Source organism: Alteriqipengyuania lutimaris (genome assembly GCF_003363135.1).
In the GTDB taxonomy this organism is placed as follows: Bacteria; Pseudomonadota; Alphaproteobacteria; order Sphingomonadales; family Sphingomonadaceae; genus Alteriqipengyuania; species Alteriqipengyuania lutimaris.
Map to the genome: position 1 here is coordinate 56511 of NZ_QRBB01000002.1, position 56334 is coordinate 112844.

53 protein-coding genes and 1 tRNA gene (1 of these 54 cut by a window edge) are annotated in these 56334 nt (G+C 66.5%); 18 read left to right on the forward strand and 36 right to left on the reverse strand.

Annotated elements, in window-relative coordinates; genetic code table 11:
* Positions 1-1367 precede the first annotated feature (1367 nt).
* Both DL238_RS13480 and DL238_RS13485 read right to left on the reverse strand, forming a co-directional pair.
* Positions 1368-2774 (reverse strand): tyrosine-type recombinase/integrase, encoded by a 1407-nt coding sequence (locus DL238_RS13480; protein ID WP_234031114.1) that lies wholly within the window; start codon positions 2772-2774, stop codon positions 1368-1370.
* 159 nt (positions 2775-2933) lie between these two features.
* Positions 2934-3023: transfer RNA gene (locus DL238_RS13485), tRNA-Ser, on the reverse strand.
* Between the two features lie 168 nt (positions 3024-3191).
* Here DL238_RS13485 and hspQ point away from each other — a divergent pair.
* A complete protein-coding gene (hspQ, locus tag DL238_RS13490) occupies positions 3192-3572 on the forward strand; it encodes a heat shock protein HspQ (RefSeq protein WP_115492978.1) in 381 nt (126 codons plus the stop codon).
* A 34-nt stretch (positions 3573-3606) separates the two neighbouring features.
* Here hspQ and DL238_RS13495 read toward each other — a convergent pair whose 3' ends face one another.
* Positions 3607-4545: an ABC transporter permease gene (locus DL238_RS13495; RefSeq protein WP_115492979.1), complete on the reverse strand. Its 939-nt coding sequence runs from the start codon at positions 4543-4545 to the stop codon at positions 3607-3609.
* A gap of 102 nt (positions 4546-4647) precedes the next feature.
* Between DL238_RS13495 and DL238_RS13500 the strand changes: the two genes are divergently transcribed.
* The gene (locus DL238_RS13500) at positions 4648-5346 is read left to right on the forward strand and encodes a GcrA family cell cycle regulator (RefSeq protein WP_115492980.1); all 699 of its coding nucleotides are present in this window, start codon (positions 4648-4650) and stop codon (positions 5344-5346) included.
* Positions 5347-5451: 105 nt separating this feature from the next.
* Complete coding sequence (locus tag DL238_RS13505; RefSeq protein WP_115492981.1) at positions 5452-5985, forward strand: DUF1993 domain-containing protein; 534 nt, start codon at positions 5452-5454, stop codon at positions 5983-5985.
* Between the two features lie 66 nt (positions 5986-6051).
* On the opposite strand, the gene DL238_RS13510 is transcribed toward DL238_RS13505, so the two are convergent.
* Positions 6052-6732 carry a spermine/spermidine synthase domain-containing protein gene (locus DL238_RS13510; RefSeq protein WP_115492982.1) on the reverse strand — a complete coding sequence of 227 codons (681 nt, stop codon included), beginning with the start codon at positions 6730-6732 and terminating at the stop codon, positions 6052-6054.
* A gap of 96 nt (positions 6733-6828) precedes the next feature.
* Between DL238_RS13510 and DL238_RS13515 the strand changes: the two genes are divergently transcribed.
* Positions 6829-7932 carry an NAD(P)-dependent alcohol dehydrogenase gene (locus DL238_RS13515; RefSeq protein ID WP_115492983.1) on the forward strand — a complete coding sequence of 368 codons (1104 nt, stop codon included), beginning with the start codon at positions 6829-6831 and terminating at the stop codon, positions 7930-7932.
* Between the two features lie 75 nt (positions 7933-8007).
* Here the strand turns inward: DL238_RS13515 and DL238_RS13520 are convergent, their stop codons facing one another.
* From DL238_RS13520 to truB, 4 genes are all read right to left on the reverse strand, one after another.
* Entirely contained in the window at positions 8008-8481 is a 474-nt protein-coding gene (locus tag DL238_RS13520) for a GlcG/HbpS family heme-binding protein (RefSeq protein ID WP_115492984.1), read from the reverse strand.
* A 143-nt stretch (positions 8482-8624) separates the two neighbouring features.
* On the reverse strand, positions 8625-10910 hold the full coding sequence (gene pnp, locus DL238_RS13525) for a polyribonucleotide nucleotidyltransferase (RefSeq protein WP_115492985.1): 2286 nt from the start codon (positions 10908-10910) through the stop codon (positions 8625-8627).
* A gap of 175 nt (positions 10911-11085) precedes the next feature.
* Positions 11086-11355, reverse strand: a complete 270-nt coding sequence (gene rpsO / locus DL238_RS13530) for a 30S ribosomal protein S15 (protein ID WP_115492986.1) — start codon at positions 11353-11355, stop codon at positions 11086-11088.
* A gap of 5 nt (positions 11356-11360) precedes the next feature.
* The gene (gene truB / locus DL238_RS13535) at positions 11361-12416 is read right to left on the reverse strand and encodes a tRNA pseudouridine(55) synthase TruB (RefSeq protein WP_234031154.1); all 1056 of its coding nucleotides are present in this window, start codon (positions 12414-12416) and stop codon (positions 11361-11363) included.
* Between the two features lie 113 nt (positions 12417-12529).
* Between truB and glpD the strand changes: the two genes are divergently transcribed.
* Positions 12530-13993 (forward strand): glycerol-3-phosphate dehydrogenase, encoded by a 1464-nt coding sequence (gene glpD / locus DL238_RS13540; RefSeq protein WP_115492988.1) that lies wholly within the window; start codon positions 12530-12532, stop codon positions 13991-13993.
* On the opposite strand, the gene DL238_RS13545 is transcribed toward glpD, so the two are convergent.
* Together DL238_RS13545 and DL238_RS13550 are read right to left on the reverse strand one after the other, a co-directional pair.
* Complete coding sequence (locus tag DL238_RS13545) at positions 13990-14706, reverse strand: site-2 protease family protein (protein WP_115492989.1); 717 nt, start codon at positions 14704-14706, stop codon at positions 13990-13992. The two genes, glpD and DL238_RS13545, sit on opposite strands and share 4 nt — an antisense overlap.
* 8 nt (positions 14707-14714) lie before the next feature.
* Positions 14715-15326, reverse strand: a complete 612-nt coding sequence (locus tag DL238_RS13550; RefSeq protein WP_115492990.1) for a thymidine kinase — start codon at positions 15324-15326, stop codon at positions 14715-14717.
* Positions 15327-15468: 142 nt separating this feature from the next.
* Between DL238_RS13550 and DL238_RS13555 the strand changes: the two genes are divergently transcribed.
* Positions 15469-17163, forward strand: coding sequence for an AbgT family transporter (locus DL238_RS13555; RefSeq protein WP_115492991.1), 1695 nt, complete (start codon positions 15469-15471; stop codon positions 17161-17163).
* Positions 17164-17166: 3 nt separating this feature from the next.
* On the opposite strand, the gene rbfA is transcribed toward DL238_RS13555, so the two are convergent.
* The 9 genes from rbfA to DL238_RS13600 form a co-directional block, all read right to left on the reverse strand.
* On the reverse strand, positions 17167-17571 hold the full coding sequence (gene rbfA / locus DL238_RS13560) for a 30S ribosome-binding factor RbfA (protein WP_115492992.1): 405 nt from the start codon (positions 17569-17571) through the stop codon (positions 17167-17169).
* Positions 17572-17640: 69 nt separating this feature from the next.
* Entirely contained in the window at positions 17641-18051 is a 411-nt protein-coding gene (locus DL238_RS13565; protein ID WP_115492993.1) for a PaaI family thioesterase, read from the reverse strand.
* A 172-nt stretch (positions 18052-18223) separates the two neighbouring features.
* Positions 18224-20794, reverse strand: a complete 2571-nt coding sequence (gene infB / locus DL238_RS13570; RefSeq protein WP_115492994.1) for a translation initiation factor IF-2 — start codon at positions 20792-20794, stop codon at positions 18224-18226.
* Between the two features lie 51 nt (positions 20795-20845).
* Positions 20846-21568 (reverse strand): DUF448 domain-containing protein, encoded by a 723-nt coding sequence (locus DL238_RS13575; RefSeq protein ID WP_115492995.1) that lies wholly within the window; start codon positions 21566-21568, stop codon positions 20846-20848.
* Positions 21549-23240 carry a transcription termination factor NusA gene (gene nusA / locus DL238_RS13580; protein ID WP_115492996.1) on the reverse strand — a complete coding sequence of 564 codons (1692 nt, stop codon included), beginning with the start codon at positions 23238-23240 and terminating at the stop codon, positions 21549-21551. The genes DL238_RS13575 and nusA overlap by 20 nt, the downstream gene beginning before the upstream one ends.
* A complete protein-coding gene (gene rimP / locus DL238_RS13585; RefSeq protein ID WP_115492997.1) occupies positions 23240-23806 on the reverse strand; it encodes a ribosome maturation protein RimP in 567 nt (188 codons plus the stop codon). The genes nusA and rimP overlap by 1 nt, the downstream gene beginning before the upstream one ends.
* A 152-nt stretch (positions 23807-23958) precedes the next feature.
* Positions 23959-24570, reverse strand: coding sequence for an SOS response-associated peptidase (locus DL238_RS13590; RefSeq protein ID WP_115492998.1), 612 nt, complete (start codon positions 24568-24570; stop codon positions 23959-23961).
* A 12-nt stretch (positions 24571-24582) separates the two neighbouring features.
* A complete protein-coding gene (locus tag DL238_RS13595) occupies positions 24583-26079 on the reverse strand; it encodes a M28 family peptidase (RefSeq protein WP_234031115.1) in 1497 nt (498 codons plus the stop codon).
* The gene (locus tag DL238_RS13600; RefSeq protein ID WP_115493000.1) at positions 26057-26815 is read right to left on the reverse strand and encodes a 3-hydroxybutyrate dehydrogenase; all 759 of its coding nucleotides are present in this window, start codon (positions 26813-26815) and stop codon (positions 26057-26059) included. Before DL238_RS13600 ends, DL238_RS13595 begins: the two co-directional genes overlap by 23 nt.
* A 138-nt stretch (positions 26816-26953) precedes the next feature.
* Here DL238_RS13600 and ypfJ point away from each other — a divergent pair, with 138 nt between their 5' ends.
* The 3 genes from ypfJ (at position 26954) to DL238_RS13615 (ending at position 30648) form a co-directional block, all read left to right on the forward strand.
* Positions 26954-27838 carry a KPN_02809 family neutral zinc metallopeptidase gene (ypfJ, locus tag DL238_RS13605; protein ID WP_115493001.1) on the forward strand — a complete coding sequence of 295 codons (885 nt, stop codon included), beginning with the start codon at positions 26954-26956 and terminating at the stop codon, positions 27836-27838.
* Positions 27839-27889: 51 nt separating this feature from the next.
* Complete coding sequence (locus DL238_RS13610) at positions 27890-29581, forward strand: ATP-dependent Clp protease proteolytic subunit (protein ID WP_115493002.1); 1692 nt, start codon at positions 27890-27892, stop codon at positions 29579-29581.
* A gap of 68 nt (positions 29582-29649) precedes the next feature.
* Positions 29650-30648 carry an LLM class flavin-dependent oxidoreductase gene (locus tag DL238_RS13615; protein ID WP_115493003.1) on the forward strand — a complete coding sequence of 333 codons (999 nt, stop codon included), beginning with the start codon at positions 29650-29652 and terminating at the stop codon, positions 30646-30648.
* Between the two features lie 94 nt (positions 30649-30742).
* On the opposite strand, the gene DL238_RS13620 is transcribed toward DL238_RS13615, so the two are convergent.
* The 9 genes from DL238_RS13620 to sdhC all read right to left on the reverse strand — a co-directional run bounded on the left by DL238_RS13620 (position 30743) and on the right by sdhC (position 38609).
* Positions 30743-32488, reverse strand: a complete 1746-nt coding sequence (locus DL238_RS13620; protein WP_115493004.1) for a M56 family metallopeptidase — start codon at positions 32486-32488, stop codon at positions 30743-30745.
* Positions 32485-32874: a BlaI/MecI/CopY family transcriptional regulator gene (locus tag DL238_RS13625; protein ID WP_115493005.1), complete on the reverse strand. Its 390-nt coding sequence runs from the start codon at positions 32872-32874 to the stop codon at positions 32485-32487. The genes DL238_RS13620 and DL238_RS13625 overlap by 4 nt, the downstream gene beginning before the upstream one ends.
* Before the next feature lie 129 nt (positions 32875-33003).
* Entirely contained in the window at positions 33004-33858 is an 855-nt protein-coding gene (locus tag DL238_RS13630) for a glycoside hydrolase (protein ID WP_115493006.1), read from the reverse strand.
* A 44-nt stretch (positions 33859-33902) separates the two neighbouring features.
* Positions 33903-34400: a thiol-disulfide oxidoreductase DCC family protein gene (locus tag DL238_RS13635; RefSeq protein ID WP_115493007.1), complete on the reverse strand. Its 498-nt coding sequence runs from the start codon at positions 34398-34400 to the stop codon at positions 33903-33905.
* Positions 34397-35494 (reverse strand): saccharopine dehydrogenase family protein, encoded by a 1098-nt coding sequence (locus DL238_RS13640; RefSeq protein ID WP_115493008.1) that lies wholly within the window; start codon positions 35492-35494, stop codon positions 34397-34399. Before DL238_RS13640 ends, DL238_RS13635 begins: the two co-directional genes overlap by 4 nt.
* Positions 35491-35958, reverse strand: a complete 468-nt coding sequence (locus DL238_RS13645) for a DUF2269 family protein (RefSeq protein WP_115493009.1) — start codon at positions 35956-35958, stop codon at positions 35491-35493. The genes DL238_RS13640 and DL238_RS13645 overlap by 4 nt, the downstream gene beginning before the upstream one ends.
* A gap of 16 nt (positions 35959-35974) precedes the next feature.
* Positions 35975-37831 carry a succinate dehydrogenase flavoprotein subunit gene (gene sdhA, locus DL238_RS13650; RefSeq protein ID WP_181883959.1) on the reverse strand — a complete coding sequence of 619 codons (1857 nt, stop codon included), beginning with the start codon at positions 37829-37831 and terminating at the stop codon, positions 35975-35977.
* The gene (gene sdhD / locus DL238_RS13655; protein ID WP_115493010.1) at positions 37831-38217 is read right to left on the reverse strand and encodes a succinate dehydrogenase, hydrophobic membrane anchor protein; all 387 of its coding nucleotides are present in this window, start codon (positions 38215-38217) and stop codon (positions 37831-37833) included. Before sdhD ends, sdhA begins: the two co-directional genes overlap by 1 nt.
* A gap of 11 nt (positions 38218-38228) precedes the next feature.
* Positions 38229-38609, reverse strand: a complete 381-nt coding sequence (sdhC, locus tag DL238_RS13660) for a succinate dehydrogenase, cytochrome b556 subunit (RefSeq protein WP_115493011.1) — start codon at positions 38607-38609, stop codon at positions 38229-38231.
* Positions 38610-38785: 176 nt separating this feature from the next.
* Between sdhC and DL238_RS13665 the strand changes: the two genes are divergently transcribed.
* From DL238_RS13665 to DL238_RS13690, 6 genes are all read left to right on the forward strand, one after another.
* Complete coding sequence (locus DL238_RS13665; protein ID WP_115493012.1) at positions 38786-39508, forward strand: SDR family NAD(P)-dependent oxidoreductase; 723 nt, start codon at positions 38786-38788, stop codon at positions 39506-39508.
* Positions 39498-40454, forward strand: coding sequence for a subclass B3 metallo-beta-lactamase (bla, locus tag DL238_RS13670; protein ID WP_115493013.1), 957 nt, complete (start codon positions 39498-39500; stop codon positions 40452-40454). Before DL238_RS13665 ends, bla begins: the two co-directional genes overlap by 11 nt.
* A 6-nt stretch (positions 40455-40460) precedes the next feature.
* Positions 40461-41057 (forward strand): DUF6151 family protein, encoded by a 597-nt coding sequence (locus tag DL238_RS13675; protein WP_115493014.1) that lies wholly within the window; start codon positions 40461-40463, stop codon positions 41055-41057.
* A complete protein-coding gene (locus DL238_RS13680) occupies positions 41047-41988 on the forward strand; it encodes a 50S ribosomal protein L11 methyltransferase (protein ID WP_115493015.1) in 942 nt (313 codons plus the stop codon). The genes DL238_RS13675 and DL238_RS13680 overlap by 11 nt, the downstream gene beginning before the upstream one ends.
* A complete protein-coding gene (locus tag DL238_RS13685; RefSeq protein WP_115493016.1) occupies positions 41964-42686 on the forward strand; it encodes a DUF2459 domain-containing protein in 723 nt (240 codons plus the stop codon). Before DL238_RS13680 ends, DL238_RS13685 begins: the two co-directional genes overlap by 25 nt.
* Positions 42687-42751: 65 nt before the next feature.
* Entirely contained in the window at positions 42752-43579 is an 828-nt protein-coding gene (locus DL238_RS13690) for a sterol desaturase family protein (RefSeq protein WP_115493017.1), read from the forward strand.
* Here DL238_RS13690 and DL238_RS13695 read toward each other — a convergent pair.
* The 4 genes from DL238_RS13695 to ligA all read right to left on the reverse strand — a co-directional run bounded on the left by DL238_RS13695 (position 43576) and on the right by ligA (position 48738).
* On the reverse strand, positions 43576-44781 hold the full coding sequence (locus tag DL238_RS13695) for an RNA polymerase sigma factor (RefSeq protein ID WP_115493018.1): 1206 nt from the start codon (positions 44779-44781) through the stop codon (positions 43576-43578). The genes DL238_RS13690 and DL238_RS13695 overlap by 4 nt on opposite strands.
* On the reverse strand, positions 44769-45122 hold the full coding sequence (locus DL238_RS13700) for a YciI family protein (protein WP_115493019.1): 354 nt from the start codon (positions 45120-45122) through the stop codon (positions 44769-44771). Before DL238_RS13700 ends, DL238_RS13695 begins: the two co-directional genes overlap by 13 nt.
* A gap of 93 nt (positions 45123-45215) precedes the next feature.
* On the reverse strand, positions 45216-46373 hold the full coding sequence (locus DL238_RS13705) for a serine hydrolase (RefSeq protein ID WP_115493020.1): 1158 nt from the start codon (positions 46371-46373) through the stop codon (positions 45216-45218).
* A 151-nt stretch (positions 46374-46524) separates the two neighbouring features.
* A complete protein-coding gene (ligA, locus tag DL238_RS13710; RefSeq protein ID WP_115493021.1) occupies positions 46525-48738 on the reverse strand; it encodes an NAD-dependent DNA ligase LigA in 2214 nt (737 codons plus the stop codon).
* A 101-nt stretch (positions 48739-48839) separates the two neighbouring features.
* Here ligA and DL238_RS13715 point away from each other — a divergent pair, with 101 nt between their 5' ends.
* Entirely contained in the window at positions 48840-49844 is a 1005-nt protein-coding gene (locus DL238_RS13715) for an acyl-CoA thioester hydrolase/BAAT C-terminal domain-containing protein (protein WP_115493022.1), read from the forward strand.
* Between the two features lie 18 nt (positions 49845-49862).
* Here DL238_RS13715 and DL238_RS13720 read toward each other — a convergent pair whose 3' ends face one another.
* The 4 genes from DL238_RS13720 to proB form a co-directional block, all read right to left on the reverse strand.
* Entirely contained in the window at positions 49863-50528 is a 666-nt protein-coding gene (locus DL238_RS13720; protein ID WP_115493023.1) for a hypothetical protein, read from the reverse strand.
* Entirely contained in the window at positions 50528-52192 is a 1665-nt protein-coding gene (recN, locus tag DL238_RS13725; RefSeq protein WP_115493024.1) for a DNA repair protein RecN, read from the reverse strand. Before recN ends, DL238_RS13720 begins: the two co-directional genes overlap by 1 nt.
* A gap of 125 nt (positions 52193-52317) precedes the next feature.
* Positions 52318-53121, reverse strand: coding sequence for an outer membrane protein assembly factor BamD (locus tag DL238_RS13730; protein ID WP_115493025.1), 804 nt, complete (start codon positions 53119-53121; stop codon positions 52318-52320).
* A 105-nt stretch (positions 53122-53226) separates the two neighbouring features.
* A complete protein-coding gene (proB, locus tag DL238_RS13735) occupies positions 53227-54399 on the reverse strand; it encodes a glutamate 5-kinase (protein ID WP_115493026.1) in 1173 nt (390 codons plus the stop codon).
* Positions 54400-54614: 215 nt separating this feature from the next.
* On the opposite strand from proB, the gene DL238_RS13740 reads away from it, so the two are divergent.
* On the forward strand, positions 54615-55391 hold the full coding sequence (locus DL238_RS13740; RefSeq protein ID WP_267897148.1) for a pyrroline-5-carboxylate reductase family protein: 777 nt from the start codon (positions 54615-54617) through the stop codon (positions 55389-55391).
* Positions 55392-55472: 81 nt separating this feature from the next.
* Positions 55473-56334: the 5' portion of a glutamate-5-semialdehyde dehydrogenase gene (locus tag DL238_RS13745; protein WP_115493028.1), read on the forward strand. The gene runs 404 nt beyond the window's last position; 862 of the gene's 1266 nt are visible here — the first part of the coding sequence; it begins with the start codon at positions 55473-55475; the stop codon falls past the right edge of the window.

Consider the following 56334-nt stretch of genomic DNA (forward strand, 5'->3'; position numbering starts at 1 on the left):
GACCAAGTCGGAGCGGATCCCCTCGCGAGCGATGCCTGGCTGGCCTTCGCCATTCTGGCCGATGGAGGATACTGGTACGCGCCCGGCAGCATTCTCCGGTTCGAACCCTCTGCGTCCGGACAAGAAATACGCTTCGAAGACATTCTAAGGGAAAAATCCTCTTCGATCGAACTGCGCCATGGTCGCCCCGTCTGGACGGACGCATCTGGCGAATGGATCACACGGGTTTCCGGCACGACAATCGAAGTTACGAAGGGCGACCAATCCGACAGGCTTCACTTCACCCTTGTGGACGAAGGTTCGCAGTTGTTGCTGGAACGGACCTCTCTGTTTCAGGGCCGGCCCCTTCAGTACGAACCGATCACCTATCGGCGCCTGTCGCCACAGGAGGTCGCCGAAGCAGGCCAAGAGCTTAAGCGCGTCCAAAACCCAGTTGTTGGCGCTCAGGTCTGGGGTGCCCTCGCCGATCGCACGGGGCGGGCATTTTCGGCCAAGGCTAGCTCGGACGGCAGCCAAAGGCGAGTTAACTATTACTACTGGAATGTTCCGGGCGTTTCGCTTTTCGTCGATTCTGCCGATGTGACAAAAGGCAGGATTTCTCAGCAACCGTTTACCTGGATTATGTATTCTTATGATCCGATGACCAAAACCGTAGCGGGCGCCAACGCGGATAGTGTCTTAGTTACCGCGTCCGGCCTGGATGTGAATTATCCTGAAGCGCGTGTTGAGTCCCGGTCCCGCCCTTCCGGCGGTTACACGGAAAGCACGTTCAGGTTGAAGAACGGAAAGTGGAAGAAGACCATCACTTTCGATTACGTTCCGGCCGGACCCGACATCCAATCGACAATCGCCAGATTGACCGCACCCAAACAACGCGGGAGCGGCGGCCTGTTCGGCACGCTGCTGGGTGCGGCGGTCGGCGGGGTGGCCGCTATGGCGGGTGGCGCGGATGGGGCGACTGCGGCAGGGCTGATGTTGAAGGGCGCGGCGGCCACCAGCGGCAACGACCAGATGGCCACCGCCATGGCGAAGGGCAGCGCCGAGGTCGCGGCCAGCAACGCGCAGATGGAAGCGCAGCTTCAGGATTCGATCGACCGCGGCCTGGCGCAGGGCAACGCGCAATATCGCGCGGCGCAGGGGTCGGGCGCTAGTGAACAGGGCGCATCATCCTCGGGCATCGAGGTGAAGACGGTGGAGGCCGCGCCCGCACTCGCCACGGTAGCGGCACCGTCACCGGCACCGGCACCGGCCCCCAAGATGCGGTACTGGCGGTGCATGGCAGCGAAGGGTGGAACCCCCACCATCTATTCCAGCACCTTCGGCGTTCCCTCTGGCTCCCGATGGAATGTTATGACGCTGCGCTCGGCCTACGACGAGTTCCTGCGCGGCCGGGGCAGCGGCTTCCTGCGAGACGTCGGCTGCAGCAGCGCCAGCACCCTCGCCGAAGCCGAAACCCTGAGCAGCTTCAACACCACCGGCCAGACGGTCGAAACCGTCGCCTGGGCCCCGGAATAAGGCGCGGGGTGTCGAAAGAAGCGTTGAGCTAGTTCGCGTCTACACGGCATGTAAGCGGCGCGGTTGTAGCGAAGCTCGCTGGCGCTCATCCCCTTCGGCGTATGGGCTAGCATTAGGTCGACAATCATTCGATCGGCCAAGAGACGCAGGTCCGTCCCAAGCTCGCGCTCGGCCTGTTCGTTCATGATGGTCGAAAAGCTGGAGCGCCAGCCATGCGGCACATGGCGCCCCTTGTATCCTTCGCGATTGTACAGATAGCCGATTGCATTCTCGCTGATCGGCTTCAGACCTGACCGAGTGCCGGGAAAGACGAACGACGAGCGTCCTGTCAGCCAGCGGACGGCGCGTAATGATTCCACCGCTTGCGACGAAAGTGGGACGGGATGCTCGAACGCTTCATCGCTTCGAAGGTGAAGCTCCTGCTTGATCTTGTCCGCTGGCACTTTCCAGAGTGCATCACTGCACTCCGCATCGGCGTTAGCCCAATCGATGCCGATAATATCGTTCCACTCCATGAACCGCACCATACCGGGCCTCTGCGCGGTCAGGGCCAGCAATCGGGCAGCGAGACGATTGACCGGCGAGGCACCCGCTCGGTCGATGTCGCCGATCATGCTGCGTATGGAGCCCACATCAACCAAGGCGGGATAGCGCTTCGAAGGCGGCAAAGGCTTCAATGCATCGTTGATGTCCGCCGCAGGGTTTTCGAGCATTGCCCCTTCGGCATTGGCGTAGCGATAGATGGCAGCCACGCGCTGCTTGACTCGCCGGGCGGTCTCTATCGCGCCGCGGCCCTCGATCTTGCGCAGGATCGATAGCAGCAGGGGCTTGTCGATCTCGGCCATCGGCATCGATCCGAGATGCGGAAAGATATCACGTTCTAGGCTCGTGATGACATCGCTGGCATGGACAGGCTTCCAGCGTTCGATCTGCAGAGCGTGCCACTCGCGCGCCACGTCCTCGAATGACTTTACCGAGCCACTTGCGCCCACCAATCGTCCGCGCCTTGCTGCGTGGCGGGGGTCACGACCCTCACGCAGGATCTTCTTAGCCTCGTCCCGTTTTTCGCGAGCATCGGCCAACGAAACCTCGGGGTATGCGCCGAGCGTCAGCAGGCGTTCCTTCTTCTCGAAGCGATACTTATAACGCCAGCTTTTGTATCCGCTTGCGGACACGTGGAGGTGCAGACCTCGGCTGTCAGTGAGCTTGTAAGCTTTGTCCTGTGCGGTAGCCGCGCGCGCAGCCTTGTCCGTCAGCATCCGATACCCCCAAGCAGCTTGAATCGTTACCCCCGATCTACCCCCACCTGCGTTCGGCTAGGGGTGGATGGCGTCGGACAACATTGGAGTCGCAAATGGCGGGATTGTAAAGCTTTCCGCAGGATTTCGGTGAAGATCGGACCGGTCTGCAAAGGCCGGTGGCGGAGAGGGTGGGATTCGAACCCACGATACGGTTGCCCGCATACCGCATTTCGAGTGCGGCGCATTCGACCTCTCTGCCACCTCTCCGCAAAAAAAGGGGCGTATGTCACGGCGCCATGATGATGCGCCGGAGGGCCGGGAGCGGCGCAGCTAGCCTAATGCGGGGGCGCTGCCAAGCCCTTCCGGCACCCGATTTGCACATTAGGCACGCGCTAACCATTGTGCGCGGGGGCCCGGCGATCTATCTTGTAGGGAATGCAGCTTTCGCAGTTCTTTTCGCATCAGGCGGGCCGTCACATCGACGTACCGTTTACCCGGCAGGCCCGGTTCGGCGTGGGCGACGTCGTTCGTCACAAGATGTTCGACTTTCGCGGCGTCGTGTTCGACATCGATCCCACCTTCGCCAACAGCGAGGAGTGGTACGAATCGATCCCCGCACATATCCGGCCCGAACGCGACCAGCCCTATTATCACCTCTTCGCCGAAAGCGACGATGCCTATTACGTCGCCTATGTCAGCCAGCAGAACCTGGTGGCCGACGGGACCGGCGGGCCGGTCGACCATCCGAGCATTTCCGACATGTTCGACGATTTCGCCGATGGCCGCTACGTGATGCAGCCGGGCATGACGCACTAGGCTTGCGTCAAAGGCGCGGCCATTGCGCCCCGCTCTAGGACCGGATCTTCCACCCCGACTTGAGCAGCGCGAAGACGCCCAGCGCCAGCAGAGTGTTGAAGGCGAGCAGCCCTGCACCCGCCCAGATCACGGGCTCCGCGCCCGCTTCCATGTGCCCGGCAATATCGCTCTGCCCGATAAACCCGTATCGGAAGCCCGAGATCACGTAGAAGAACGGGTTGAAGTGGCTGATCGTGTAGAACGGCTCTTCCAGCCGGTCGATCGTGTAGAACGTGCCAGACAGCAGGCTGAGCGGTGCGACGATGAAATTGGTCACGGCGGCGTTGTGGTCGAACTTTTCCGCCCAGATCGAGGTCGCAAGGCCGAAGAAGCCGAGCATCAGCGCCCCCATCAACCCGAACCACGCAATCGCCCATGGATGCGCGATGGTCAGGTCCGCGCCGGGGTAGAGCCAGATCGCCAGCGCCACCGCGCAGCCGACCAGCACCGCGCGCGTCACCGCCGCACCTACGATCCCTGCCAGCAGCTCGCCATGCGACAACGGCGGCATCAGCAGGTCGATGATCGTCCCCTGGATCTTGCCCGACAGGAAGCTGAAGCTGGAATTGGCAAAGCTGTTCTGCATCATCGCCATGACGATCAGACCGGGCGCGAGGAAGCTTTCGAACGGCACGCCGAGAATCTCGCGCCCGCCCCGCCCCAGCGCGACCGAGAAGATCACGAGGAACAGCAGCGTGGTAAAGGCGGGGGCCCACACGGTCTGCGTCTGAACCTTGAAGAAGCGGCGGACTTCCTTGAGATAGAGGCTCCACAGCCCGATCCGGTTGATCCCGTGAATACGCGGCGCACCCCATTCGGGCAGCGTCGATGCGACGGCGCCTCGCGCGTCGAGGCTCGCCGGCGCGGTGTCGGATGCACTGGCGAATGCGTTGTCTGATTCGGGGGCGGATGCCGGCGGCGCTTGATCGCTCATGCTCCGCCGCCTAAGCGCGTCGGCGAAGGGTGGCAACCCGGGCCTGCAATCCCTAGGTATGTGGCCAATGGACAAGGCTGGCACCAGACAGATGGATATTCGATGAGTTGGACTGAAGAGCGCACCGGGACCCTCAAGCGCATGTGGGAAAGCGGCGCCACCGCGACCGAGATCGCCAAGGAACTGGGCGATGTCTCGCGCAATGCGGTGATCGGCAAGGCGCACCGGCTGGGGCTGAAATCGCGCCCCTCGCCCGTGAAAGCCGCCGAAAAGAAGACCAAGCCCGCGCCCAAGGCCAAGCCTGCGCCGAAGCCCAAGGCGGCGCCTGCGCCGGCCGCGGCCCCCGCACCCACTCCGACACCGGCGGCAAAAGCCGCGCCGGAGCCCAAGCCCGCCGCAGCTCCGCAGGCGCAGGGGCCCGACGCTCCCGCTGGCGAGCAGCAGGCCGACAAGCCCGCGCCCAGCCCGCGGATCGTCTCGGTCGGCCCCGGCGGCTTCCTTCGCCAGGGGCCGGGCGACCAGCAGCCGCCGATCCCGCCCGCTCCGCCGCGCCGGCTTGTGCCCGCCAAGCCCGATCCTTCGATCGCCGACAAGACGAGCCTGCTCGACCTGTCGGAAAAGGTCTGCCGCTGGCCGATGGGCCATCCGGGCGAGCCCGATTTCCACTTCTGCGGCGAGGCCGTGAACCCCGGCTTCCCCTATTGCGTGGAGCATTGCGGACGGGCCTACCAGGCGCAGCTGCCGCGCGGCAGCCGCCGTCCCCCGCCCCCGCTGCCCTATGGCGGCCCGCGGGTGCGCTGAGGCGCGTTCGCACACGCGCCGGACGACCAGAACGACCAATATCAACGCAGCCCGGCTCTCTGTCTCAGAAAGCCGGGCTGCTTCGTTTCAGCCACGGAGACAAACATGGCGCTTTCACTGCATCAGGCGATCATCCCCAACTGGCTCCAGGTGCTGGGTGCCGTCGACGGCCTGATCGACAAGGCCGAAGGCTTCGTGAAGGACGGCAAGATCGAGGAAAAGGCGCTGCTCGAAACGCGCCTGATCGACGACATGCTGCCGCTCGCCTACCAGATCAAGAGCTGCTGGACGCACACGCATCTTGCGCTGGCAGGCGCACGCGAAGGGCGCTTCTCGCCCGACATGACCCCCTATCCCGAGGATTTCGCCACCCTGCGCGACATGATCGCGACCGCGCGCCAATCGTGCGAGGCGGTGAGCGAGGACGAGCTGGAAGGCCTCGCCGGGAACGACATGGTCTTTGCCATCGGCGACAAGTTCCGGCTCGATTTCACCGTGCAGGATTTCCTGCTCAGCTTTTCGAACCCCAATGTCTATTTCCACTCGGCCACGGCCTACGACCTCCTGCGGATGGCGGGCGTGGAAATCGGGAAGCGCGATTATCTGGGCGCGATGCGGGTCAAGCAGAGCGCCGACTAGCGCGCGCCGCGCTGCACCTCGGCGCTTGCGCGCGAACCAGCCCTAACGCTTGCGCGCGAACCAGCTCTAGCGCTTGCGCGCGAACCAGATGGTGTGGCGCGGGCCCTTGTTGTTGGGCCGCGCGCGCACTTCGCGCACCTCGACCTCGAACCCGCCATCCTTCAGCCGGGTGGTGAACTTGTGATCGGGTGCGGCGGACCAGATCGCCATGATCCCGCCGGGGTTCAGCGCGTCCTTCGCCTTGGCGATGCCGGTGCGCGTGTAGAGGCGGAAATTGCTGTCGACCACGATCCCGTCGGGGCCGTTGTCGACATCGAGCAGGATCGCATCGTACTTTGCGCTCGTGCCGTCGTTCGCATCGTCGATCAGCGCCTCGACATTGCACAGGATCGCTTCCCCACGCGGATCGTCGAGGCTCTCGGCGCTGAGATGCGCCAGCGGCCCGCGCGCCCATTCGAGGATTTCGGGCACCAGCTCGGCCACCACGACCTCGCCACCGGAGGGCAGGTTCGCCAGCGCGGCGCGGTAGGTGAAGCCCATGCCGAAGCCACCGATAAGGATGCGGGGCTTGGGCGCGTCCAGCTCCGCCAGCGTGAGCACCGCGAGCTGTTCTTCGGAAAACTGCATGCGCGTCCCCATCAGCTCGTCCCGGCCGAGCATGATGATGAAGTCGCGCCCGTGGCTGACGAGCGTCAGCTCCTTCCCGTCGGGGATCTGGGCGGTGGCGATTGTTTCGCGTGGCAGCATGGGCGTTGCGATAAACGCTACCTTGCGCGGGCGATAGGCCGGAACGCGGACCCTTCGCGAAAAGTTATGAGGGGCAACCCCCGAAGGAGAATTCTCATGACCACCACCGCCCGCATCGCCATCGTTTCCGAAGCAGGAGCGGACTATACAATCGAAGAGCGCGCGATCGCCGATCCCGGCCCGCACGAAGTGTTGATCGAGCTGGTCGCGACAGGCGTGTGCCATACCGACCTCGCGGTGCAGGCGGGCGACCTGCCGACGAACTACCCCGTCGTCCTCGGCCACGAAGGCGCCGGGAAGGTCGTCGCGACCGGATCGCACGTGACCGATATCGCAGAGGGCGACCATGTCGTGCTGTCCTACGGCTCGTGCGGCCATTGCCGCCCCTGTCAGGAAGGCGACCCCGCCTATTGTGCAGACTTCAATCCGCTCAACTTCATGAACAAGCGGCAGGGCGACGATGCGCCCGTCTTCGACGATGGCCCGAACGCCGCCTTCTTCCAGCAATCGAGCTTTGCCACCCATTCGATCGCGCACGAACGCAACGTGGTGAAGATCGATGCCGACGTGGACATCTCGCTGCTCGGCCCGCTGGGCTGCGGCATCCAGACCGGCGCGGGCGCCGTGATGCGCACCGCACAGCCGCCCGCGGGATCGAGCCTGCTCGTCTCGGGCGTCGGCAGCGTCGGCATGGCGGCGATCATGGGCGCGAAGGTTGCCGGATGCTCGCCGATCATCGCGGTCGATACGAACGAGGATCGCCTGACGCTCGCGAAGGAACTGGGCGCGACCGACACGGTGCACGTTACCAAGGATGCGAACGTTCCCGAACAGGTCCGCAAGATCACGGGCTCTGGCGCAGACTACTCCATCGAATGCAGCGGCAACGCCACCGCCGCACGCGCGGCGTGGGAATCGCTCGCCCAGCGCGGCACCATGGTGGTGGTCGGTGCGCCGCCTGCCGGGACCGAATATTCCTTCGATGCCAACGAACAGATCCTCTCGGGCCGCAAGATCGTCGGCTGCGTCGAAGGCGATTCGAAGGTGAAGCAGTTCATCCCGACGCTGGTCGATCTCTACCAGAAGGGCCTGTTCCCGTTCGACAAGCTCGTGAAGCGCTACCCCTTCGACAAGATCAACGAAGCGGTGGCCGACCTGCACGATGGCAAGGTGTTCAAGCCGATCCTCGAAATGGGCTGACCTTCGACCCGACGACAGCCGGGAAACACACGGGGGGCCGCGCAGCGCACAGCTTCGCGGCCCTTCGCATGTCCGTCAGCCTTCCGGTGCGACCAGCCTAGCTGCGGCGATGCCTGCAAGCGCACAGGCGACATCCTCGTCACCCGATGCGCCCGAGACGCCGATCGCGCCCAGCGGAGTGCCATCGGGGGCGGAGAACGGCACGCCGCCCGCCCAGTCCGCCAGCAGAGGCGCGCTGCCGCCCCATGTCGCAGTGGCCGCGCTCGGCTGGCGATAGGTTGCAGCCGACTTGCCCTTCCACTGCGCGACCTCGGCGATGGCGGTGGGCGTTCCGTCCATATGCGCGGTGGTGATCAGGCGCCCGGCATCGTCGAACACCGCGAGCGAGATCGTCAGGTCGCGCTCGCTCGCCCAGGCGACACAGCCATCGCGAACCTCGGATGCGGCGGCATAGGTGAGCACCGTGCGGCTTTCCTGCGCGGCGGCGGGCATGCCGCACGGTCCAAGCAGCGCTGCCGCGATCGCTCCCGAAACTATCATGTGGCGCATTGCGTCCCCTTCCCTTCGAACCCGGCCCTAGCATGCGAAGTGGCGGGCGAAAGGCAAGCGCGCGCACGAAAAAGGGCCGCGGAGCGCAATGCCCCGCGGCCCTCTTCGTGTCTTGTCTTCCTGCAGTCAGCAGGAAGCGGACATTAGTCCTTGAGGAAGTCGGGCATGTGCGCGGGGCCATCATTGCCCCCGCCGCCATTGCCGCCGTCGCGATTGCCACCGCGACCACCGCGATTGCCGCGACGATCGCCGCCACGGTCACCGCGCGGACCGCGATCACCGCCGCCTTCGCGCTTTTCACGCGGCGGACGGGTGTCTTCCAGCTCTTCGCCGGTTTCCTGGTCGACGACGCGCATCGACAGGCGGACCTTGCCGCGGTTGTCGATCTCGAGGACCTTGACCTTCACTTCCTGGCCTTCGGAGACGACATCGGTCGGCTTCTCGACCCGCTCGTTCTTCATTTCGGAGACGTGGACGAGGCCGTCCTTGCCACCCATGAAGTTCACGAACGCACCGAAGTCGACGATGTTGACGACCTTGCCGTTGTAGATCTTGCCGACTTCGGCTTCCTCGACGATGCCTTCGATCCAGCGCTTCGCAGCTTCGATCTCGTCGGCATTGGAGGACGAGATCTTGATCACGCCTTCGTCGTCGATGTCGACCTTGGCGCCGGTTTCAGCGACGATCTCGCGGATCACCTTGCCGCCCGTGCCGATGACGTCGCGGATCTTCGACTTGTCGATCTGCATCGTCTCGATACGCGGAGCATGCTTGGACACGCCCGTACGTGCGGAGCCCAGCGCCTTGGTCATTTCACCCAGGATGTGCGCGCGGCCGGCCTTCGCCTGCTCGAGCGCCTTGGTCATGATTTCCTGCGTGATGCCGGCAACCTTGATGTCCATCTGGAGCGAGGTGATGCCGTTTTCCGAACCCGCGACCTTGAAGTCCATGTCGCCCAGGTGATCTTCGTCACCCAGAATGTCCGACAGGACGGCGAAATCGTCGCCTTCGAGGATCAGGCCCATCGCGATGCCGCTGACAGGACGCTCGATCGGAACGCCCGCGTCCATCATCGACAGACAGCCACCGCATACGGTCGCCATCGAGGACGAGCCGTTCGACTCGGTGATGTCGGACAGGACGCGGATCGTGTAAGGGAAGTCTTCATGGCTCGGCAGCACAGGGTGCAGCGCGCGCCATGCGAGCTTGCCGTGGCCGATCTCGCGACGGCCGGTGAAGCCGAAGCGACCCACTTCGCCGACCGAATAGGGCGGGAAGTTGTAGTGCAGCATAAAGTGATTGTACGAAAGGCCCTCGAGCCCGTCGATCATCTGCTCGGCATCCTTGGTGCCCAGCGTGGTGGTGCAGATCGCCTGCGTCTCACCGCGCGTGAACAGCGAGGAACCGTGCGTGCGGGGCAGCAGGCCCACGATCGCTTCGATCGGGCGAACCTCGTCGAGCTTGCGCCCGTCGATCCGCTGGCCGTCCTTGAGGATGGCGCCGCGAACGATCTCGCTTTCCAGCTTCTTGACCAGCTTGATCGCGGTCATCTTCTGCTGGCCGTCGAACTCTTCGCTCGAATAGTGCGCCTTCACCTTCTCGCGCGCTTCGTTGAGCGCGTCCGAACGGGCGGACTTGTCGGTCAGCTTGTAGGCCTTGGCGATGTCGTCGCCGATCATCTGCTTGATCGCCGACTTCATGTCCGAGTGATCGTCGCCGCTGGCGAGTTCCCACGGATCCTTGGCGGCCTGCTCGGCCAGGTCGATGATCGCACCGATGACCTTGCGGCATTCGTCATGCGCGAACATGACGGCGCCAAGCATTTCTTCCTCGGTCAGTTCCTTGGCTTCGGATTCGACCATCATCACCGCGTCGTTGGTCGCAGCGACGACCAGGTCGAGGCGGCCTTCGTCGTCCAGAGCGGCGCTCTGGGTCGGGTTCAGTTCGTATTCGCCATTGCGGAAGCCGACGCGTGCCGACGCGATCGGGCCCATGAAGGGCACGCCGCTGATGGTCAGCGCAGCCGAGGCCGCGATCATCGCGACGATATCCGGCTCGGTCTCGCCATCGAAGCTGAGGACCTGGCAGATAACGTTGATTTCGTTGTAGAAACCTTCGGGGAACAGCGGCCGCACGGGGCGGTCGATCAGGCGCGAAACCAGCGTTTCCTTTTCGGTCGGACGCGCTTCACGCTTGAAGAAGCCGCCCGGGATGCGCCCGGCGGCAGAGAACTTTTCCTGATAGTTGACGGTGAGCGGGAAGAAATCCTGCCCTTCCTTCACCTTCTTGGCGGCCGTCACGGCGCACAGCACCACGGTTTCGCCATAGGTGGCCAGCACGGCGCCGTCGGCCTGACGGGCAATGCGGCCGGTTTCCAGAGTGAGGGTCTTTCCGCCCCACTCCAGACTGACTGTTTTCGTATCGAACATTGATTATCCTTCTGACCCGCCAGCCTTATTGCACGGCGGGGCCTACTGCCGGGGATACCGTCCCGGTCCGGTGCGGGGCGCTTCATATGCCCCATTTGTCCGCGCCCTGCCGGATTGCAGGATCGCGAATAGACGAAGGGGCGGCCCATCCTGAGCCGCCCCTCCGAGAAAACTCTTATTTGCGAAGACCCAGCTTCTGGATCAGCGCGTTGTACCGCTCGACGTCTTTCTTCTTGAGATAGGCGAGCAGGTTGCGGCGCTTGTTGACCATCATCAGGAGACCACGACGACTGTGATTGTCCTTGTGGTTGTCCTTGAAGTGATCGGTCAGGTTGCGGATCCGTTCGGTCAGGATCGCGACCTGCACTTCGGGGCTGCCCGTGTCGTTGTTGCCCTGGGCGTTGTCCTTGATGATCTCTTGCTTGCGCTCGGCGGTTACCGACATTCATTCTACTCCGCGACATCGGGAAAGTTGAAACCCCGCACGATTTTCATCGTGCCGCCTTCGATCTCCACCAGCGCCACCGGGACGCTGCCCGATTTCGCGAAATAGAGCCCGTCAGCATGGGGCAATCCGGAAAGGACCCGGCCCTGGCGGGCCGCCTGCGCTTGCTCCGGATCGAGGGAAAGGGCCGGGATGTCGTCCAGCCCCGCCTCCAGCGGCAGGATGAGGTCGTGCAATGGCGCGCCGTTAGCGATTTCGTTCAGTTTGTCCAGCGAAATCGCCTGTTCTTCGGCGAACGGGCCTGCGCGCGTTCTCCTCAGATAGGTAACGTGACCGCGCGTTCCAAGGGCCAGCGCGATATCGCGTGCCAGAGAGCGGATATAGGTGCCCTTGCTGACCGTCGCCTCCAGCGTGACGCTTTCCGCCAGTTCGAGCGGCGCGGAAGGGTCGTAGGGGTCCGGGCGTCCGGTGGTGGTCTGGAAAGTGGATTCCAGATCCTCCCCGGCACGGGGAGGGGGACCATCCGCAGGATGGTGGAGGGGCGCCTTAGACGCACCTGCGTCGTCTACAGCCGAATCTGGCGAGGGTGCCCCTCCACCGTCTTCGACGGTCCCCCTCCCCGTTCCGGGGAGGAATTGCAGCGAGTGAACCGTCACCTTCCGCGCCTTCAATTCCACATCCTCCCCCGCCCTCGCGCGGTCGTAGGCGCGCTTGCCGTCCACCTTCAGCGCCGAATACGCAGGGGGCACCTGCTCGATCGGGCCGGTGAAATGGTCGAGCACGCCCGCCACGGCAGCCAGCGGCGGGAAGCGGTCGCTGCGCGCGATGACCTCGCCCTCGGTGTCGAGCGTGTCGGTCTCCTCGCCGAACTGGATGGTGAAGACATAGGTCTTGGTCGCATCGAGCATGCGGCCCGCCAGCTTGGTCGCCTCGCCCAGCGCGATCGGCAGCACACCCTCGGCCAGCGGGTCGAGCGTGCCGCCATGGCCGATCTTGGTCTTGGCATAGCCGCCTTCGCGCAAATTGCGCTTCACCGCCGCAACGCCTTGCGTCGAACCCATGCCGCGAGGCTTGTCGAGAATCAGCCAGCCAGAAGGCGGCACGGTCTTTTCATTCGTGGTCACGAAAGCCCGCCTAGCCAAACCGCGCCATATAGGCCAATTGCTTGGCGAGTATGAGCGAGCCTTTCGACCTTGTCGTCATCGGCGGCGGCATCAACGGCGCCGGAATCGCGCGCGACGCCGCAGGCCGCGGCCTGCGCGTCCTGCTGGTGGAAAAAGACGATCTCGCCCAGCACACCTCCAGCGCCAGCACCAAGCTGGTCCACGGCGGCCTGCGCTATCTCGAGCATTACGAATTCCGGCTGGTGCGCGAAAGCCTGCAGGAACGCGAGGTGCTGCTGCGCAACGCCCCGCACATAATCTGGCCGCTGCGCTTCGTCCTGCCGCATCATTCGGGCCTGCGCCCATCATGGCTGCTGCGCACCGGGCTGTTCCTCTACGACCATATCGGCGGTCGCAAGCTGCTGCCCGCGACCAGGGGCGTCGACCTGCGCAAGCCGCCCCATGCCAGCATCCTCAAGCCGACCCTCGAGAAAGGGTTCGAATATTCGGACTGCTGGGTCGAGGATTCGCGTCTCGTCGTGCTCAACGCGGTCGATGCGAAGGAGCGCGGCGCGGATATCCGCACGCGCACCGAATGCACCGGGCTGGTGCGCGAAGGCGACCTGTGGCGCGCAACCTTGCGCGACGCGGATGGCGAGACGCAGGTGACGGCATGCGCCGTGGTCAATGCTGCCGGGCCGTGGGTCGATGCGGTGCTCGGCCGCGCGCTGCCGGGCGAACGCCACGCGAACCTGCGGCTGGTCAAGGGCAGCCACCTGATCGTGCCGAAGCTGTGGGAGGGCGAGCATTGCTACATCTTCCAGAACGGCGACGGGCGCATCTGCTTCGCGATCCCTTACGAGCGGGACTTCACGCTGCTCGGGACGACGGACGAGGCCTTCGACGGCGATCCGGACCAGGTCGCGATCAGCGACGAGGAGGCGGCCTATATCTGCACCTCGGTCAACGAATACCTCGCCACCGAAGTGAAGCCGGGCGATGCGGTATCGAGCTATTCGGGCGTGCGCCCGCTGTACGAAGACGCGGCGGCGAAGGCTTCCGAAGTCACCCGCGACTACGTGTTCGAAGTCGACGACAAGGGGGGCGCGCCGATCCTCTCGGTCTTCGGCGGCAAGATCACGACCTTTCGCCGGCTGGCCGAACATGCGCTGGAAAAGCTCGATCCGGGCGGCGAGGCCTGGACGCGCGACGCACCGCTGCCCGGCGGAGAGATGCCGGTGGACGGGCACGCGAGGGTGGTTGCGGCCTGCGCCTGGACCGGCCTGCCCGAACCCGTCCTCGCCCGGCTCGTGCGCGCCTACGGCGTCCGCATTGCCGACATCATCGGAAGCGAGAGCGCGCCATCCGATCTCGGCCCCGAAATCGCGCCCGGCGTCTTCGAGGCAGAGCTGGCCTACCTGCGCGATGTCGAATTCGCCCGTAGCGGCGAGGATGTGCTGTGGCGGCGCAGCAAGCTGGGCCTCCATCTGGACGAAGCGGGACGCTCGGCCATCATGCGCTGGATGGAAAGCTAGCCCGCAACCCAGTCGGTGATCGACAGGAACCGGCCCATCATCCACTCGACCGGCGGGCCGATGGTGTTGGCGAGGATCCCGCTGTCGGGGAACATCCAGACCACCGCGATCAGCACGACGAACAGGATCATGCCGACCTGCTGCAGCCGGTTCCAGTGCACCGCGAGGCTGCGCGGCAGCAGCCCTTCGACGATATGCGAGCCGTCGAAAGGCGGAATCGGGAGAAGGTTGAAGAAGGCGAGGAAGACGTTGATCATGATGAAGAAGAACAGCGCGGTGGGCAGCTTCGCGATCTCGCCGTTGGCCCCCGCGACCTGCGGCAGGCCCGTCTCGCTCGCGATCAGGCCCGCCTCGGGCGGAAGCGCCAGCCCCAGCGCAACCGCTCCGATCAGCGCCAGCACGAGGTTGCTCAGCGGCCCGGCGGCCGCAACCGCCATCATGCCGTAGCGCGGGTTGTTCAGCCGGCGGCGCACGACAGGCACCGGCTTGGCCCAGCCGAAGATCGGCCCGCCCACCAGCGCAAGGAAACCAGGCACCAGCAGCGTGCCGACCGGATCGACATGCCTGATCGGATTGAGCGTCAGCCGTCCGCGATCGAACGCGGTGCTGTCACCCAGCGCGAGCGCGACCCAGCCATGCGCCACCTCGTGGCACACGATCGCGATGATCAGCGCGGGGATCAGCAGCGCGGCGAAGGTGAGCGTGTCGGTCATTGCGGCGTCTATGTGGGGTCGGCAAGGTCGGAAACGAAGTGTTTGCGACAGACCGCGACATAGCGTTCGTTGCCGCCGATCTCGGTCTGCGCCCCCGCGACCACCGGTTGTCCCGCCTCGTCGACGCGCTGGTTCATCGTCGCCTTGCGCCCGCAATGGCACACAGCCTTCATCTCGGTGAGCTTGTCGGCGATGCCCAGCAGCACCGCCGAGCCGGGAAACAGCTCGCCTCTGAAATCGGTCCGCAAGCCGTAGCAGATCACCGGAATATCGTGCCGGTCGGTCAGCCGTGCGAGCTGCCACACTTGGTCGCGCGTGAGGAACTGCGCCTCGTCCACCAGCACGCAGGCGAGCGGCGATGCTCCCTCCCCGTCCCCTGCATCCCGGCCCGCGCGCTCTTCGAGGACCCGCGCGGCGATATCGGTATCGGTCCCGAAGCGGTGCGCATCGCTGGTCAGCCCGATGCGGCTGTTGATCGCGCCGAAGGCCGGGCGATTGTCGACCGCCGCCGTCCACAGCGACACGTCCATGCCGCGCTCGCGATAATTGAACGCGGTCTGGAGCAGCAGCGCGCTCTTGCCCGCATTCATGCTCGCAAAATAGAAATAGAGCTTGGCCATCGGCCCGCCTCTATGCCGGGGAGCGCGCGCCTGTCCAAAGATAAAGCGTCGAAGGACAAAGCGCGCAAAAGTTAAGCCCCGCGACAGGCTGGTGCCGCAATGCTAGCCCGGTTAGCGAGGAGCAATATTGAAGGGGAAGAACATGGCAAGCGCCACGCAGGCACCCGAGCAGAAGGGTTTTCTGGGCTGGGTCGAGAGGACCGGCAACCGATTGCCCGATCCGGTCTTCATCTTCTTCTACCTGATCATCGCGCTGGTGATCATCTCGGTGATCTGCGCGCTGGCCGGCGTGTCCGCGCTGCACCCGACCGAAGTCGACGAGGCGAGCGGAGCGCCCAGCGTGATCGAGGCGGTGAGCCTGCTGAGCGCGGAGAATATCCAGCGCCTGTGGGTCCTGATGCCCGAGACGTTCACCCACTTCCACCCGCTCGGCTACGTGCTCGTGGTGATGCTGGGCGCAGGTGTGGCCGAACGCTCAGGCTTCTTCGCGGCGGGCATGTCCAAGGCGGTAAAGGCCGCGCCCAAATCGCTGCTGACGCCGGTGGTCGCGCTCGTCGCGATGCTCGGCAACCATGCCGCCGATGCGGGTTACGTGGTGCTGATTCCGCTTGCGGGGATCCTCTTCGCCGCCGCCGGACGCCATCCGCTGGCGGGTATCGCGGCGGCTTTCGCAGGCGTTTCGGGCGGCTTTTCCGCCAATATCTCGCCCGGCCAGCTCGACGCGCTGCTGTTCGGCATTACCGAGGAAGCGGTGGGCGCGAGCATGCTCGCCCCCAGCTGGACCGCCAATATCGCGGGCAACTGGTACTTCATCAGCGTGATGACGTTCCTCTACCTGCCGATCATCTGGTTCGTGACCGATAAGATCATCGAGCCGCGACTGGGCCGGTGGACCGGCGGCGCGTCCGCCGGTGCGGCCAACGACGACACCAGCCCCGACCCGAGCGAGCACGACGGTGCCCGAGCCTCCAAGGGCTTGCGCCATGCAGGCATCGCCGCGCTGCTGGTGATCGCGCTATGGGCCGCGATGGTCTTTGCGCCCGGCACGCCGCTGATCGACGAGGCGGCCTGCGTGGCGGACGACGGCTCGCGCCTTGCCGACTGCTCGATCCATACCGAACTCGGGCCGCTCTACAGCTCGCTCGTCGCGGCGTTCTTCATCCTCTTCCTCGCCACCGGCTGGGCCTATGGCCGCGCCGCTGGGACGATTCAGAACCACCGCGACCTCGTGAACATGATGGCCGAATCGATGAAGGACATGGGATATTACCTCGTCCTCGCCTTCGCCGCCGCGCATTTCGTGGCGATGTTCAACTGGTCCAATCTCGGCCTGATTTCGGCGGTGCATGGCGCGGGCGCGATCGAGTCGACCGGCCTGCCGCTGCCCGCAGTGATCGGGCTGATGGTGCTCTTCACCGGGCTGCTCAACCTCTTCGTCGGCTCGGCCAGCGCCAAGTGGGCGCTGCTCGCGCCGATCCTCGTGCCGATGCTGATGCTGCTCGGGATCAGCCCCGAAGGCGCCACGGCGGCCTATCGCGTGGGCGACAGCGCGACCAACATCATCACCCCGCTGATGGTCTATTTCCCGCTGATCCTGGTGTTCGCGCAGCGCTGGCAGCCCGATTTCGGGCTCGGCAGCCTGACCGCGATGATGCTGCCCTATTCGATCTGGCTGCTGGTCTTCGGTACCGCGCTGATCGTGGGGTGGTTCTACCTCGGCATCCCGCTCGGCCCGGATGCGCCGGTGGGCTATGCCATGCCCGACATGGCCGCACCGGCAGGAGCGGAGACGCCCGCCGCCACGCCGTCGAGCGAGGCGGTGGCGAACCCGCAATAGGCGCTACTCTTCCTCATCCCCATCGAGGTCGCGCGCAACCTTGGGGTCGTTGAGGAGGCGTTCGATCCGGTCGGCTTCCTCGAAGCTCTCGTCGGGGCGGAACTGCAGCCTGGGCGCGAATTTGAGGCCGAGCCGCTTGGCGACCTCGCGCTGGAAGAACGCGGTGTTGGTGCGCAGCGCCTTGATCACGGCGTCCTCATCTTCGCCCAGCAGCGGCTTCACGTAGACGCTGGCGTGCTTGAGGTCGGGCGTCATCTTCACCTCGGTCACGCTGACCGAATGCGCGCTGAGCGTTTCGTCGTGCACTTCGCCCCGGGTGAGCAGTTCGGACAGGATATGCCGCACCCGCTCGCCCACCTTGAGGACGCGGACCGAGTGCTGTTCGGCGGAAAATTGCTGTTTGGCCATATCGTCCAGAGATAGGGGCACGTTGCAGCCCGCTCAATCCCCCGGCGCGCGACAATGCCGTTTGCGGTGCTAGCTGTCCGTCGGCGGGGGTGTCGGGATCGCGGTCGAGGTCGCGCGGGCGAGCAGGCGGCCTTCGGAGTCGAAAAGCTCGCCTTCGAGGAACGCCACCTTGCGCCCCGCCTTCACCACGCGGCCCTTGGCGGTGATCCGCTCGAGCGAGACCATCCGCACGAAGCTGAGGTTCATATCGAGATTGAGCGGCAGCGCTTCGTTATCGGTGCTGGCGAGCAATGCGGCGCCCATCACCTCGTCCAGAAACCCCGCGATCAGCCCGCCCTGCACCGCCCCTCTGGGCGAGGCGAAGCTGGGCGGCGGATCATAGGTGAAAGTGACCTCGCCCTTTGCCGAGTCCCAGCTCTGGAACTGCGACCCCATCAGCTCCGCCGAGGGCGAGCGCTGGGTTTTGAAGAGCTGGGTCATTGGCTTTTGATCAGGGACCAAAAATCAACGTGGCTGCGAGAGCAAGAGCGATCAGAAAGACAAACACAAGCCCTACGACGCCAATCACACCGCCCACTCGGCTTGTCATACTGACCTTGTAGCTCATACTTCTCTCCTCTGGCCGGAAGTACCACTTCCGGCCAAACCCCACTTACAGCGTCCGTTCACGCTCCTCGACTTCGAAGACTTCGAGCTGGTCGCCTGCCTTGATGTCGTTCGTGTCTTCCAGCACCACGCCGCATTCGAGGCCTGCGCGCACTTCGTCGACGTCGTCCTTGAAGCGCCGCAGCGAGGCGATGGTGGTGGACGAGACGATGACGTCGTCGCGGGTGAGGCGGGCGTGGAGACCCTTGCGGATCGCGCCTTCCTCCACCAGCAGGCCCGCCGCCTTGTCCTTCTTGCCGGACTTGAAGACTTCCTTGACCGCGGCACGGCCGACGACGTTCTCGATCCGCTCGGGGCCAAGCTCGCCCGCCATCTCCTTCGCGATCTCCTCGGTCAGGTGGTAGATGACGTCGTAATACATCATCCGCACGCCTTCGCGTTCGATCTGCTGGCGCGCCTTGGCATTGGGACGCACGTTGAAGCCGATGATCGGCGCGTTGCCGGCAGCCGCCAGCGTCACGTCGTTCTCGGTAATCGCGCCCACGCCCGAATGCAGGATGCGGACCTTGATGAGGTCGTTCGAAAGGTTGGTGAGCGCGGTCTTGATCGCCTCGACCGAGCCCTGAACGTCCGCGCGGACCAGCAGCGGGAATTCGACCGCCTTGTTGGCCAGGCTGGAGAACATCGCATCGAAGTTCGTCGGGGCGAGCGCGGTACGCGCCTCGTTCGCCTTGTCCTGACGATATTCGGCGACTTCGCGCGCACGCTGCTCGTTCTCGACCACGGCGAGCTGGTCGCCCGCGTTCGGCACCCCGCCGAGGCCGAGGACCTCGACCGGCATCGAAGGCCCGGCTTCCTTGATCTGCTTGCCCTGGTCGTCGACGATCGCGCGGACGCGGCCGCTCATCGTCCCGGCAACCAGCGCATCGCCCTTCTTGAGCGTGCCGCGCGTCACCAGCACCTGCGCGACGGGGCCTCGGCCCTTGTCGAGCTGCGCCTCGATCACCGTGGCTTCCGCCGCGCGATCTGGGTTGGCCTTGAGCTCCATCAGTTCGGCCTGGAGCGCGATCTTGTCGAGCAGGTCGTCGAGCCCGGTGCCCTTGAGCGCGGAGATTTCCACGTCCTGCACGTCGCCCGACATCGCCTCGACGATGACTTCCTGTTCCAGCAGGCGCTCGCGCACCTTCTGGGGGTTGGCCTCCTCTTTATCCATCTTGTTGATGGCGACGATGATCGGCGTGCCCGCAGCCTTGGCGTGGCCGATCGCCTCGATCGTCTGCGGCATGATGCCGTCGTCGGCGGCGACCACCAGCACGACGATATCGGTCACGTTGGCACCGCGCGCGCGCATTTCGGTAAAGGCGGCGTGGCCCGGCGTGTCGAGGAAGGTGATCTTGCTGCCGTCCTTCGTCTTCACCTGGTAGCTGCCGATATGCTGGGTGATGCCGCCCGCTTCACCGCGAGTCACATTGGTGCCGCGCAGCGCATCGAGCAGGCTGGTCTTGCCGTGGTCGACATGGCCCATGATCGTGACGACCGGAGGACGCGGCTGCAGCGTCTCTTCCGGATCGACGTCTTCCTCGGCCTTGATGTCGATATCGGCTTCGGAAACCTTCTGGATGTTGTGGCCGAACTGCTCGACCAGCAGTTCCGCGGTGTCCTGGTCGATCGTCTGGTTGACGGTGACCGCCATCCCGAGGCTGAACAGTTCCTTCACCAGGTCCGCGCCCTTTTCGGCCATGCGGTTGGCGAGTTCCTGCACGGTGATCGCCTCGGGGACGATCACGTCGCGGACCTGCTTCTCGCGCGGCTTGGACGAGCCGCCGCCCTGCATGCGGCGTTCCTTCTCGCGCGCACGCTTCAAGGCGGCGAGGCTGCGGGCGCGGCGGCCCTCGTCCTCGTTGAGCGCCTTGGTGACGGTCAGCTTGCCCGAGCGACGCTTGTCGACGCGCTCGGCGCTCTTCGAAGGCTTGTCTTCCTTCTTGGCCTTTTTCTCGGGCTTCTTGGGTTCGGGCCGCTGGACCGGCGTGAACTTGCGCGCGGCCGGGCGGGCGGCCTTGCCGCCGTCGCTCTGGTCTGCTGCAGGCTCTTCGGCGGGCGCCTGCGTTTCGGCCTCGGCTTCGGCTGCTACCGGATTCCTGGCCTCTTCCTCGGCCTGCTTGGCAGCTTCTTCCCTGGCCTTGGCGTTCTCCTCGGCGCGCTTCTTCTCTTCCTCGGCCGCCTTCCTGGCCTGCTCGTCCTCGCGCTTGCGCGATTCCTCGGCCTGGCGAAGCCGGTCTTCCTCGGCCTCGCGCTGAAGACGCGCGACCCGTTCCTGCGGAGTTTCCCCGGCGGGCGCGGGCTTCTTGGGCGCGGGCTTCTTCGCGGCCGGCGCAGGCGCTGGCGCAGGTGCCGGTGCAGGCGTCGGGGCCGGAGCCGGAGCCTTGGCCTCCTCGGCTTCGGGCGCAGGCGCGGGCGCGGATTCGCCGGGCTTCAGGATCTTGCGACGACGCTTCACCTCGACCGCGACCTTGTTGGTGCGGCCGTGGCTGAAGGTCTGCTTGACCTCGCCCGATTCCACGCTCCGCTTGAGGCCAAGCGGTTTACGGGTCCGGGTGTTGTTTTCGTCGTCGCTCATAAAACTCGTTTCTTCCTTCGGTCACATCGTCGCGAAAAGAGAGGCCGCCGTCTAGGTGGCCCCGTCCTCGCTCGCGTCTTCGCGGGTCCCCGCAGACGCATTCCTATAATGCAGCAGGCGCGTCAGGGCCTGGTCGACCCGCTTCGCCGCCGCTTCGTCGGCGAGCGCCAGATGGACAACATTGTCGCGGCCCAATGCCACAGACAGCGCCTCACGGTCCAGTGGCAAGCGCGTTCCGCCCTCGCCGCTGCCTTCGCGATCCATCCCGACGCGCCACGCCTGGTCCAGCTTGGACGCCCCGCCCTCGCTCGCATCGGCGGCGTGGTAGAGCGCGGCGAGCACGCCGCCACGCGCATGCTCGGCAATCCGTTCGGACCCCAAGATAAGGTGTCCGCTGCGCATTTCGAGGCCCAGCCGGTCGGTGAGCGTGCGCAGCAACCCCGCATCGATCTGCGCGGGCAGGTCGTCGGGCACCTGCGGCGGGGCGGATTTGAAGGCGCGCGCAAGCGCTCCCTTCAGCTTGCCCTTGGCGATCGATTCCTCGAGCTCGGCACGCGAAACGCCCAGCCATGCACCGCGGCCCGGCGCACGCGCGCGCGGATCGGGCAGCACGATGGATGTCCCGTCCGGCCCCGCCGGAGAGATGGCGAGCCGGATCAGCTCGGCCCGCTCACCATGGCGTCCGGTCAGGATGCACTTGCGCTCCGGCGATGTCTCGCCGGGGCGCGTGCGCTCGATTGTCGGCGTCAGGCTCTCATTGTTCGGAGTCCGCATCGGCGGCCTCCTGTTCGGTTGGCGCATCGGCTTGTGCCGGGGCGCTTTCCTCCGCCTTCTCGGGTGCGGACGTATCCTCTTCATCTTCGAACCAGTGCGCGCGAGCAGCCATGATGATCTCGTTGCCCTGCTCTTCGGTCAGGCCGTATTCGCCCAGCACGCCGCCCTTGTCCTGCTCGCGCTGCGGACGGCGCATCGGCGGGCCGTCGGCATTGTTGTTGCGACGGCGCGGCGCCTCGCGCTTCTTGGCGATCAGTTCGTCGGTGGCGAGATCGGCCAGATCGTCGAGCGTCTTGATCCCCGCCTTGCCCAGCGTGACCAGCATGGCTTCGGTCAGGACCGGCAGTTCGGCCAGATCGTCTTCCACGCCCAGTTCACGGCGCGCCTCGCGGTGCGCGGCTTCCTGCCGCTCGAGCGCTTCGTTGGCGCGGCTCTGCAGTTCCTCGGCCAGTTCCTCGTCGAAGCCTTCGATCATCGCCAGCTCGTCGAGCTGGACGTAGGCGACCTCTTCCAGCTCGGCGAAGCCTTCGGCGACGAGCAGCTGCGAGAGCGTTTCGTCGACGTCCAGCTCTTCCTCGAACATCTTGGAGCGAGCAGCGAATTCCTTGCTCTGCTTTTCCGAGGCTTCTTCCTCGGTCATGATGTCGATCTGGTTGCCGGTCAGCTGGCTGGCGAGGCGCACGTTCTGGCCGCGGCGACCGATGGCCAGCGACAGCTGGTCTTCGGGCACGACCACCTCGATGCGGCTTTCGTCTTCGTCGAGCACGACGCGGCTGACGGTGGCGGGCTGGAGCGCGTTGACGATGAAGGTCGCCTGATCCTCGCTCCAGGGAATGATGTCGATCTTCTCGCCCTGCAGTTCCTGCACGACGGCCTGGACGCGGCTGCCCTTCATGCCGACGCAGGCGCCGACGGGATCGATGCTCGAGTCATGCGAGATGACGCCGATCTTGGCGCGGCTGCCCGGGTCGCGGGCGGCGGCCTTGATCTCGATGATGCCGTCGTAGATTTCGGGCACTTCCTGCGCGAACAGCTTGCGCATGAAATCGGGATGCGCGCGGGTCAGGAAGATCTGCGGGCCGCGGTTGTTGCGCTCGACCTTGCTGATCAGCGCGCGGATGCGCTCACCCGTACGGGCGGCCTCGCGCGGGATCTGCTGGTCGCGGCGAATGACGCCCTCGGCCCGGCCGAGATTGACGATCACGTGGCCGAATTCGACCGACTTGATGACGCCGGTGATGATCTCGCCCGCGCGGTCCTTGAATTCCTCGAACTGGCGCTCGCGCTCGGCATCGCGGACCTTCTGGAAGATCACCTGCTTGGCCGACTGCGCATCGATGCGGCCCAGATCGACCGGCGGCAGCGGATCGACGATGAAGTCGCCCAGCGATGCGCCGTCCTGCAGCTTCTGCGCCTGTTCGAGGTTTACCTGCTTGAAGTAGTCCTCGACCTCTTCGACCACCTCGACGACACGCCACAGGCGCAGGTCGCCCGTCTGCGGGTCGAGCTTCGCACGAATGTCGTTCTCCGCACCGTAGCGGTTGCGGGCGGATTTCTGGATCGCCTCTTCCATCGCTTCGATCACGATCGACTTGTCGATCATCTTTTCCGAAGCGACCGAGTTCGCGATCGCGAGGAGCTCCGCACGGTTTGCGGAAATGGCAGTGGCCATCAGTCGTCAGCCTTTTCTTGTTGGTCTTCTTGTACTTCCTCGGCACCCGTGGTGTCGAGCGGTCTGGTCGCGGCGATCAGCTCGTCGGTGAGGACGAGCTGCGCTGCATGGATCTGTTCGCGCGGGAGTTCGACATCGCCCGCCTTGCGGTCGGTGATGGTGACCATGTCACCCTCAATGCCTTTCAGGCTCCCACGATAATTGCGCTGACCCTCGTAACCCTTGGCCATCGAAATCTTCGCCTCGTGCCCCGCCCAGTCGGCAAAATCCTTGTCGCGGGTCAGCGGGCGGTCGATGCCGGGCGAGCTGACTTCGAGGTGGTAGGCCCCTTCGATCAGCACGTCGCCCTGTTCTTCCAGCGCGTCGATCTTCGCAGAGACAGCTCGGCTCAGCGCGGCGCATTGCTCGATCACCAGCTGCCCGGTCGCCGGGTCTTCGGCCATGATCTGGAGCGCCTGCGTGCCGTCGCCGGCTTCGGACGGCATCATCTTCACGCGCACGAGATCGAATCCCAGGGCCTGTGCCTCGGGTTCGATGATCTGTGTCAGTCGCGCGATATCCGCCATAAGTCTCCGCTTTTCCTGTCCGATTGCCATGACCATGCCGCTTGGTGCCGGTGCCTTGCGGCCCGGCCCAACATGGTGCCAGCGATGTCGGGATGACGCCTAGTTAGATGCGGTCGGCGAAAAATGCAACGCTATTTGCCCTTATTACCCGGTCACGTGTTGCGCGGCTTGAACCACGGCTCTTCGCTGCGCTCGATTGCGAGGGCGCCCGCGAAGGGCCGGCAAAGCCGGTAAGCCTCCTGCGGAGTGCCGCCCAGCCACGTGGCCCAGGCTTCGCGCGGCAGGACGACCGGCATGCGGTTGTGGACCGGCGCCACCTGATCGCTGGCCTCGGTCATGATCATGCTGAACGCTTCGCCCCACTCGTCGGTCTGCCGCCCGATTCCCGCGGTGGCGAACAGCGGCGCATCGGGCATCGCAAACCACGTGCGCGTCATCGCTCCCCTTTGACCCTCCGCCTCGGCGAAGCGGGTGACCGGGATCAGGCACCGCCGCTGCTCGAAACTGGCGCGCCAGAAGACATTCTTGAGCGTGTCGGTCCGGGTGTTGTTGACCGGCTTGGGCTTCAATGGCCGACCCCTGGCGCCGGTCCGATGGAGCGGGAAGCCCCAGACCATCGGTCTCACCCGTCCCTCTGCAACCACCGGCGCGGCATATCCAGGAAACACTTCTTCCGCGGTGTTCGCGCCGAAATCCCGTGCGATGGCATCGAAGAAATCCGCGATTTCTGTCTGCGAGCTGCGAATATTGTAAAGATTGCACATTGATCGACGGCGTCAGCGCGCGCCAGGATAGGTCCGCAAGCTGCCGAAATAACGCAAGAGCGCCGCGTGCAGCAGCGTGTCTTCCGCCGCGCCGCCAAGTTCGATCGGGTCTGCCGTGTCGTCGGTCGGCCGGTGGTAATCCTCGCCCATGAACGACTCGAAGGCCTCCTTGTCGGCCAGGGCGCTGCCGACCAGCACGGTGGGCACGCCCTCGCGCAGGAAGACCCAGCCGTCCTGCCGGCGCAGGAACTGGTCCTGGAAATCGGATGCGACAACTTCGCGCCCCCGGATGCGCGCCACTTCCGAAATGCCGTAGTCGAGCGGGGTTTCCCCTGCCCCCAGAACGACCACCGGCGTGCCGCGCGGGGCGATGGCCACCGTATCGAGATTGAAGCCCGCCACGATCGTGGGCAGCGGCACCACGGGATCGGCCGCGAAGGCTTCGGCGCCCAGCAGCCCCAGTTCCTCGGCGCTGGTCGCGAGCACGATCAGATCGCGATCGAGCGGACCTTCGGCGAGGGCCAGCCGCACCGATTCCAGCATCACCGCGATCCCGCTCGCATTGTCGACCGCGCCGTTGCACAGCCGGTCGGGCGAATCCGGCGATGCGCAGGCCTCGCCCAGATGGTCCCAATGCGCGAGGATGAGCACCGCGCCCGCATCGTCCACCGTGCCGCGCGCGCGGCCGACGATGTTCGCGGTTTCGATCCGTTCGGTCTGCTGCCGTATCGCCGCGTCAAGAATGGTGTCGTAGGAAATGACGCCGAGCCCGTCCGGGCTGCGATCCGCATTCGCACCGATCCGCGCCATCAGCCGCGTGCTGTCCTCGGGGGACAGGAGAAGATAGGCCGCCCCGCTCCGGTCGCTTTCGAGGTGCCAGCGCCCGCGCGCGAACAGGCCCTTCGTCCGCTCGAACTCGGTCGCGTCGGCGGTGGTGATGACGACCGCCTTCGCATTCGCCCCGTCGACCTGCGCGCGATGGCGCGGCAGGTCGCTCGCGGAGAGGACCAGCGCGCGGTTGGCCATCGAATTGGGGGCGAGCGCTTCCAGTTCGGGATCGATGCCGACCAGCGGAAGGTCGGCGAGATCGACCTGCGCGAACCCCTCGTGCGCCGCGACCACGCCTTCGCCGAGCGTGGTCGAACGCTCGCCGCGCGTCACCTGCACGCTCGCACCCTCGGGCGTTCGCCGGACGAGCGTGAAGTCCTGCGTCCAGTCGCCTTCGCCCACCGCCGGCTCCAGCCCGATCGCGGCGAAGCGATCGATCAGCCAGCCTTGCGTCTTCTCGCCGCCGGGGGCGCCGGGCTTGCGGCCTGCGAAACTGTCGTCCGACAATTGCGTGATATCGCGCGCGAGAGTCGCCTCGACCTCGTCGAGCGAGGGGCCGCGCGCGACGGGCGGCGGCGCAGTGACGCACCCGCCCAGCAGCAGCAGTGCCGAAAGTCCCGCCAGAGCGGATCGCGTGATCGCCCCTGCCTGCATGGTCCTATTCGGCGGTCCAGCCGCCATCGACGCTCCAGTTGGCGCCGTTCACATTGCCCATCGAATCGCGGCAGAGGAACACCGCCATCTCGCCGATATCCTCGGGCTGGACGAACTTCTTGGTCGGCTGCCTGGCGAGCAGGACCTGGTCGATCACTTCCTCCCGGCTCATCCCGCGCGCCTTCATCGTGTCGGGGATCTGGTTCTCGACCAGCGGCGTCCAGACATAGCCGGGGCTGATGCAGTTCGCGGTTACGCCGCAGTCGGCCAGTTCCAGCGCCACCGTCTTGGTCAGGCCCGCGATCCCGTGCTTCGCCGCCACGTAGGCGGCCTTGTAAGGCGAGGCGACCAGCGAGTGCGCGCTGGCGGTGTTGATGATCCGGCCCCAGCCGCGCTGCTTCATGTGCGGCACCGCCAGCCGGATCGTGTGGAACGCGGCCGAAAGATTGAGCGCGATGATCTGATCCCACTTTTCGGGCGGGAATTCGTCGACCGGGCTGACATGCTGCATCCCGGCATTGTTGACAAGGATGTCGATCCCGCCCGCATCCTTCATCATGGATTCGATCGCGGCGACATCGGTCAGGTCGCTGTCCGAATATTCCGCGCCGCCCAGTTCATCGCACAGCCCTGCGATCTCGTCCGCGTCGCCGAAGCCGTTGAGCACGATTGTCGCGCCCTCGGCATGCAGCGCGCGCGCCACCGCCAGGCCGATGCCCGAAGTGGAGCCGGTCACAAGTGCCTTCTTGCCGTCGAGGAACATCGCTAGCCTTTCGCGTATTAAGCTTGCCGTGTGGAGCCAATTGCTGCCTTCTGCGTCTGGTTCCGTGCGAATGCGCGCAACGCAAGGCTTTTCCAAGCGTGCGATGCGCGGGGGATACATCAAGGGGACAGGCACGCCATGCGGCTCAATCCATTCGACACCGACAATATCGACGTGCGTTCATCCAGCGGCGGCCGCTTTCCGGGCGGCGGCGCGGGGCAGCTCGGCTGCGGCACGATCATCATTGCGGGCATCGTCTCGCTGCTCTTCGGGACCGATCTCGGCCAGACGATCGCGGTGTTCGACTCGGTCGGCGATGCCACAGGTGGGCAGGCGCAGGGCAACGGCCAGGCGGTCAGCACCGACGAGCAGGCGATCTGCACCTCCAGCCAGTATGCGCGCGAGGCGTGCAGCGCGCTCGATTCGCTCAACACCACGTGGGAGCCGGTCTTCCAGCAGGCGGGGATCGCTTTCGCGCCGCCTTCGCTCGACCTCTTCGAAGGTTCGGTGACGACGCGCGGCTGCGGCAGCGCGACCTCGGCGGTCGGCCCGTTCTACTGCCCTGCCGATCAGGACATCTACATCGATACGAGCTTCTACGACACGCTGGAGCGTCAGCTCGGCGCAGGCGGCGATTTCGCGCGGCTCTACGTCGTGGCGCACGAATACGGGCACCATATCCAGAACCTCACCGGTCTTGCCGGGCAGGTCAGCAGCGCGCAGCAGCAGAGCCCGCAAAACGCCAACCGGCTGCAGGTCCGGATGGAACTGCAGGCCGATTGCTACGCCGGCGTGTGGGCGGGCAAGAACCGCAACCTGATCGAACAGGGCGATTTCGAGGAAGGCATGCGCGCCGCCGCCGCAATCGGGGACGATGCCATTTCGGAACGCATGGGCGGCAGGGCCTCGCCCGAGAACTTCACCCACGGTACCAGCGAACAGCGCATGGAAGCATTGCGGCTCGGCATGAGAAGCGGCGATGATACGGTATGCGATCGCTACTTCGCGCCTGAGTCGTTTTGAGGCGAGTCGTTCCAGGGCGCGATCCGAACCGGGGGGCAGGACCAGCACGCGATGGACTTCATCCGAAACCTCTTCACGCTGTTCCAGCGCCTGCAGGACATCGTCCGCGACGGGCAGAAACGCGGTGACCTTCCCGGGATGGTGATGTCGCTGATGCGCGAAGTGCGCGGCGGCAACGGGGACGAGGACGGCCAGGGCGACGGCCCTGCGGTCTACCAGGGCAAGCGCGCGCAGGCAGACCAGGCCACGCCCGAAGCCGCATCGCGCGCCACCGCCCGCAACAAGGCAGCGCGCCATACCGGCCTGCCCGAGCCCGCAGTCTATCGCAGCCCCGACGGGGGCGACAGCCTGCGCGATATCGAGACCGCGCGGGCCCCGGCGCGCAATGCGGACGAGATGGACGATCGCTTCCCGCAGCCCGCCGCGGCACCGCTCATCCGCGAGCAATACGACTACGAGCCCGCCTCCGCCGATCCGGACCTGGCGGCGGAACCCGCGTTCGAGCCCGCGATGGCCGAGGTCGGCGACCGGGACGGGCCCGCCATCTCGTGGGACGACGACGAGGAGGACGTGCAGGCGAGCGAGCCCGCACCCGCCCCGGTTCGCGAACCTGTGGCGGCGCAGGTTGAGGCCGAGGCAGAGGCCGAACCGCCCCCGCCACCTGCAACCCGCGACGGGGGTGGCGATCCGGCCAGAAAGGACGACGACTGGTTCGACCTCGACGACTGGCAGGACACCGCGCTGAAAGTCGCAGGCGTCGGAGCGGCCGCCGCAGGCACGGCGGCAGGCGCGATGGCGATCAGGAACCACTTTTTCGATGGCGAGGAAGAGCGGGACAAGGAAGCCGAGAGCAGGCCCGCCCTGCCGCTGGGCGGCGGGGACGAACCGACTGCCGAGCGTGGCGATGGCCCGGACGACAAGGTGCACGACGACAGGGCGCGCGACGATAAGGAAGATGATGGCAACCGCGAATGGATTGCCGCTGCCGCCGTTGCCGCGCCCGCGGTCGCCTCGGTGCTTCCCAAGGCCCCCGATGCCGTAAGCCGCGACGAGCCAGAAGAGCAGGAGCGTGACGCGGCCCCCGCCGGCAGGAGCGTGTCTGCCACGGACGACAGCCCGAGCCGTCCGCAAAACCGGCCTCACCCGGTCGAGATCATCCCGGGCGATCCGCGCAATCCCAGCACCCAGCCCGCATCGCAATCGCTCGCCAGCCCCGGCATCCGCCTCTACGGCGCGATGGACGCGAGCATGTATGCCGAATTCAGCGAGATGCTGGCCGAACAGGCGCCCGGCGGGCCGATCGTGATCGCGCTGACCACGATGGAAGGCGACCCGGACATCGCGCGCAGCATGGCCGACGACATCCGCCTGCTGCGCGATCGCGGGCGGCGCGAGCTCATCTTCCTCGGCAAGACGGCGATCTATGGGGCGGGCGCGCTGTTCATGGCCGCCTTCCCGGTCAGCCACCGCTATCTCACACGTGCGACCAAGCTGATGGTGACCGAGAACAAGCGCGCCCAGCCGCTCGAACTCCCGGGCGGATCGCTGCGCCGCGTCGCCAGCCAGCTCGAACATGCCCGGCGCGAAATCGAGCGCGAGATCGAGCAGGAGGATGAGGATTACCGCGCCATCTCCGACGGCTCCAACGTCAGCGTGCAGGAACTGCGCGAGAAGGCGCCGAACGACTGGTACATCACCGCCAGCGAGGCGAAGGCGATGGGCCTGATCGCCGAGGTCGTCTAGCCGGCCCTAAAGAAAATCTGCCCGCGCAGCGTGTTTGAATCGGCGGCGGCGCCCCCATCTTGGGTTGCATGACCAAACTCTCCCTGCTCGACCTCGCCCATATCAAGGAAGGCGGCGACGTGCGCGATGCGCTCGCCAATGCCGCCGACATCGCACGTCACGCCGAAGCGCTCGGTTTCGAGCGCTACTGGTGCGCCGAGCACCACGGAATGGCGGGCATCGCCAGCGCCGCCACCAGCGTCCTGATCGGCCATGTCGCAGCCGCGACGCAGACGATCCGCGTCGGCGCGGGCGGGATCATGCTGCCCAACCATTCGCCGTTGGTGATCGCCGAGCAGTTCGGCACGCTCGACGCGCTCTTCCCGGGGCGCATCGACCTGGGGCTGGGCCGCGCGCCGGGCAGCGACCAGCGGGTCGCCGCCGCGCTGCGCCGCAATCTGGACACCGACGCCAACGCCTTCCCGCGCGACGTCGTCGAACTACAGAGCTATTTCGCGGACGATGGGCGCACGGGCATCGTCGCCACGCCGGGCGCGGGCGCAAATGTGCAGCTCTACATCCTCGGATCGAGCCTGTTCGGCGCGCAGGTCGCGGCCATGCTCGGCCTGCCCTACGCCTTCGCCAGCCATTTCGCGCCGCAGGCGCTCGACGATGCGCTGAAGATCTACCGCGACCGGTTCGAGCCTTCGGACGTACTGAGCGAACCCTATGCCATCTGCGGCTACAACGTGTTCGCCGCCGATAGCGAGGACGAGGCGCAGCTGCTCGCGACGTCGATGCAGCAGAGCTTCGTGCGGCTGCGCACCGGCCAGCCGGGCAAGCTGCCGCCCCCGGTCGAAGGCTATCGCGAAAGCCTGCCGCCGCAGGCCTCGGCGATGCTCGACGGCGTATTGTCCGCCACCGCGATCGGCACGCCTTCGCAGGTGCGCGAACAGATGAACGCCTTCGTGGAGCGTACGCAGGCCGACGAGCTGATCATCGCCGGGTCCATCTACGACCACGAGGCGCGCAAGCGCAGCCTGACGCTGGCGGCACAAGCCTTCGCGGGCGAGCACGCCGCGGCCTGACGGGCTGCGGATCGCGGGCGCGCAAGAAGGCGACGCGCCCCTTGGGGAAGGGCCCGCCGCCTTCGCTGTCGCAGCGTGCGGTCCGGTCGGGGGACTAGTCGCGCGTGCGCAGTTCCTTCATCGCTAGCTCCAGTGCGCGCATCGCCTCCGTCCGCTCTCTGGCGGACAGGTCGCGGTCGCGCTGGATCGCCCGGCGCGCCTCGTCCATCGCGCTCCTCGCGCTGGCCATCGCGGCGCCCTGGCATACCATCATCACGGTGCTGCCATCGGCGGAGGTGCGTTCCTGGACGAGCTCGCCGCTGCCGTCGCATTCGAAGCTGATCCGCGACATCTGAGCGGCCGCCTCGGCCATGGCGCGCTGGATGTCCCGCTGGAATTCGCTGCCCTCGCCCATCTCGCGCTGCATCTCCAGAAGCTCCTTCTTCAGCTCGCGGTCTTCGCCGAAGCGCTTGCGCAGCAACTTGAAGTTCCGCTGACGCTCGCCCTCCTCGGCCATACGCTCGCGAAAGACGCGCATTTCGCGCCGCAGCTCCTCGGACTGGACGGAAAGCTTGCGCGCGTCCTTCAGCGTCGCTTCGATTTCGGCACGCTCCTCGGCCGTCGCTTCGCGGCCATCGACGGTGTAGGTGGTCCGCGTCGAAGGCTTGCCCTGGTCATCCTTCACCACGGTGCGTTCGACCCGCACGACGCGGCTCTTGTCACCGTCTCCGTCGTCGGAGGTCAGCATGATGTGCTGCCTGTCGCCCTCGCCCGGCTCAGCCGGCGGCGCGAGGGGCGCCTCGGGTGCTTCCGGCGCACCCGGTGCGACCGGCGCATCGGGCGCCGCCGGTGCAGCGGGTGCCTCGGCCGGCGCAGGCGGTTCGGGCGCGGTCAGGCTTTCGGCATAGGAGATCGAGGCGGTCAGTGGCAGCGCCACGAGCGCGCCCGCCATCAGCGTGCGCGCGGCCATGCGCCGGCGGGTGGAAATCTCGGCCATGGTCAGGCTCCTCAGTCGGTGGATGATCGACTTGTCCCCCAGCACCGGGCAGGCCATCGGCGCGGCGAGCGCGTGGCGCGCCCCGCCACCCATGACCGCACCGGTCGCGAAGGAAGCGATGGTGGAGGCGTATTGCTCGCGCAGCTGCGGCTGGCAGCGCGCGACGACCCGCGCGTCGCAGGCGGCTTCCTGGTCGCGGCGCAGCGCGCGCCAGCCGACCCAGCCGAGCGGGTTGAACCAGTGCAGCGCGAAGAGCGGCTGGACCAGCGCATTGGCCAGCAGGTCGTGCGCGCGGTGGTGCGCCAGCTCGTGCTCCAGCGCGAGGTCGCGCCGGGTGGCTTCGGTATGCGCCATGAAGCCCAAAGGCAGCGCGATCACCTTGTCGAACACACCGAAAGCGACCGGCGAAGCGGTGGCGGGCGTCTCGATCAGGCGCACGTGGCCCCGCGTTCCGACCTGCGTGCTCGCGCCAAGCAGCTCGCGCCGCATGGCGAAATAGAGCGAATAGCGGCGTACGAGGAACACGAGCGCCCCGGTCAGCCACGCGGTGAGGGCCAGCAGCGCCCAGTCGATCGCCGGCTCGCTCGCCACCATCGGCTGCAGCATCAGTCCGCCGCCGCCGGTCTCGGTCGGCACGTAACCGGCGATCGGCATGGGGACCGAAGGCGCGGCTTCGGGCGCGATCGACGCCGGCAGCACGATCGGCGGCAGGATCAGCCGCGCGAAAGGCAGGGTCCAGAGGGCATAGGCGGCCCGCGCACCGAAATGGCGCGAGACCGGACGCCGCAGGAACAGGACCGCGACGATCAGCGCGCCGGTCCACAGCAGCGTATCGAAGGCGAAGCTCTGCAGATCGATGCTCATTTGCGCATCTCCTTCAGCAGGCGTTCGATCTCGCCGAGATCCTCGTCGGTCAGCGCCTCGCTTTCGGCGAGGTGGGCGAAGAGCGATACGGCCCGGCCGCCGAACAGCCGGTCCACCAGCCGCCGCGATTCGCCGCCGACATATTCCTCGCGCCCGATCAGCGGGGTGTAGAGGAACCGCCGTCCGTCGGGCTCGGTCGCGAGCGCGCCCTTGCCGACGAGGCGCGAGAGCAGCGTCTTGACCGTCGGCATGGACCAGCCGCGCGCGTCGCAGACCACGTCGCAGACCTCGGTCGCGCTCAGCGGATGGCGGTCCCAGACCACCTCCATGATCGCGTGCTCGGCGTCGCTGATACGCTCGCCCTTGTCGCCTGTCGCTTTCGCCATCGAACCCGTCCCTCCTCGTTCGTCTACACCTGTAAGCGCAACGATTACGAATGTAAACATGAGCGGCCGATGAACGGCCCGCAATGTTCGACGAAGGTCGTTCTGCGGTCGGCGGGGGCCGTCGCGCGCTCAGCAGACTTCGGCGGTATTCTCGGGAATCGGGCCCGCGGGCACGCGCGCGGGGTGGCGGTAGAAGGGGTCCGCCGCGAGCCGCGTCGTATCGCCATAGGCGCGCGCCAGCACCGAATAGAGCGCCGGATCATAGGCCGCGAGATCGGCGCGATCGAGGATGCGGGTGCCGTCGACCACGGTCAGCCGGTTCGATTCGAACCAGATCTGCGATCCTTCCGCCCAGTATTCCTGCACGGTGGTGGTCGCATATTCGTTGAGCCACAGGTCGTTCGCCAGCGCATGGGCATAGGCCGCCTCGACATCGGCGTAGAGCGCGGGATCGACCGCTTGAATCGCGAACAGGATGTTGTGCGCGAATTCGTGGACGAGGATCGTCTCCCCGTAATAGCGGCTGGTGGTCAGCCCCAACACATCCTCTTCCGAACTCACCGTGTGCCGCCCGCCGATCCCGCGCGCACGCGCATCCCAGTAGGCGCGGTCGGTCAGGGCGCCGATCCGCTCCTGGTAATGCTTCTTCTCGCACCGGGTCAGGCGCGGGTCGTCGGGCGCGGGCTTGGTCCAGTGCGCATTCTCCGGCAGGTCGAGCAGCGCCTCGGTCTCCGCGATGATCGCGACGCGGTAGCCGTTCTGCTGGAGCCAGGCGGCCAGATCGGGGCGCGCGCTCAGCATATCCTCGATCATCGCCTCGGCCGCGACCAGCGCGTCGAGCGGCACGACGCCGGAGGAGACGACCGGAATGCCGTCCGCATCGCGGTACTGCGTGTAGAAATCGGGGATACCCAAGGCAGGCGGCGGGGATGCGGCGGTGAGCGCCGCAAGGCTTGCAAGGGCGGGGAGGAGGCGACGCTTCATCGATGCTCTTCTTGCCGGTCGAAGATGAACCCCATCCAACCCGACTAAATCAGCCGGGCGCGCTGGTCTTCGCTCAGCACCTGACAGGCCTGCTCGGTCTTGCCGAACCACTTGTAGCGGTTGTTCGCGACGAGGTCGTAGACCGGGTCGAGAATGACGTTCGGGATGATCCGGAAGACGGTCGCCAACCGCCAGAGACGGCCCATCGCCCGCGCGACCTCGAAATAGCCGTCGAACTTCACGTAGGGCCTGCCATTGCGGACGAGCAGATAGGTCTCGTCCCAGTCGATCCCGTAATGGCGGCACAGCGCCTCGCCCAATCCTTGCTGCGCGGAGGTGAAGGCAATCGCGCGGGCGTGGTCATGCTTCATGATGAAGCCCACACCCGTGCCGCACAACACGCAGTGATGATCGAACACGAAGACCGCCCGGCTGTCGTCGAAATCGGGCACCGCCGGGTCCTCGCGGTAGGAGTACGGCGCGAATGTCGCGAGGTCGCTCTGTGTGTGGTTGGGCGTGTGATGGGGCGTGTGGTTGCTCATTCGTCGATCGCCGTGATGTCGAGGCCGTCCAGCGCGGCAAGATATTCGTCGAGCGTGATGAGGTCGAGGCACGGGCGCGCACCCGCGTCGATCGCCTCGCCCGCGGCGAGCTTCCGCGCGATCAGGATCGCAGGCATGCACGGGATGTTGGGGCCGTGGCCTGTGCGCGCAATGATCCAGTGGCGTCGCTCCACCGGCTCGCCATCCTTGCCGCGACCGCGAATGAACATGTGGAACCCGCTCCGATCGCTGCCGAGCGGATCGAACAGGAAGCTCGCCCGCAGCAGGGCGGGAGCCCACCGGTCGAGCCGGGGCAGAAGGCCCCACCGAACGCCCCAGCTGAGCAGCCAGGTGCCGAAATGGAGCGATGCGATCTCGTGACCGGCAGCAAAGCGCATCGAGGTCAGCGAAGGATAGCGTTGCGGGAAGAGGTCGAGATCGGGAATGTCGCAATAACCGAACCAGCGGCGGCCCAGTTCCGGATAGGCGTGCGAATGGAGTCCCTGCCAGCCCCACACGCGGCGCATCGCGCCGTCGCGCAGCATCGTGAACGGCTTCCCGACGTAAGAGAGGATCGCGCTGGCGGTGCCGAGGCCGCGGTTGGTCTGCTGCGCCGCGCTGATGCCGTAATCCGCCTCCTCGATCGTCATGACCTTCGCGGCTTCGTCGAGATAGGCGCCGGTCAGGCACGGGACCGAGCTGGCCCCGGCGATCACGGCCACCTCGGCGGCCTGCGCCGCCGCATCGAGGCTGCAGATGCCGCACACGAAGGCGCGCGCATCGGCAAGGTCGCAATAGTGGGCGCCGCAGCGAAGCGCGGCTTCGGCAACGCGGTAATCCTGCTGCTGGAAGGGGCCGACCGTGTGGATCACGAGGCCCGGCGCAATGGCGCGCAGGGCCTCCTCGGGATCGCGAATGTCGACCACCGCTCCGATGCCCGGATTGGCGGACGACAAGCCCTCGGCAAATGCCTGCGCCTTGTCCGCATTGCGCCCGCAGATGACCAGTTCGATATTCGGATCGGGCGCCAGCGCGCGGGCGACATAGCCGCCGAAATTGCCGTACCCGCCAAGGATCGCGACGCGCAGGGTCATGCGGGCTTCGCCACCATCAGCCAGAACACGATCACCAGCCCGGCAAAGGCGGGCCAGCCGAGAACGAACCATGTGCGGATGCGCCGGGCGAGCAGCGCATCATCGATCGCCGCACCGCCCAGCATCGCCCGGTACATATCGCGGATCTGCAACTGGAGCCACACCACCGGAAGCCAGCAGGCAAGCGCGATCAGGTAGATCGCGTAGGTCGCGACGAGCCACGGCGCAAAGGGATCGTACCCTGCGAGATGGATCAGCGCGAAACCGCTGAGCGGCTGGACTATTCCGGCCGTCAGCGTGAAGATCATGTCCGCCAAGGCGGTGGTCCGCGCGGCAAAATACGCCGCAGCCGGATCGCCGCTGCGCGTGCCCATCAGGAAGAAGAAGGCGATGCCCATCCCCGTCCCGAACAGGACGGTGGAGGAGATGATGTGGACCGTCTTGAGGAGCGAGTACGGCTCCATCGCAAGACGATCCCCCTCAATATACCCGCTTCTTCGGCTTGATGTACTCGATATCGTCGGTCAGCGTGTATTCGTGGACCGGGCGGTAGTCGATCTTCATCTCGCCCTTGCCCGAACCCTTGGCACCGCCGCCCCAGCCGTCGAACCACGTCACCGTGTGCTTCATCCACTCGGCATCGTTGCGGTCGGGGAAATCCTCGTGCGCGTGGGCGCCGCGGCTTTCCTTGCGGTTGTCGGCGCTCGCCATGGTGACGCTCGCCTGCGACATCAGGTTGTCGAGCTCGAGCGTTTCGACGAGGTCGCTGTTCCAGATCAGCGAGCGGTCGGACACGTGAATGTCGGCCATGCTCGCGTTGACCTCGGCGAGGTGCTTCTTGCCCGCTGCCAGCGTCTCGGTGTCGCGGAACACGGCGGCATGCTTCTGCATCGTCTTCTGCATGTCCTCGCGGATGCGCGCAGTCGGCAGGCTGCCCTTGGCGTAGCGGAAGTGGTCGAGCCGGGTCAGCGCGAGGTCGGCGCTGTCCTTGGGCAGCGCATCGTGCGAGGCGCCGGGCTTCATCGTCTCGGCCAGGCGGTGCCCGATCGCGCGGCCGAACACCACGAGGTCGATCAGCGAGTTCGAGCCGAGACGGTTCGCCCCGTGGACCGAGACGCAGCCCGCCTCTCCCGCGGCGTAGAGCCCCGGCACGACATGGTCGGGATTGCCGTCGGGCCCGATGGTCACGACCTCGCCGTGATAGTTCGTCGGGATACCGCCCATGTTGTAGTGGACGGTCGGCGTCACCGGCAGCGGCTCGCGCGTCAAATCGACACCGGCGAAGATCTTGCCGCTTTCGGTGATGCCGGGCAGGCGCTCTGCCAGGATTGCCGGGTCGATATGGTCGAGGTGGAGGTAGATGTGGTCGCCATCCGCGCCCACGCCGCGGCCCTCACGCATTTCGAGCGCCATCGAACGGCTGACGACGTCGCGCGATGCGAGGTCCTTCGCCGACGGGGCATAGCGTTCCATGAACCGCTCGCCTTCGGAATTGGTGAGGTATCCGCCCTCGCCGCGCGCGCCTTCGGTGATCAGCACGCCCGCGCCGTAGATGCCGGTCGGGTGGAACTGGACGAATTCCATGTCCTGCAGCGGCAGGCCTGCGCGCAGCACCATCCCGCCACCGTCGCCGGTGCAGGTGTGGGCGCTGGTCGCGGTGTAGTAACAGCGGCCATAGCCGCCGGTCGCCAGCACCACGGCGTGCGCCTTGAAGCGGTGGATCGAGCCATCATCGAGGCACATGGCGATGACGCCGACGCAGCGGCGATCCGCACCCTCGCCCGCCATGATCAGGTCGATCGCGAAATATTCGATGAAGAAGTCCGCGTCGTACTTGAGGCTCTGCTGGTAGAGCGCGTGAAGCATCGCGTGGCCCGTGCGGTCCGCCGCGGCGCAGGTGCGCTGCACGGGCGGGCCTTCGCCCATGTTCTGCATGTGGCCGCCGAACGGGCGCTGGTAGATCGTGCCGTCCTGGTTGCGCGAAAAGGGCACGCCCGCGTGCTCGAGCTCGTAGACCGCCTGCGGAGCTTCACGCGCGAGATATTCGATCGCGTCCTGGTCGCCCAGCCAGTCCGACCCCTTCACGGTGTCGTACATGTGCCAGGTCCAGTGGTCGGGCGTGTTGTTGCCCAGCGATGCCGCGATCCCGCCCTGCGCGGCCACGGTGTGGCTGCGCGTGGGGAAGACCTTGGAGATGTTCGCGGTCTTGAAGCCCGCCTCTGCCGCGCCCATCGTCGCGCGCAGGCCCGATCCGCCAGCGCCCACCACGACCACGTCGAAGGTGTGGTCGATGATCGGATAGGCGCGTCCGTTGATTTCGAAAGTCTCGGTCGCCATCAGGCGGCTCCTGCAAATGCGATGCGCGCGATGCAGAACACGGCGAAGACGCCGCCTGCCACCGCAACCAGATTGAGAAGGGCGATCAGCGCGAAGCGGCTGCCGCCTTCGTGGATATAGTCCTCGATCAGCACCTGCAGGCCGAGCCGTGCGTGCCAGAAGGTGCTGACGATCAGCAGGATCAGCGCCGCCGCGCTGACCGGATTGGCAAGCCAGCCGGTCACCGTGCCGTAATCGTAGGCCGGCAGCATCAGGAAGCTGACCAGCAGCCACAGCACCAGCACGAGGTTGCCGATCGCGGTGAAGCGCTGGACCAGCCAGTGATGCGCGCCCTCGTGGGCCGAGCCGAGGCCGCGAACGCGGCCGATGGAGGTTCCGTTACCCATGGGAAAACGCCTTACTTGAGGAAGATGACCGCCCAGAAGGCGATCGTGAGCAGGATGGCGATGACGGGGGCGAGCATCGACCACAGCTTGTTGGTCTGCAGCTCGTACCCTGCGCCGATATCGAGCACGAAGTGGCGCAGCCCGCTCATCATATGGGTGAAGAAGGCCCAGGTCAGGCCGACCAGCACGACGTAGCCGGGGATCGAGGTCATGACCCCGGCAAAGGTCTCGTAAGCCTCGGGACCGCTCGCCATCGCACCGAGCCACCACAGAAGAACGCCGAGGCCGACCAGAGCCAGCCCGTCGCCGGTCACGCGGTGCAGGATCGAGACCAGCATGTGCGGGCCCCATTTCCAGATCTGGAGATGCGGAGAGAGCGGTCTGTTCGACATGGTGGCTATGCGATCCAATTCTGCAATTGCTTCGGTGCACTACTAATATCTTGCGCCCCACTTAGCGGAAGCACGCGGGTGATCAAGGCGGTCCAAAGCACAAGGCACCGCCAAAGCGCGTGCGATATCGTTCAAGGGCTTGGTTGCAAGGCCCTTACGGCCTATCGCTCGCTTCCATGACAGGCATTCTCGTCACCGGATCGAGCCGCGGGATCGGCGCCGCGATACGCGAACAGCTCGAGGCGCGCTGCATCAGGGTGTTCGGCCATTCCACCGGCCAGTCGCCCGGGGGCACCGAAGAAGGCGAGATTGCCGCCGATTTTACCGAGCCTTCCGCGCCTTCCCAGTTGTGGGAAGAAGCGCTGCGGCAGGCCGATGGCGAGATCGACGTGCTGATCAACAATGCCGGGCTGTTCTCCGCAATACCGCTCGACACCTCGGATATCGAATGGCTCGATGCGTGGGAGGATACGCTGCGCATCAACCTGACCGCAGCCGCGCAGCTCAGCCGCTTCGCGGTGCGCCACTGGCAGGAGCGCGGGGTTTCGGGGCGCATCGTCCATGTCGCCAGCCGCGCCGGCCATCGCGGGGATTCGCCCGGCCACTGGCACTATGCGGCGGCCAAGGGCGGCATGCTGGCGCTGCACAAGACCATCGCCCGCGCCTATGCCGCCGAGGGGATCTACAGCTTCGCGATCACGCCGGGCTTCACCGATACCAGCATGGCAGGCGATTACCTGGAGTCGCGCGGCGGCCCTGGCCTGCTCGCCGATATCCCGCTGGGCCGCGTGGCCGAGCCCGAGGAGATCGCCGATATCGCAGTATGGTGCGCACTCGACGCGCCGCCGTCGATGACCGGCGCGACGATCGACGCCAATGGCGCGAGCTATGTCCGTTAGAATCTGCGCGCTGGCGGCGATGGCGCTTGCCCTGTCGGGCTGCGCCCCCGCATCCGCCCCCGCGCAACCCGCTACCGCGCCCGGCACGACCGAACCCTCGGTCCTGACCTCGATCGAGCGGGGGACCGGGTTCAGCCAGGCCGCTTTCCTCGAAGCCTGCGAGGACTGGGACGACTGGGCCAAACCTGCCCCGCCCTTCGAACTGCTCGGCGATACGTGGTATGTCGGCACCTGCGGGATCGCCGCAATCCTGATCGTCGGCGAAGAGGGCCACGTGCTGATCGACAGCGGCACAGAAGAGGGGGCGCCGCTCATCCTCGACAATATCCGCGCGCTCGGCCTCGACCCGCGCGATGTGCGCTATCTGCTGCTGAGCCACGAGCATTTCGACCATGTCGGCGGGCACGCGGCGCTGGCGGAGGCGACCGGCGCGCAGGTGATCGCCTCCCCCGAGGCGGCGAAGGTTCTCGCAAGCGGAAAAGTCTCGTCCGACGATCCGCAGGCGGCGATGCACCCGGCGATGACGCCGGTGAAGGTGGACCGGATCGTGAGCGATGGCGAGGTCCTGCGCCTCGGCGACAAGGCCATCACCGCGCACCTGACCCCCGGCCATACGCCGGGTGCGATGAGCTGGACGTGGAATGCCTGCTCGCTGCCGTGGCAACCGCCGGTCTGTCGCCGCATCGCCTATGTCGACAGCCTCTCGCCCGTCTCGGCGGATGAATACCGCTTCTCCGATCATCCCGCCGTGGTCGCCGGTTTCAAGGCCAGCATTCCCAAGGTCGCGCAGTTGCCGTGCGACATGCTGGTGACGCCGCACCCATCGGCCAGCAAGATGCTCGAGCGCATGCGCGCCGGTACCCTGCTGGGCGGCATGTCCTGCGCCGATTACGCGCTTTCGATCGGCGACCGGCTCGACAAGCGACTGGCGGAGGAAGGCGCGTGACCGGCCATGGCGCGTGATCTGCCCTTCTCCTGCCGCTGCGGCGCGGTGCGTGGCACGATCGGGAAGGCCGGTCCTCGCCATGGCGATTACGTGGTGTGCCATTGCACCGACTGCCAAAACTTCGCCAACCGCTTCGATGCGGCGCAGCGGGTCATGGATGGCGATGCGGGCACGCTGCTATATCAGAGCCGCTGCGCACGAATGCGGATCGAACGCGGCCTTGGCGAGCTGCGGTGCCTCCATCTGACCGAGAAGCCGACGCTGCGATGGTACGCGCAATGTTGCGACACGCCGATGTTCAACACATTCAGGAACGGAAAAATCCCCTACGTCACGACCCTCGTGGGCAATAGCGAGGCCGAGTTGCGCGGACGCTTGCTGGGGGAACCGATCGGGCATCTCTTTGTCGAGGATGACCCCAACGACCTCGGACCGGTCCACCGGATGCCGATGAGCAAGCTGATGCGGCGGTTCTTCATCCGCATGGTAAAAGACATCCTCTCCGGCGATCGCCGCCGCAGCCCGCTGTTCGATTCCCGTACGCTGGAGCCCATCTGCGCTCCCGCCAAACCAACCAAGGACACCATCGCCCATGTCGGCTGACATTACCACCGAAGAAGCCGGAATCACGTGGAAGCTGTCCGGCCTGACCGACAAGGCCAGCGCCGAAGAGGCGCTGATGGCCAGCATTGCCGACGATTGGGACTCCGATCTCGTCGTCAGCGCGCACGAGGTGGAGGCGGACGCGAAGGACCCGCTCAATGCGGGATTGTGGCAGGTCGAGGCGTGGTATCCGCGCCGCCCGACGAAGGCGATCCGCGCCCGTCTCGAAAACCTCTTCTCCGGCACGGCGCCCGACTTCAAGGTGGAGAAGGTCGCGCCGACCGACTGGGTGGTCCAGAGCCAGCTGGGCATGGACCCGGTGCATGCGGGGCCGTTCCACATACGCACCCCCGATCACCCGGCGGGCGATGCGGGCATCGATCTCGTCATACCCGCCAGCCGCGCCTTCGGCACCGGGCAGCACGAAACCACCGCCGGGTGCCTCACGATGCTTGGCCGGCTGCGCACGCGCGGCGTGCGCCCGCGCCGGATCGCCGATATCGGCACAGGCACGGGCCTGCTCGCGATCGGCGCGCTCAAGCTGTTTCCCGGCGCGCGGATGATCGCCAGCGATATCGACCCGGTCTGCGCCGAGGTCGTGCAAGAGAACGCGGGCAGCAATGCCGTGGCGCTCGGACAGCGGCCCGGCGCGCTGCACTATGTGACCGCGCCGGGGATGGACCATCCCGCGCTGAAGGCCGCCGCGCCGTTCGACCTGCTGATCGCCAATATTCTCGCCGGGCCGCTGATCGAACTCGCGCCCGATTTCGCGCGCGCCGTCCAGCCGGGAGGGCGCGTGATCCTCGCCGGATTGCTGAATACCCAGGCGGCGAAAGTGCTGCGGGCCTACCAGCGCAAAGGCCTGCGGCCCGAACGCCGGATCGACGATGGCGACTGGTCGATCCTGTGCCTGAAGAAACCTCAGCGGTGAAGGCGCTGCGGGCGATCGGCTGGGCTTTCGGCGGGCTGTTCGCCCTGGGCCTGCTGATCGTCGGCGGGTTCTTCATCGCGGCATGGATCGGGTCGAGCATTCCGCGCAATTCGGACTGGGTCGAAGCGACAAGCGGCATTCCGATCATGGTCGAGACCAACGGCGTGCATACCGGCATCGTCATGCCCATCGCCACGCCGCAGAAGGACTGGCGCGAGACCTTCCCTTCCGCCGCCGAGCCGATGGAAGGCGGCATGCTGCCCACCCATGTCTCGGTCGGCTGGGGCGACCGCGAGGTGTTCCTCACCGTGCCCACCTGGGGCGACCTGAAGGCCAGCACCGCCGCGCGGATCGCGACGCAGGGCGGCCCGGCGGTGATGCGCGTCGCGCATTATTATCGCCCCGCGGGCGGGCCCAACCATCGCTGGGTGATCCTGCGCGAAGAGGAATATGACCGGCTGGTGGCGGAGGTGGAGGCGGGCCTGCCGCCGATCGACGATCCGCGCAACCGCGTGAGCCACGAGGGCTTCGACCCGCTGGCCAAGGTCTACGACGCCGCCGGGCGCTACACCCTGGGCAACACCTGCAACCAGTGGGTGGGCGATACTCTCGCCGCGGCGGGGATCGAGATGGGCGTCTGGACCCCGCTGGCGGGCGGCGTGATGAAATGGATTCCCGAAGGCGGCGCGCGGCCCTAATCATTGAAAAAGTCATTGGAAAACCCGATGACTTGGGTGCTTGCTTGCATTAGTGTCAGTAAGTGATGATCGACCTGCCGACCGCTTTCGATGTCTTCGCCGATCGCATGATCCGCGTCGTCGTGTTCGACGTGCAGCGCTATCTGGTCGCGGCGGGGTTCTTCACCATCGCGCTGCTGGTGTTCCGCAGCTGGGCGCGGCGCAAGCGGATCCAGAACCGCCATGCGACGCGCAAGGATTACACGCGCGAGATCGCCTCTTCGCTGCGCACTTCTTTCGTATTCGCGCTCACCACGTTCCTGACGCTGGGCCTGCGCGAGCTGGGGCTGGTCCAGCTGAAGCTGGAAACCTTCACGCTGCTCACCGTCGCCTGGCAGTTCGTGCTGATCGTCGTCGCGCACGATGCCTATTTCTACTGGATGCACCGCGCGCTGCATCACAGGCGGCTGTTCCGCGCGACGCACCTCCACCACCACAAGTCGCGCACGCCCACGCCGTGGACGGCCTACAGCTTCTCGAGCTGGGAAGCGGTTACCGAGGCGCTGTTCATCCCGATCTTCATGCTGGCGACCAGCACGATGGGCTTCGCGATGACCGGGCTCGCGGTGTTCCTGTTCCTCTGGCACATGATCTTCCGCAACGTCATCGGCCACCTCGGCGTGGAGCTGTATCCGGCGGGCTGGGTCGATAATCGCTGGACCGGGTGGTGGAACACGACCACGCACCACGACCTCCATCACAGTTCGGGCAACACCAATTTCGGACTTTACTTCACCTGGTGGGACCGGTGGATGGGCACCGAGCATCCGCGCTATCGCGAGGAATTCCGCAAGGTGACCGCCCGCACGCGCGCAGCGGAGCGCAAGAGCGCGCCGGAAGCGGCACCGGCCTAATCGTCCAGCGCGTCGCGCCGCGCGGTCAGGTACAGAGCCTCCCCGGGTTCGGGACCGAGCGCGAGCGCCCCGTCCCACGCCGCCCTTGCCTCCTCATGATCGCCGGTACGCGCGAGCATGTCCGCCCGGGCGACATGGTAGGGCAGGAAATCGGCGAGCCTTTCCCCATCGAGCGTTTCGAGCGCGGCGAGCCCATCCTCCGGCGAGCGGGCACGCGAGAGCGCGACCGCGCGGTTGATCGCAACGACAGGGCCGGGCCGCATCTGCGATAGTGCATCGTAGAGCCGCAGGATCGCGCCCCAGTCGGTGCCGCCGGTGTGGAGCCGCCTCGCATGGGTCAGGTGGATCGCGGCGAGCGTCTGGAGCGGGCCCGGGGCGGCAAGCTGCGTCGCCCGGTCGAGCGAGGCGCGCCCCGCCTCGATCCGACCCGCATCCCACAAGGCGACATCCTGCTGCGACAGCGGCACCATTGCCGCGTCGTCGGCGACGCGCGCGCCCTCGCGCGAGCGCACCAGCGATACCAGCGCCAGCATCCCGAGCGCCTCGGCCTCGTCGGGCATGAGTTCGACGAGCAGGCCCGCCAGCCGCTCGACCTCGGGCGCGAGTCCTGCCGCGTCGCCTGCGCCCGCAGCATCGCGATAGGCGATGCCGAGCGCGGTCTCGAGCGTTTCCAGAACGGCACCGACCCGAAATTGCCATTCGCGAGACGAAGGCGTCTCGAAAGGGATGTTCGCCGCCTTGATCTTGGCCTTGGCGCGGGTGATCCGCTGATACATCGCGGGCTCGGTCATCAGATAGGCGCGCGCGATCCGCGGCACCGGCACACCGCAGATGACCTTCAGCGCCAGCGCGACCCGCGCGCCCTGCCCCAGCGCCGGGTGGCAGCAGGTGAACAGCAGCCGCAGCCGGTCGTCGGGGATCGGTTCGGGGAAGGCGATGATTTCGGCCACAGGATCGGCCTCCGGCTGCAAGGCGAGCGCGCGTTTCTCACGCTCGGCCCGGCGCACGGCATCGAGCGCGCGCCGCCGCGCCGCGACATAGAGCCAGGCCGCAGGATCGCGGACCGTCTCCGCCTGGCGCAGGAGCGCCTCGGACGCGGCCGAGAAGGCATCTTCCGCCAGGTCGAGATCGTGAAACTGCGCGGCGAGGGCCGCGATGACCCTCGCCCGCGCGTCGTGAACCGCGGTGTCTATTCGGGCCATACCGGGCGGACTTCGACCGAGCCCTTGGCCGGGATCGGGATTTTCCGCGCCCAGCGCACCGCCTCGTCGTGGTCGGCCGCCTCGATCACGTAATAGCCGCCCAGTTCCTCGTGCGTTTCGGCGAAGGGCCCGTCGTGCAGGCTGCCCTCCCCGCCGTTCTCGTAGCGGATCGTCGTGGCACTATGCGCTTCCTTGAGCCGATGGCCGCTGAATTCGACGCCGCTCGCGGTCAGTTCCTCCGCCAGCTTGATGTGGCCGGCGATGGTCTCCTCCAGCCGCGCGGCTGCATCCTCGCCCATGTAATAGCTTTCGTCCTCGAAAATCATCAGCATGTACTGCATTGCTCGTCTCCGCTTCGCCATCGCCACTGCGGCCATGGTCTATAGCGAAGACGCGGGCCGAGCTGCAGATTCTACAGGCGGCGGAAAATCTTTCTACGAAGCGGCTTCGCCTTCGGCCGCGGCATTCTCCGCAGAGCCCGCGCCCTTCACCATCTCGTGATAGCCCGCCACCGCGCGCACCACGGCGTGCATCATCTCCATGCGCGCGGGGATCGGCACCTGCGTGCGCCCCACCAGCACCGCGACCGTATAGACGCTGCCATCGGGCGCGGTCAGGATGCCGACGTCGTTGTAGCCCGCCTGGTCCGCCGGAGCGCCCGGCGGCACGATGTCGAGCACCTGACCCGTGCCGGTCTTGTGGCCGATCGACCACCCGGCAGGCAGCCCGCCCTTCAGCCGGTTGGGCCCGCTCTTCACCTGTCCCAGCCACTCGAGAAACTGCTGCGTTCCGGCTTCGGACAGCAGCGCGCCTTCGTGCAGCTCGCCCAGCGCGGCGGCGATGGCGACCGGGGTCGCACCATCGACCGGATCGTCCACGTAGTCGTCGAACGCCGCCTGCCGGATGTCGTGCGGCACGCTCTTGCGCACTTCGAAGAACAGGTCGTCGAATGCGTAGGCCTGGTTCCATTCGAGCCCGGCTATGGCGGACTGCATCGGGCGCTCGCCGGGGCCGAAGCGGATATCCGAAAAGCCCTTGCGCGCCAGCGTCGCACGCACCGCATCGGGCCCGCCGACGCGGCGCAGAACCATGTCGTTGGCGGTGTTGTCGCTCGCGGTGATCGCGCGCTTCATAAAATCGCGCCAGCTGGTCGAGAAGCTGCCATTGGCGACCACGCCGCCGCGGATCGGGCTGTAGAACACCGCGACATCCTCGCGCCGCACCGTTCCCGTCTCGGACAGGTCGAGCCTGCCCCGGTCCGCCTGGTCGAGCGCGGTGAGCGCGACCCACAGCTTGCTGACGCTCTGCTGCGGATAGAGATCGGTGCCGTTGAAATGCATCATCCGCCCGCGCGCCGGATCATGGACCGCGATGCCGACCTTGCCGGCGAAATCGCTGCCGATCGCGAAGAGCCGGTCGTCGAGCCATTCCTCCTCGGCCGAACGTTCGACCACGACGTCTTCCGCCGCCTGCTCGATCCGCTCCTCGACGGTCGGCGCGCCGGACGTCTCGCCGGCCGCGTCGGGTGCGTTGCAGGACGCGAGCGAACCGAGCGCGAGGGGACAAATAAGGGAGATCAGAAGGTTACGCATGGCGCGCACATAGTGCCCCTCGAAGATTTTTCATCAAAACTCCGCTCATCGCGAGCCTGCCGAAGGGCTGCACTTACTTCGGGCGGGGCGTGGAAAGGAGAAGTACGATCCTTCGACAGGCCCAGGATGAGCGGTGGTCATGGGTCAGTCGTTACCCCGCCGCCGCGACAATCTCCGCCCAGCCGGCCTCGTCGATGACCTCGATCCCCAGCTCCTCGGCCTTCTTGAGCTTGCTGCCTGCACCCGGCCCTGCGACCAGCAGGTCGGTCTTTGCGGAAACGCTGCCCGCGGCCTTGGCCCCGAGCCGTTCGGCCTGCTCCTTGGCCTCGTCGCGGCTCATCGTTTCGAGCTTGCCGGTGAAGACCACCGTCTTGCCCGCGACCGGGCTCTCGACCGTCTCGACCTCGTAGACCGGCGGATCGACTTCGCCCTCGCCCGGCTCGTCGCCGATCAGCGCGCTCCACACCTGCCGGTTGTGATCCTCGTGGAAGAAATCGGCGAGCGCGTGGCCGACCGCCGTGCCGATGCCGTCCGCGCGCACTTCGTAGATCCGCCGCACCGCTTCGAGCATGCGGCCCGCAAAGGGGCTTGGCTTCTCGTCTCCCCCTCGCGGATTTTCGGCGCGGTATTCGTGGAATTCCAGCGCCTTGCCCGGCAGGCGACGCAGATCGCCCAGCCCCTTCATCAGGTCGCGCGCGGTCACGCTGCCGACATGGCGGATGCCGAGACCGAACAGCAGCCGCGCGGCGTCGGGTTCGCGCTTTTCCTCCACAGCCGCCAACAGGTTGTCCACCGATTTGTCCTGCCATCCGTCGAGCGCGAGAATCTCGGCGCGCTTGTGGCGCAGGCGGAAAATATCGACCGGCCCCTCCAGCCAGCCGTGTTCGATGAACTGCGCGATCGTCTTCTCGCCCAGCCCTTCGATATCGAGCGCGCCGCGGCTGACGAAGTGCTTGAGCCGTTCGAGCCGCTGTGCCGGGCAGATCAGCCCGCCGGTGCAGCGCACATCGACCTCGCCCTCTTCGGCCACCGCCTCGCTGCCGCAGCCGCCATATTCCTTCGGGCAGTGGTCGGGAAATTCGAAACGCGGTCGTTTCACATCGCGTGTCAGGTTCTCGACCACCTGCGGGATCACGTCGCCCGCGCGCTGGATCACCACCCGATCGCCCACGCGCAGGCCCAGTCGCGCGATCTCGTCGCGGTTGTGCAGCGTGACATTGGTGACGGTGACGCCGCCCACGAGCACGGGCGCGAGGCGGCCCACGGGGGTCAGCTTGCCGGTCCTCCCGATCTGGATGTCGATTGCCTCGAGCGTGGTTTCTGCACGCTCGGCGGGGAACTTGTGCGCCAGCGCCCAGCGCGGCGCTTTCGCGACGAAGCCGAGCCGCTCCTGCCAGTCGAGCCGGTCGACCTTGTAGACGACGCCATCGATTTCGTAGGGGAGATCGGGCCTTTCGGACGCTATCGTCTCGTAATGCGCGAGCAGCGCGTCGAGGCCTTCGACGCGCGTGAATTGCGGCGAGACCGGCAGGCCGAAATTCTCGATCGCGCGGATCACCTCGCTCTGCGTTTCGCCCGGCACCTGCGACGCCTCGCCCCACCCATGCGCCCAGAAGCGCAAGGGGCGTTTGGCAGTGACGCTCGCATCCTTCTGGCGCAGCGATCCGGCGGCGGCATTCCTCGGATTGGCGAATTGCCGGACCTTGTCGGCCTCGAAAGGCGCGCCCTTCTCTTCGGCCGCCGCGCGCGCCTCGTCCATCAGCCGCGCGTTGAGATCGGCGAAAGCCGCGCGATCCATGTAGACCTCGCCGCGGATCTCGAACACGTCGGGCGCATCGCCTTTCAGCCGTGCGGGGATATCGGAAATATGCGCGACATTGGCGGTCACATCCTCGCCCACCTGCCCGTCGCCGCGCGTCGCCGCGCGCACCAGTTCGCCCTGCTCGTAGCGCAGCGAGAGCGACAACCCGTCGATCTTGTCCTCGGCGGTGAAGGCCACTGGCGCGTCCGGCGCCAGATCGAGGAAGCGCCGCACGCGCGCGACCCATTCGCCCACCTCTTCGCCGTCGAACGCATTGTCGAGGCTCATCATCCGCACCGCGTGCGTCACCTTGGACAGCGGCGAGGCGGCGACTTCGTGGCCGACTCCCTGCGAAGGCGAATCCTTGCGCACCAGATGCGGGAAAGCCGCCTCCAGCGCCTCGTTCCGGCGCACCAGCGCGTCGTATTCCTGGTCGGTGATCTCGGGCGAATCTTCGGCGTGGTACAGCCGGTTGTGCTTCCGGATCGTGCGCGCCAGCCGCATCAGCTCGTTCGCGGCGTCGGCTTCGGAGAGGTTTTCGGGAAGGTCGGAGGCATTTTCCATGGCAAAATCCGATAGGCCACCGATGCGCTCCGACCAAAGCGATTTTAGCGCGCGCGGTTTGGGAGTAATATCGGGTCCGGGTCTGGCTGGGGAGATTGGCCATGCGTCTGGGCAAGAAGATCGGTTGCGGGTGCGGCGGGCTCGTCCTGCTGTTATTGCTGGCGGCAATCGGGATCTGGCTCTGGAAGCCGTGGGCACAGCTCGTTCCGCTCGAAATGGTCGAGCCCGAGCCATCGGTGGGCGAGCGCGTCGATACCGACGACGTGCTCGGCAATTTCTACCCGGCACGCGGTGTGGAGAACGGACCCGCTATCCTGCTGATCGGTGGGAGCGAAGGCGGTCTGGGCAGCGACATGACGCGGCTGGCGCGCGCGCTGCAGGCCGACGGCTTCTCCGTCCTCCACCAGAGCTACTGGCGCGCGCCCGGCCAGCCCGAGCGGCTCGAGGGCATCCCGCTCGAAACCTTCCAGCGCGGCCTCGCCTGGCTGCGCACCCGGCCCGAGGTCGATCCCTCGCGCCTCGCGATGATGGGCTGGTCGCGCGGGAGCGAGGCGACGCAACTGCTCGCCATGCGCGACGAATCGATCAGGGCGGTGGTGCTGGGCATGCCGGGCAATGCGGTGGCGCCGGGCTTCACGTGGGACGCTCCATGGAAACAGTACGGCAGCCCCTGGACCTGGCGCGGCGAGGCGTTCGACTATCTCGACATGAGCGAGGTGCAGATGTTCGGCCGCGATATGGACGAGGTCGGGCGCGACCTGATGGCGTTGCAGGATGAGCAGCCCGAGGCGATCATCCCGATCGAGGAGGTCGGCGTGCCCGTCCTGATGATCTGCGGCGAGGCCGACGGCGTGTGGGCGTCATGCCCGATGGCCCGCAAGATCGAGGAACGCGCGGACGCGAACGGCAAGGACGACGTGCGATTGCTCGCCTACGCGGACGCCGGCCACTACGGCTACGGCGCCCCGGTGAGCGAGGACGACCCCGCGTTCGAGAACCTCTCGCGCCTCGGCGGATCGAACGAGGGCACCGCCGAAGCGCTGCGCGAAGGGTACCGCGAGATCGTGCGGTTTTTGCGGGAGGAGACCGGCGCCAGCGGCACCTGACCGGCGCGAAGGGCCGTCCTAGAAATCGACCTTGTCGGGCAGCGCGTTGCCGTCGAACGCGTTCGCGGCATAGGGGCCGTCGCGGTCCACCCAGTGCAGGAAGAGATGGGCCGACCAGGCGTTGGGATTGGGCGTCGTGCGTCCGTGGTGATGCTCGACCCCGCGATACAGGACCGCGTCGCCCGGCATCATCGATACTGCGGCGGGCTCTTCTTCCTCGCGGAATGCGTCGTCGGCGCGCTCGTAGGGATCGGCGATCGGATCGCGCGCCATCTCGAGCGCCCAGGGCCGGCCGTGCGAATAGCCCAGCGTCAGCGAGACCGAGTGCTCGCACGCCGGGCGATCACCGTGCACCTTGCAGATCGCGCCCTCTCGATAGATGCGGAAATAGGAATAGGTCGGCAGGAGCTCGCGCCCCACGATCGCCGCGACGGCGGGCGTCATCCCCCAGTGCATCGTCGCCATCGGCGGATAGTGATAGCCGTAAAGCTCGGTCGCCGGCTGGCGAAGCAGCGGCTGTTCCTTGAGCAGCCTGTCCATCCCGATCCCCTGGCGCGCGAGGTCGGACTTGAGGCGGATCAGGAAACCGCGCGCCACTTCCTCGGGATAGAACCGCTCGATCAGGCAATAGCCCCGGTCCCAGTACGCGCCGTGCGCGGCTTGCGTTTCGGGCAGAGCCGTCATCACGCCCCCTCCAGCAGCCGATCCGCCTGCGCGCGCGCCTCCGGCGTCACTTCTGCGCCGGAGAGCATGCGGGCGATCTCTTCCTGCCGTCCTCCGGCATCCAGCAGCACCACGGAGGTCTTGGTGACCGTGCCGCTGCTCGCCTTGGCGATCTGGTAATGGACCCGCCCGCGCGCCGCGACTTGCGGGCTGTGCGTCACCACTAGCACCTGCCCGTCGGTGGCGAGGCGCGCGAGCCGTTCGCCGATGGCGGAGGCGACTGCGCCGCCCACGCCGCGGTCGATCTCGTCGAAGATCATCGTTGCCGCCCCACCTTTCTCGGCCAGCGCCACTTTCAGCGCGAGGATGAAGCGCGAGAGTTCGCCGCCGCTGGCGATCTTGTTCAAGGGCGCAAAGTCGGCGCCCGGATTGGTCGCGATGACGAATTCGACCGCGTCCATGCCCGACGGGCCCCACTTCTCCTGCGGCAGCGGTTCGACATCGGTGCGGAACCGCGCCGAATCGAGCTTGAGCGGCGCCAGCTCCGCCGCGACCGCCTTGTCGAGCGTCCTGGCCGCCGCCTTGCGCGCCTTGCGCAGGCGGTTCGCGGCGCTCTCGTAGGCGTCGAAAGCCTCGCGCTCGGCGATCTGCAACGCGTCGAGCTGCGCCTCGCCGCCCTCGATCGCGTCGAGCTTGCCGCGCAGTTCGCGCATCCTTTCGGGCAGCGCGTCCACCTCGCAGCGATGCTTGCGGGCGAGCGCGCGCAGGTCGAACAGGCGCGTCTCCGCGGCGTCGAGCGCCTGCGGATCGTGGACCAGCGCCTCGGCCGCTTCCTCCAGCTTCTCCTCCGCCTCGGTGCCTTCGAGGATCGCGCGGTCGAGCGCGGCCAGCGCTTCGGCCAGCAGCTTGTGCTCGCCCGCGATCCGGTCGAGCCGCCGCGCGGCGGTGCGCAGCTCGCTCAGCGGCGAATCCGAGCCTTCCCAGATGTGGCGCAGTTCCTCGAGGTCGCCCGCCAGCCGCTCCCCCTTCTGCATCGAAGCGCGCGCTTCGGCGAGGCGCGCTTCCTCGCCCGCCTGGGGGGCAATCTCGGTCAGTTCGGCAAGATGCGCGAGCAGCAGGTCCTGTTCGGCGCTGGCCGCGTCGATCGCCTCGCGCGCTTCCTCCAGCGCCTCGGACGCGCGCTGCCATTCGCGCCAGCCCCGCGCCACGGCGGCGGCGTCGGCCCCCGCAAAGCGATCGAGCAGCTGCCGGTGCCCGCGCGGATTGACCAGCCCGCGATCGTCGTGCTGGCCGTGCAGTTCGACGAGGATCGGCGCGAGGTTGCGGAGCAGCGCGACGCTGGCCGGCTGATCGTTGACGAAGGCCTTGGACCCGCCATCGGCCTTGACCTGCCGCCGGATGATCAGCGGCTCGCCCGCCTCGACCTCGATCCCCGCATCCTCCAGCGCCTCGCTCAGCGGGGGCGGAAACTCGGCGAATTCGAAGGTCGCGGTCACGCTCGCTTGCGGAGCACCGCTGCGCACGAGGCCGGTCTCCGCACGATTGCCGAGCACGAGGCCCAGCGCATCGAGCAGGATCGACTTGCCCGCACCCGTCTCGCCGGTCAGCACGCCCAGCCCGCGCCCGAAATCGAGATCGAGCGCTTCGATCAGCACGACGTTGCGGACGGCGAGTTGAGTCAGCATTGCATGGTCAGGTTAGCGTGCACGCACCTTCGCGTCACCGCCAGCGACGCGCGAAAACCGCTCTTCGATGTGCATAAGCCGCGCGGGCGGAGGGCCACGGCGCGGCGACGGAGCGCGGCGTGAGCCTACTGCGCCATCGCCACCTGTGTATCGGCGGCATGGTCCTGCACGAGGTCGAAGGCCTTCTCGTACCACTCGCTGCCCGGATAGTTCGCGCCGAGTACGGCGGCGTACTTCTTCGCCTCGACCGGGATCCCCAGCGCGAGGCTGGTCTCGGTCAGGCGATAGAGCGCTTCGGGCGCGTGGCTGGTGGTTTGGTATTCGTCGACCACGTTCTGGAAGCGGATCTGTGCCGCGGTCCAGCGGCCCGACTTCTCGTAGAAGCGGCCGATTTCCATTTCCTTGCCCGCGAGGTGATCGTTGACGAGATCGATCTTGAGCCGCGCGTCGGAGGCATATTCGCTCTCCGGGAAGCGGCGCTCGACCTCCTGCAGCGCGGCCAGCGCCTGTTCGGTCGTCTTCTGGTCGCGCGTCACGTCGCTGATCTGCTCGTAATAGCTGAGCGCGATCAGGTAGTAGGCGTAAGGCGCGTCCTTGTTGCCCGGATGGATCGAGAGGAAGCGCTGCGCGCTCTGGATCGACTTGGTGTAATCGCGCGCGACGTAATAGCTGAAGGCGCTCATCAGCTGCGCGCGGCGCGCCCAGGGCGAATAGGGGTGCTGGCGCTCGACCTCGTCGAACAACGCCGCGGCGAGCGGCGCATTGCCGCGGTCGAGCCGCTGCTTCGCACTGGCGTAGAGCGTCTCGACGTCGCGCGCGACGTAGGCGGTGTCGCCCGGCCCTGCGCTGCCGCCGGCGCAGGCGGTGGTCAGCGTGGCGAGGCTGCCGAGGATGGCTGCGGCGGCGATGTTCTTGCGAAGGAATGTCATGGCCGCGCGATATAGCGCCGGGTGCCCTGAACGCCAAGTGAAAGGGGGACGCTGCTTTCGCGTGGCCGCGCTATGCCAAGATCGCAAGGGCAACCCGCGCGCTTGTCAGCTCGCCGGGCGTTCTCCATGCCCCGACAATTCGCTGCCCTCGGGCGCGTCCCACAGCAGGTGGCGCCCCTCGAGGCTGACGAGGTTCTTCGACCGGATCACCTCGCCCTTGGTGGTGTAACCCAGCAGTTGCTCCGCATCGAGATGCGGGTTCACCGCCAGCACGCGCAGTTCCTCCGACGTGAAGTCGGACAGCCCGCGGGCGCGTTCCTGGCCCTGCTGGTCGTAGATGTGGAGAACGTCGCCGCGGCTGAAATCGCCGTCGATCGAAAGGATGTCCTCGCGCCGGATCGCGCGGTCGCCCCCGGCGATCTCGTCCGCAAGCTCGTCCGAAATGCCGAGGCTGCCCGCCATCTGCAACCGGTTGGCGATCCACCGCTCCCAGCCCGAGGTCGGCGTGTCGTGCGCGATGAACTTGGTCGCGCGACGTTCCCCGTCGAGCACGGAGCTGAGCGGATTGTCGTGCTCACCATGCGCGATATAGGTGGTGACGCCCGCTTCCTGCGCGATGTTCGCCGCCATCAGCTTGGTCGTCATCCCGCCGGTACCCAGCGTGCTCTTGCCCTTGGTCGCTTCCATGAAGGGCGCGACGTCGGTGACTTCGGGGATGAATTCGGCGCCTTCTTCGTCCGGGTGGCGATCGAACAATCCGTCGACTTCGGTCAGGATGATGAAATCCTTCGCATCGACCATCTGCGCGACCTTGGCGGCCAGCCGGTCGTTGTCGCCCACGCGGATTTCCTCGGTCGTGATCGAATCGTTCTCGTTCACGATCGGCATGACCCCTGCCTCGAGCAGACGGAAGACGGTGTTGCGCGTGTTGAGGAAGCGGCGGTGGTCCTCGAAATCGCCCAGCGTCAGGAGGACCTGCGCGATCTCGAAGTCGAACTCGTGCCCGATCTGCTTGTAGGCATTGGTGAGGATCGGCATGCCGCATGCGGCAGCGGCCTGCTTGTCGCTCACGCCCGCAGTCTCGGGACGCTCGCCCACGATCTTCAGCCCCAGCGCGACCGCGCCCGAGCTGCACAGGATGACATTGGTGCCGCGAGCGCGCAGCTTGGCAACGTCTTCCAGCATCCGCTGGATGAACCCGAAACGGGGTGTGAGGCGTTCGGTATTCGCAACCAGGGTGGAGCCGATCTTGACAACGACGGTGTTCGATTGCGGCATGTTCAATCCATCTTGGTGGTCAAAGGAGTGGCGCGGACATAGGCAAGCGTATTGCATCGCACAACCCACTGGAAAAAATTGCGTGGGTGTGTTATAAAAGAATAAACAGAGTCGAAAGGCTTGGGCCAAAGCGTGGTTAACCGAGCGAGAACAAGATCGCGTTAACCGCCACAGATAACAGACGGAGAGATATTATCTTTCAAGACATACTTCTCATAGGCTGCGGCAAGATGGGCGGCGCACTTCTCGAATACTGGAAGCGCGGGGACGAAAGCTTTACGATCGTCGACCCGTTTCTGGAGAATGCGCCCGAAGGTGTGACGCTGGTCAAGGACAGGGCCGCACTGGGCGACAAGCGCTTCGACGTCATCATCGTGGCGATCAAGCCGCAGATGATCGACGACATCCTGCCCGACTACGCGCCGGTGCTGGCCGATGACGGCTATGTCGTCTCGATGGCCGCAGGCGCGGGTATCGCGCGCATTTCCAAGGTCATGGCCACGGGGGACGAGCCTGCGCCCGTCATCCGCATCATGCCCAACCTCCCCGCCTTCGTCGGCAAGGCGACCAACGGCCTCGTCGCAGGGCCCGGCGTCACCGACGACCAGCGCAAGCATGCGCACGCGATGATGGAGCGGACGGGCACCGTGGTCGAAGTCGACGACGAGGACCAGCTCGATCGGGTGACCGCCGTCGCGGGCTCGGGCCCCGGCTATGTCTTCGAACTCGCCCGCGCTTACGTTGCGGCGGCCGAGGGCATCGGCTTCTCGCACGAACAGGCCCGCGCACTGGTGCTCGGCACGCTCGAAGGGACGATCGCGATGGCGATCGACCAGGACGACCAGTCGCTTGAGGACCTGCGCAACTCGGTCACCAGCAAGGGCGGCACCACCGCCGCCGGGCTCGACGCGCTCAACGGCGACGGCGCCGTGTCGCGCAAGTTCGAGGAAACGCTGGAGGCGGCCTACACCCGCGCCGTCGAACTGCGCTGATCGCGAACCGGAACCCGCCCCCGGCTTGCCCGTCTATTAAGTAGAGCTTCACCAAGAACAACAGATCCGAAGAGGACCACCATGAACGACCAGACCCTAGACCCCGCAATCCATATCCACGAACTCGGGAGCAATGCGCGCGCGGCCGCCAAGGGCCTGCTGACCGCCAGCACCGATGCCAAGAACACCGCGCTGCGCGCCGCCGCCAAGGCGTTGCGCGATTCGCAGGCCGAGCTGCTCGAAGCCAACGGCAAGGATGTGGACAGCGTGGCGGACAAGAAGCCGGAAAGCTTCGTCGACCGGCTGCGGCTCACCCCCGACCGGATCGAAGGCATGGCCTCCGCGCTCGAACAGATTGCCGAGCTGCCCGACCCCGTCGGCCGCCAGCTCGCCGAGTTCGATCGGCCCAACGGCCTGAAGATCGAGCGCGTCGCGGTGCCCATCGGCGTGATCGGCATGATCTACGAATCGCGGCCCAACGTGGGTGCGGACGCATCCGCGCTGTGCCTCAAGAGCGGCAACGCGGTGATCCTGCGCGGCGGTTCGGAGAGCCGCAACTCGACCCGCGTCATTGTCCGCTGCATGCAGGAAGGCCTCAAGGCCGCCGGCCTGCCCGAACACGCCGTCCAGACCGTCGGCACGACCGACCGCGCCGCGGTGGCCGAGCTGCTCAAGGCGGACGAGTTCGTCGACCTCGTGATCCCGCGCGGCGGGCGTGGCCTCGTCGAGCTAGTGCGCGACCAGGCCAGCGTGCCCACGCTGCTCCACCTCGACGGGAACTGCCATACCTACATCCACGCCAAGGCCGATCTCGACAAGGCAGCCGAGGTCATCCGCAACGCCAAGCTGCGCCGCACCGGCGTCTGCGGCGCGACCGAGAGCATTGTGGTCGACAAGGCGGTGGCCGAACAGGCCATCCCCAAGATCGCGGCGATCTTCGGCG

Coding starts and splice junctions, on each gene's coding strand:
- DL238_RS13480 (WP_234031114.1), bottom strand. CDS start 2,774: ATGCTGACGGACAAGGCTGCGCGCGCGGCTACCGCACAGGACAAAGCT.
- hspQ (WP_115492978.1), top strand. CDS start 3,192: ATGCAGCTTTCGCAGTTCTTTTCGCATCAGGCGGGCCGTCACATCGAC.
- DL238_RS13495 (WP_115492979.1), bottom strand. CDS start 4,545: ATGAGCGATCAAGCGCCGCCGGCATCCGCCCCCGAATCAGACAACGCA.
- DL238_RS13500 (WP_115492980.1), top strand. CDS start 4,648: ATGAGTTGGACTGAAGAGCGCACCGGGACCCTCAAGCGCATGTGGGAA.
- DL238_RS13505 (WP_115492981.1), top strand. CDS start 5,452: ATGGCGCTTTCACTGCATCAGGCGATCATCCCCAACTGGCTCCAGGTG.
- DL238_RS13510 (WP_115492982.1), bottom strand. CDS start 6,732: ATGCTGCCACGCGAAACAATCGCCACCGCCCAGATCCCCGACGGGAAG.
- DL238_RS13515 (WP_115492983.1), top strand. CDS start 6,829: ATGACCACCACCGCCCGCATCGCCATCGTTTCCGAAGCAGGAGCGGAC.
- DL238_RS13520 (WP_115492984.1), bottom strand. CDS start 8,481: ATGCGCCACATGATAGTTTCGGGAGCGATCGCGGCAGCGCTGCTTGGA.
- pnp (WP_115492985.1), bottom strand. CDS start 10,910: ATGTTCGATACGAAAACAGTCAGTCTGGAGTGGGGCGGAAAGACCCTC.
- rpsO (WP_115492986.1), bottom strand. CDS start 11,355: ATGTCGGTAACCGCCGAGCGCAAGCAAGAGATCATCAAGGACAACGCC.
- truB (WP_234031154.1), bottom strand. CDS start 12,416: ATGGGTTCGACGCAAGGCGTTGCGGCGGTGAAGCGCAATTTGCGCGAA.
- glpD (WP_115492988.1), top strand. CDS start 12,530: ATGAGCGAGCCTTTCGACCTTGTCGTCATCGGCGGCGGCATCAACGGC.
- DL238_RS13545 (WP_115492989.1), bottom strand. CDS start 14,706: ATGACCGACACGCTCACCTTCGCCGCGCTGCTGATCCCCGCGCTGATC.
- DL238_RS13550 (WP_115492990.1), bottom strand. CDS start 15,326: ATGGCCAAGCTCTATTTCTATTTTGCGAGCATGAATGCGGGCAAGAGC.
- DL238_RS13555 (WP_115492991.1), top strand. CDS start 15,469: ATGGCAAGCGCCACGCAGGCACCCGAGCAGAAGGGTTTTCTGGGCTGG.
- rbfA (WP_115492992.1), bottom strand. CDS start 17,571: ATGGCCAAACAGCAATTTTCCGCCGAACAGCACTCGGTCCGCGTCCTC.
- DL238_RS13565 (WP_115492993.1), bottom strand. CDS start 18,051: ATGACCCAGCTCTTCAAAACCCAGCGCTCGCCCTCGGCGGAGCTGATG.
- infB (WP_115492994.1), bottom strand. CDS start 20,794: ATGAGCGACGACGAAAACAACACCCGGACCCGTAAACCGCTTGGCCTC.
- DL238_RS13575 (WP_115492995.1), bottom strand. CDS start 21,568: ATGCGGACTCCGAACAATGAGAGCCTGACGCCGACAATCGAGCGCACG.
- nusA (WP_115492996.1), bottom strand. CDS start 23,240: ATGGCCACTGCCATTTCCGCAAACCGTGCGGAGCTCCTCGCGATCGCG.
- rimP (WP_115492997.1), bottom strand. CDS start 23,806: ATGGCGGATATCGCGCGACTGACACAGATCATCGAACCCGAGGCACAG.
- DL238_RS13590 (WP_115492998.1), bottom strand. CDS start 24,570: ATGTGCAATCTTTACAATATTCGCAGCTCGCAGACAGAAATCGCGGAT.
- DL238_RS13595 (WP_234031115.1), bottom strand. CDS start 26,079: ATGGCGGCTGGACCGCCGAATAGGACCATGCAGGCAGGGGCGATCACG.
- DL238_RS13600 (WP_115493000.1), bottom strand. CDS start 26,815: ATGTTCCTCGACGGCAAGAAGGCACTTGTGACCGGCTCCACTTCGGGC.
- ypfJ (WP_115493001.1), top strand. CDS start 26,954: ATGCGGCTCAATCCATTCGACACCGACAATATCGACGTGCGTTCATCC.
- DL238_RS13610 (WP_115493002.1), top strand. CDS start 27,890: ATGGACTTCATCCGAAACCTCTTCACGCTGTTCCAGCGCCTGCAGGAC.
- DL238_RS13615 (WP_115493003.1), top strand. CDS start 29,650: ATGACCAAACTCTCCCTGCTCGACCTCGCCCATATCAAGGAAGGCGGC.
- DL238_RS13620 (WP_115493004.1), bottom strand. CDS start 32,488: ATGAGCATCGATCTGCAGAGCTTCGCCTTCGATACGCTGCTGTGGACC.
- DL238_RS13625 (WP_115493005.1), bottom strand. CDS start 32,874: ATGGCGAAAGCGACAGGCGACAAGGGCGAGCGTATCAGCGACGCCGAG.
- DL238_RS13630 (WP_115493006.1), bottom strand. CDS start 33,858: ATGAAGCGTCGCCTCCTCCCCGCCCTTGCAAGCCTTGCGGCGCTCACC.
- DL238_RS13635 (WP_115493007.1), bottom strand. CDS start 34,400: ATGAGCAACCACACGCCCCATCACACGCCCAACCACACACAGAGCGAC.
- DL238_RS13640 (WP_115493008.1), bottom strand. CDS start 35,494: ATGACCCTGCGCGTCGCGATCCTTGGCGGGTACGGCAATTTCGGCGGC.
- DL238_RS13645 (WP_115493009.1), bottom strand. CDS start 35,958: ATGGAGCCGTACTCGCTCCTCAAGACGGTCCACATCATCTCCTCCACC.
- sdhA (WP_181883959.1), bottom strand. CDS start 37,831: ATGGCGACCGAGACTTTCGAAATCAACGGACGCGCCTATCCGATCATC.
- sdhD (WP_115493010.1), bottom strand. CDS start 38,217: ATGGGTAACGGAACCTCCATCGGCCGCGTTCGCGGCCTCGGCTCGGCC.
- sdhC (WP_115493011.1), bottom strand. CDS start 38,609: ATGTCGAACAGACCGCTCTCTCCGCATCTCCAGATCTGGAAATGGGGC.
- DL238_RS13665 (WP_115493012.1), top strand. CDS start 38,786: ATGACAGGCATTCTCGTCACCGGATCGAGCCGCGGGATCGGCGCCGCG.
- bla (WP_115493013.1), top strand. CDS start 39,498: ATGTCCGTTAGAATCTGCGCGCTGGCGGCGATGGCGCTTGCCCTGTCG.
- DL238_RS13675 (WP_115493014.1), top strand. CDS start 40,461: ATGGCGCGTGATCTGCCCTTCTCCTGCCGCTGCGGCGCGGTGCGTGGC.
- DL238_RS13680 (WP_115493015.1), top strand. CDS start 41,047: ATGTCGGCTGACATTACCACCGAAGAAGCCGGAATCACGTGGAAGCTG.
- DL238_RS13690 (WP_115493017.1), top strand. CDS start 42,752: ATGATCGACCTGCCGACCGCTTTCGATGTCTTCGCCGATCGCATGATC.
- DL238_RS13695 (WP_115493018.1), bottom strand. CDS start 44,781: ATGGCCCGAATAGACACCGCGGTTCACGACGCGCGGGCGAGGGTCATC.
- DL238_RS13700 (WP_115493019.1), bottom strand. CDS start 45,122: ATGCAGTACATGCTGATGATTTTCGAGGACGAAAGCTATTACATGGGC.
- DL238_RS13705 (WP_115493020.1), bottom strand. CDS start 46,373: ATGCGTAACCTTCTGATCTCCCTTATTTGTCCCCTCGCGCTCGGTTCG.
- ligA (WP_115493021.1), bottom strand. CDS start 48,738: ATGGAAAATGCCTCCGACCTTCCCGAAAACCTCTCCGAAGCCGACGCC.
- DL238_RS13715 (WP_115493022.1), top strand. CDS start 48,840: ATGCGTCTGGGCAAGAAGATCGGTTGCGGGTGCGGCGGGCTCGTCCTG.
- DL238_RS13720 (WP_115493023.1), bottom strand. CDS start 50,528: ATGACGGCTCTGCCCGAAACGCAAGCCGCGCACGGCGCGTACTGGGAC.
- recN (WP_115493024.1), bottom strand. CDS start 52,192: ATGCTGACTCAACTCGCCGTCCGCAACGTCGTGCTGATCGAAGCGCTC.
- DL238_RS13730 (WP_115493025.1), bottom strand. CDS start 53,121: ATGACATTCCTTCGCAAGAACATCGCCGCCGCAGCCATCCTCGGCAGC.
- proB (WP_115493026.1), bottom strand. CDS start 54,399: ATGCCGCAATCGAACACCGTCGTTGTCAAGATCGGCTCCACCCTGGTT.